This is a genomic window from Sulfitobacter sp. W027 (assembly GCF_025143985.1).
Classification (GTDB): Bacteria; Pseudomonadota; Alphaproteobacteria; order Rhodobacterales; family Rhodobacteraceae; genus Sulfitobacter.
This window is the reverse complement of sequence record NZ_CP083564.1, coordinates 2248704-2304455: the sequence shown is the minus strand read 5'-3', so window position 1 is coordinate 2304455 and position 55752 is coordinate 2248704. Positions and strand designations below refer to the sequence as shown.

Here is a 55752-nt window from a genome sequence, read left to right as displayed (position 1 = left end):
CTTCGTATTCGTCTTTATAGGCCATGAGCTTGAAAAGCGACTTTGCCGCCGCCCGCATCAGGTCCTCGGAGCGCTCCGGTAACTTGCCCGCGAGCGCATCGAGCTCGGCCCTGTAGCGCTGGGCATAGGCTTCGTTCTGGTAGCCGGTGAGGAACTCCATCCGCCGCGCGATGAGGCTCTCGACACTGTCGTCCAGCGCGGGGGCCGGGGCAAAATGCGCTTCGATTGCCTGTGGGTTCCCGGCCATGACCCGGCCGAAGCCAAAGGCCGCGCGGTTCTTGTCGGGCACGACCCCGTTCAACTCGATCGCTTGCTCAAGCGCGGTAAGCGAGACCGGCACCAGTCCCTTTTGCCACGCATAGCCCAGCATCATGACGTTGGCGAAAACAGCGTCGCCCATCAGCTTCTCCGCCATGGCGTTGGCATCAAAGGCGCTAAGGTTTTCGGCCCCCACGGCCTGCGCGATCACCGCCTCGCGGTCGTCAATGCGCAGGTCGGCGTCGCGGTTCAGCACCAGATCGCCAGTGGGCATCTCGGCGCGGTTCAACACGATGCGGGTGCCGCGGCGGTAATGGGCCGAGGCCTTTGGCGCTGAGCTGACCACCATGTCACAGCCGATCACCGCGTCGGCGGCGGCTTGGTCGATGCGCACTTGGTGCACGTCCTCAGGCCGTTTGGCGAGGCGGACATAGCCGAGCACGGTGCCAAATTTCTGGGCGAAGCCGGTGAAATCGAGCACGCTGGAGCCCAGCCCTTCGAGGTGCGCCGCCATGGTGATGAGCGCACCTACGGTCACCACGCCGGTGCCGCCAACGCCGGTGACCAGCAAGTTAAATGGCTGGTCGAGGCTTGGGAGATTGGGCATCGGCAGGGCGGCCGAGAGGCTCGCCACATCTAATCCCGCGCCGGAACGCTTGCTGCGGCTGCCGCCTTCAACGGTGACGAAGGAGGGGCAGAAACCGTTGAGGCAGGAGTAGTCCTTGTTGCAGGTCGACTGGTTGATCTGCCTCTTGGTGCCAAATTCGGTTTTCTTCGGCTCGACGCTGAGGCAGTTCGACTCGAGGCTGCAATCGCCGCAGCCTTCGCAGACCAGATCGTTGATCATCACGAATTTCTTCGGATCGTCCATTTGCCCGCGTTTGCGCTTGCGGCGTTTCTCAGTGGCGCAGGTCTGTTCGTAGATCAGCACCGTGACACCCGGTATCTCGCGCAATTCGCGTTGCACGCGGTCGAGATCGCAGCGGTGGTCGAAGGTCGTCTCGGCGGGGAAGTCCGCCTTGGGCAGGAGTTCGGGCCGATCGGAGACCAATGCGATGCGCTCCACGCCTTCCGCACGGCAAGCCTGCGCAATGGCCGCGACGGAAACGGGGCCGTCCACCGGCTGTCCGCCCGTCATGGCAACGGCGTCGTTGTAGAGGATCTTGTAGGTGATATTGGTCTGCGCGGCGACCGCTTGGCGAATGGCGAGCGAGCCGGAGTGGTACCATGTGCCTTCGCCCAAGTTTTGGAACACATGCTTATTGCCGTTGAACATGGAGGTCGCGATCCACGGCACGCCTTCGCCGCCCATCTGTGCGAAACCCGCCGTGTCGCGGTCCATCCATGACGCCATGACGTGGCAGCCGATACCGGAATTGGCGGTAGAGCCTTCGGGGACTTTGGTCGAGGAGTTATGCGGGCAGCCTGAGCAGAAATAGGGGGTGCGTGTGGCACCGGGGACGTTGAGCAGCACGGGCGGCTGGTCGGTCAGCGCCCGGGCCTTTTCGACAAGGTTCTCTTCGGGAAAGAAAGCATTGAGCCGCGCGGCGATGATTGGCACCAGCTTCAGTGGCGACAACTCGCCCGTCCACGGCACCAGTTCTTCGAGGTTCTCGTCGTGCTTGCCGACCATCCGCGCCGGTTTGGAGCCGGGCCAGTCGTAAAAGGCCTCCTTGAACTGGCTCTCAATGATGCCGCGTTTCTCTTCGATTACAAGGACTTCGCGCTTTCCCTTCACGAAGTCGAGCGCGTCGTCCAGCGCCAGCGGCCAGACCATGCCGATCTTGTAGATGTCGATGCCAAGGCGGCGGCACTTCGCCTCATCCAACCCCAAGAGACGCAGCGCCTCCATCGTGTCGAGGTGGCCTTTGCCAGTGGTGACGATGCCAAAGGACGCGTCTTTGGTGTCATAGATATGTCGATCGATCGGGTTGGCCCGAAGGAAGGCTTGGACAGCTTCCAGCTTGTGGTGGATGCGGGTTTCGATCTCGGGGGAGGGCAGATCGCCCAAACGGACATGCAGCCCGCCTGCCGGGACGGTGTAATCAGGCTGGTTGAACACGCGATCCGGAGTCAAATCGACCGAGGCACCGCTCTCAACGGTTTCGGAAATCGCCTTGAAGCCGACCCATGTGCCGGAAAAGCGCGATAGCGCGATGCCGTATTCGCCAAAGGACTGATACTCGGCCACCGACGCCGGGTTCAGCGTCGGCATGAACCACGACATGAAGGCCACGTCTGACTGATGCGGCATCGAAGACGAGACGCAGCCGTGGTCGTCGCCCGCCACCACCAGCACGCCGCCCTTGGGGGCCGAACCGTAGGCGTTGCCATGTTTCAGCGCGTCGCCCGAGCGGTCCACCCCCGGCCCCTTGCCGTACCACATCGAAAATACGCCCTCGACCTCCGCATGAGGGTCGAGATGCGCTTGCTGCGCACCCAATACGGCGGTGGCACCGAGGTCTTCGTTCACGGCGGGCAGGAACTTCACACCTGCCTTGGCGACACGATCCTTAATGCGCCAGTATTCAAGATCGAGCCCCCCCAAGGGCGAGCCACGATAGCCCGAGACAAAACCTGCCGTCTTTAGCCCCGCGTTGCGATCACGGCGGGCCTGATCAAGCATGATCCGCACCAAGGCCTGCGTCCCGGTTAGGAAAACGCGGCCCTCGGTCTGATCGTAGCGATCATCAAGTTTATAAGTGGTAAATTCGCGCGGTTGTTCTGCCATTGGGGTGCTCCTCAATGGGTAGTATAGCGCAGTGAGTGCGGATATTAGCACCAAATTTGCTGGTGTTACTACCATCCAGCGGATAATCTGTTCGACGGAGGCAGAAGTTCCGAAAGATTTATTCGATGAGTCAAATGGACGCGACAGACCGTCAACTTGTGATGTTGCTTCAGCAAGATTCGCGTTTGCCGAACGCACAGCTTGCCGAAAGGCTGAATATTTCCGCCTCCGCTTGCTGGCGGCGGGTCAAGGCTTTGGAGCAATCTGGGATCATCAGACGCTATGCTGCCGTGGTTGATCCCAAAGCGATGGGGCTGCGGTTTGAGGCGATGGTGCATGTGCATTTGACCCGGCATGATGCCTCGGCCTTGGCCAGTTTCATCAGCGCGATTCAAAGTCGTAAGGAGGTGACGGAATGTTTCGCCACCACCGGTCAGGCCGATTATCACCTGCGCGTCCTTTGCCGGGATATTGAGGCCTATAACGCCTTTTTGGAGAGCTTCCTTTTCCTTCACCCGGCGGTGAATTCGGCCACCACCAATGTGATCCTCCGGCAGATCAAATCCGACGCGCCGATCACGGGCTGAGATGGGCGGCGATGTCGGGTCAATAACTCTATAGTTGAAACGTGATCCGACGCGGGGCATGGTTTTATTCTGTTTTGAATAAAAACAAGTCTGGGAGGACACTATGAAATTTCGTCTTATTAAGGCGCTGGTAACTGGTGCTGTTTTAACTGCAGGGGCGGGGGGAGCCGCCACTGCGGCGGAATGTATCGCACCGGCCAACCCCGGCGGCGGCTGGGATTTTACTTGCCGCCAAATCGGTAAGATTATGCATGACATCGGCGCGGTCGATAAGCCGGTGCAGGTCACCAATATGGCGGGCGCGGGCGGGGGACTTGCGTTCAACCATGTGGTGTCTGAGCAGAATGAGAATGAGGACCTAATCATCGCGGCCTCCTCGGCCACCACCACCCGTTTGGCGCAGAACGCCTATGCCGGGATGACCGCCGATCAAGTGCGCTTCGTAGGCGCGATTGGGGCCGATCCGGGCGTGATCGTCGTGGCCAAGGACAGCGAGATCCAGAACCTCGACGATATGGTCAATATGATCAAAGAAGACCCATCCTCGGTGGCCTTCGCAGGTGGCTCGGCAGTAGGGGGCTTTGACCATATGAAGCCGCTGATGATCCTGCAAAAGGCCGGGTTCACCGACATTCGCAAGATCAAGTACATCGGCGTGGACGGCGGTGCGGATGCCATCACCCAGACCGTGGGCGGCTTTACCCAAGCCATGACGGGCGACATGTCTGAGGTCGTGGGCTTCCTGAAATCTGGCGATGTGCGTGTGATTGCGGTGCTGACCGAAGAGCGCGTTCCGGGCTTTGACGATATCCCGACCGCCAAAGAGCAGGGCTACGATGTGGTTGCGGTGAACTGGCGCGGGCTTTACGTGCCCAAGGGCATTTCGGATGAGGCGTTTAACGGCTGGGCCGATAAGCTGCAGCAGGTGGCCGACAGCGAAGAGTGGAAAACCGCGATGGAAGCCAATGGCCTTGCGCCCTTCACCAAGGTCGGCGGCGATTTCCAGTCTTATGTCGATGGGCTGATCGCCGACATTAACACAATGTCCAAAGAACTGGGGGTCATCCAGTAATGGCCTCTGACCGGATTTTCGGTCTGGTCATGTTGTTTCTCGCGCTGGCCTATATGGCCAGCGCATCACAGATTCAGACCAGTTTTCTTGCCGATCCTGTAGGGCCGCGCGCCTTTCCATTGTTGGTAGGAGGTGTGGCGGCGCTGTCTTGCCTCGTGATGATCCTGCGCCCCGATCCCGACCCGGATTGGCCTGCGGGCCGCAGCCTTTTGTCAATCTGCCTCGCCGTTCTGGTGCTGGTCGGCTACGCGTTCGCGTTGAAGCCTTGGGGGTTTGTGATCCCAACGGCCATCGCGGCTGGTATCCTCAGCTATCAAATCTCACCCCGACCACTGGCTGCGGTGCTTGCGGGTGTTGGCCTGTCGCTGGGGCTGTTTGTTGTGTTCAAATTTGCACTGGGGCTGAGCCTCATCGGCTTCCCCAAAGGGTGGTTTTAAACCATGGATATTCTGAGCAACCTCGCGATGGGCTTTGGCATCGCGCTGTCGCCCTTTACCCTGATGCTCGCCGTGGCGGGCTGTTTTCTTGGGACGATCATCGGTGCGCTGCCAGGGTTGGGGCCGTCGAATGGCGTGGCGATCCTGATCCCGCTGACTTTCACGATGGGGCTTGATGCCACCTCGGCCTTGGTGCTGATGACGGCGGTCTATTACGGCGCGATGTATGGTGGGCGGATTTCTTCGATCCTGTTGAATATTCCGGGCGATGAGCCTGCGCTGATGACCACGCTCGACGGCTATCCGATGGCCAAGGCGGGCCGGGCAGGCGATGCGCTGGTGTTGTCGGGTGTTGCGTCCTTTGTTGGCGCTTTCCTTGCTACCGTGGGGCTGATGCTGCTGGCCCCGATGCTGGCGCGCGTGGCTTATTTCTTTGGCCCGGCGGAATATTTCGCGCTCTATCTACTGGCGTTTTGCACGCTGGGCGGCATGGCCTCGAACAATCAGGCCAAGGCCGCGCTGGCCTCCTGCATCGGACTTGCGATTGCAATGATCGGAGTGGACAACAACTCCGGGATGCCCCGGCTTACTTACGGCAATATGCACCTGATGGATGGGGTGGATTTCCTTGTGGCCATCGTTGGGCTGTTTGCCATCGCCGAAGTGTTCTTCTTTATCGAAAGCCACGGCAAGGGCTCGTCTATCGGGGTGAAACTCGACAAGGTTGGAATCCCTTGGAAAGACATTATCGACACGAAATGGACCATGCTGCGCGCCTCAGGCGTGGGCTTTATCGCCGGTATCTTGCCGGGGGCGGGCGCGTCACTGGGCTCGTTCCTTGCCTATATGTCCGAGAAATCTTTGGCGGGGGAGAAGGGCGGTTTTGGCACCGGTGTGCCCAAAGGCGTCGCGGCACCAGAGGCGGGCAATAACGCGGCCGCTGGCGGGGCACTGGTGCCGATGTTGACGTTGGGCGTGCCCGGTTCTGGCACCACGGCGGTGCTGCTGGCGCTGCTGATGACGCTCAACATCACGCCGGGGCCGACGCTCTTTACCGACCGGCCCGAGGTTGTCTGGGGGCTGATCGCCTCGCTGCTCATTGCCAACGTCGTGTTGTTGCTGATGAACGTGCCAATGGTGAAGATTTTCGTCAAAATCCTGATGGTGCCCGCATGGGTGCTGTTGCCGGGGGTGACGATGATCTCTTTCGTCGGCATCTATTCCCTGTCGGGCAGCTATTTCGATCTGCTGTTGATGGTGGGCTTTGGCGTGTTGGGCTATGTGCTGCGCAAGCTGGACGTGCCAACGGTGCCAGTGATCCTTGGCATCCTTCTGGGCGGCAATATGGAGAACGCCCTGCGCCGCGCCATGGTGCTGTCGGACGGCGACGCGCTGTTTCTGTGGTCATCGCCCATTGCCATTGGTCTGTGGATCTTCGCCATTGCTGGCTTTGTCGCACCAATGTTCATGCGCGGGTTGTTGAAGAAGCCGCAGAGGATTACCGATTAAACCATGGTTAAAGTATTGATCCCCTCCGGCGCGCTTGGGCTGAATTATGACGCGCAGGCCTTGCAGCGTGGCATCGACGCCCGGCCTGATATCATCGCCATCGATGGCGGCTCGACCGACAGTGGGCCGTCTTATCTGGGACGCGGCGTGTCAAAATACGCCCGCGCTTCGATCAAGCTGGAATGGGCCGGGCTGATGGCGGCGGCGGCTGAGGCCGGATGCCCGCTGGTGATCGGCACTGCGGGCACCTGTGGCGCCGATACGGCGGTGGATTGGATGCTCGACATCACGCGCGAGATTGCCGCCGAGCAGGGGGTGCAGCCGCGCATCGCCGTGCTTCGTTCCGGCCAAGACCCCGCCCAAACCGCGCAGGCCTTCACCGAGGGCCGTATCACCGCGCTGTCCGGCGCGCCGGAGATCGACGCCGACGGCATCCGTGCCTGCACCAATATCGTGGCGCTGGCCGGGGCCGAACAGGTGGCGACGGCGCTGGAGACCGGGGCGGAAGTTATCATCTGCGGGCGGACCACCGACACGGCGATCATCGCAGCTCTGCCGCTGCAAATGGGCATCGACGCAGGTGCGGCATGGCACGCGGCCAAGATCGGCGAATGCGGCGCGCTTTGCGCCAGCAACCCACAATCGGGCGTGCTGATGGTTGAGTTTGACGATGCAGGCGGCTTCGTTATTCATCCCTTGGCTGACGGGGCGCATGCCACGCCGCATACCGTCTCAGCACATATGCTCTATGAAAATTCCGACCCTTTCATCCTCTATGAGCCCGGTGGCCATCTGGATGTCACCCGCGCGCTCTACCGCGCTTTGGACGACAGCCGCGTTCATGTCAGCGGCGCGCGTTGGGTGCCGTCGGATGAATATACCGTTAAGCTCGAAGGGGCGCGGGTTGCGGGCTATCAGACCGTGCTCATGGTGCTCTTGCGTGACGCGCATTACGTTGCCAACGCGCAGACTTGGGCCGATGACATCACCGCGAAATGCTTGGAGAAGGCGGGCCAACGGCTCGACGCGCCGCCTGACAGCTATTCGATTGAGCTGCGCTTGATTGGGCAAAACGCCAGCTTCGGCGATCTTGAGGCCCGCGAAGCCGCACCGGTTGAGGTGGGCGTGATGGCCATCGTTACGGCAGAAACGGCCGCGCTGGCCGATGAGTTGGGCAAAATGCTGAATCCCTATCTGCTGCACCATCCGCTGACCCGTGACGAAGAACAGCCGACCTTTGCCTTTCCCTTCTCTCCTGCGGAGATGCCGCGCGGGGCGGTCTATGAGTTTGCTCTGCATCACGTTCTGACGCTCGACGATCCCATGCAGGCCTTTACGCTGGAGGTGGTTGAGACATGACCCAACTCGGCACGCTCGTTCAGAAGGTCCGCTCCAAGAACGCCGGACCGTTCTGGCTGACCATCGATATTTTCTGCGGCTCAGAGGCGGCCTATGACGCGGTTTGCGACCGTTTGGACACCGATAAGGTCGCGGCGCGGTTGGGGGCAAATAGCCAAGAGATCAAGCGTTTCGACATTGCCGCGCTGAATGTGATCAAGATCAGCCTGCCGCGTCCCAGCATCCAAGGGGCGATAGACGACCGCGACATGCACGGTGCATCTTGGGCAGCACTGCTTTCAGAAATGGACATTTGATGCAGCCGTGCTCCATATAGCACCAAGTGATTAACCTCAAAGGAGAGACCCATGATGAGAACCCGTGCCGCCGTCGCTGTCGAAGCTGGCAAACCGCTTGAAATCATGGAGGTCAACCTCGAAGGGCCGAAGCGCGGCGAGGTCTTGGTCGAGATCAAGGCGACTGGCCTGTGCCACACCGACGAATTCACCCGCTCGGGCGATGATCCCGAAGGCATCTTCCCCGCGATCCTTGGTCACGAAGGCGCGGGCGTGGTGTTGGAAGTCGGCGAAGGCGTGACCACGCTGGAGCCGGGCGACCATGTGATCCCGCTCTACACACCCGAGTGCCGCGAGTGCGAATACTGTCTGAGCGGCAAAACCAACCTCTGCCAAAAAATTCGCGTGACCCAAGGCCAGGGCCTGCTGCCCGATGGCACAACGCGGTTTTCCATGCTCGATGGCACGCCGATCCACCATTACATGGGCTGTTCGACCTTCGCCAACCACACCGTGGTGCCGGAAATCGCGCTGGCCAAGGTGCGTAAAGACGCGCCTTTCGACAAAATTTGCTATATCGGCTGCGGCGTCACCACGGGCATCGGTGCGGTGATCAACACGGCCAAGGTCGAATTGGGCGCGCGTTGCGTGGTCTTTGGGCTGGGTGGTATCGGGCTCAACGTGATCCAAGGTTTGCGGATGGCGGGGGCGGATCAGATCGTGGGCGTGGACCTCAACGACGACAAGGAAGAGGTCGGGCGCTATTTCGGGATGACCGATTTTGTGAACCCGAAAAACGTCGAAGGCGATTTGGTGGCGCATCTGGTCGAAGTAACCAAAGGCGGCGCGGATTATTCTTTTGACGCGACCGGCAACACCAAGGTCATGCGCGACGCGCTGGAATGTGCGCATAAGGGTTGGGGCGAGAGCATCATCATCGGTGTGGCACCTGCGGGGGCCGAGATTTCCACGCGGCCATTCCAACTGGTGACGGGGCGTGTTTGGCGCGGGACCGCCTTTGGCGGGGCCAAAGGGCGGACGGACGTGCCTAAGATCGTTGACTGGTACATGAACGGCAAGATCGAGATCGACCCGATGATCACCCACAAGTTGACGTTGGATCAGATCAACGAAGGCTTCGAGCTGATGCACAAAGGTGAATCTATCCGCGCGGTCGTCGAGTTTTAAACATGAGGCTGGAGGGCTGCACGCTCTCCAGCCTAGACCTCTTCCGCGAGGGAGAGGAACAGGTCGACATCCATATAGGTCTCGACATGATCGGCCAACGCGTCCAGCGCCTCTTCCACGCCGCTTTCGAAATCCAGCGATGAGGTCACGCCGAAACCGCCAAGATAGGCGCGGCGGAAGGCGTCTGAGCTGAAAATTCCATGCATATAGCACCCCTGCACCCGGCCCGAAGGGGAGGCCGCACCCTCGGGTGTTCCGTCGAAGCTGAGCCACGCACGGGCGCAATCGGGGCCAGTGGTTTCGCCGATGTGGATTTCATAGCCTGTGAGGTCTGTGCCGCTGGCGGGATGCTGGCCCGATTTTTCGGACAGATGTTTCAGCGGGGCCATGGTCGTCTCAACATCCAGATGCCCCAGCCCCGCGACCTGCGCCGCCGGGCCTTCGATGCCCTGCGGATCGGTGATCGTCTTGCCCAGCATCTGATAGCCACCGCAAAGCCCCAGCACATGGCCGCCCCGTCGGATATGGGCGGCAAGGTCGATGTCCCACCCCTCGGCCCGAAAGGCTTCGAGGTCCGAAATCGTGGATTTTGACCCGACCATCAGTATCAAATCCGCATCGGCGGGCAGGGGGCAGCCGGGCATGATCATCCGCAGGTCAACGCCCGGCTCAGCGGCCAATGGGTCAAGGTCATCGAAGTTGGCAATACGCGGCAGGCGCGGCACAGCGATAACACAACCCGACCCGCCCGAGCGGGCACGGGCGGGCAGGTCCATCACGTCCTCGGCGGGCAGGCGGTGGGCGGCGTCGAACCACGGGATCACCCCAAGACTGGGCCAGCCGGTGCGCTTGGCAATGTCATCGCGGCCTGCGTCAAAGAGGCTGCGGTCCCCGCGGAATTTATTGACGGCAAAGCCACGGATCAGGGCGTTGTCCCCGTCGTCCAGCACCGCCTGTGTCCCGACGATCTGTGCGATGACGCCACCCCGGTCAATGTCGCCCATCAGCACCACCGACACCCCCGCGGCACGGGCAAAGCCCATGTTCGCGATATCGCGCGCGCGTAGATTGGTCTCTGCCGGAGAGCCCGCGCCTTCGACCACGATCAGGTCGCAGCTTTCGGCCAAGCGGTGAAAGGATTGCAGCACCGCGGGCATCAGGCTGGCTTTGTTGCGGCCAAACTCTCGCGCCTCTTGCTGGCCCGCGATCTTGCCCTGCACCACGACCTGCGCGCCGGTGGCGCTCTGGGGTTTGAGCAGCACGGGGTTCATGTCTGTATGCGGCGACACACCAGCGGCACGCGCTTGCAATGCCTGCGCGCGGCCAATCTCGCCCCCGTCTTCGGTGACGGCGGCGTTGTTGGACATGTTCTGTGGTTTGAACGGGCGCACGCGCAGCCCGCGCCGGGTGCAGGCGCGGATTAATCCGGCAACGATCATCGACTTGCCGACATTGCTGCCGGTGCCCTGTATCATGATGGCTTTGGTCATGTCATTCTGCCCCTGTTTCGCGCAAACTGGCGCAAAATCATCCAAGGGGAAAGAGCTGCGATGAACACGCCTGCACATTTGCTTTTGGGTGCTGCCGTGATGGGGCGAGAAGGGACCAAGCCGTTGATCTGGGCGGCGCTCGCCGGGGCGCTGCTGCCGGACCTGTCGCTCTATCTGATGGCGGGCTTTGCGCTTTATGTCCAAGGGCTGCCGGGGAGTGTGGTCTTTGGCCAGCTTTACTACTCGGATCTCTGGCAGACGGTCTTTTCGATAGATAACTCCTTCATCGTTTGGGGTGCGCTTCTGGCATTGGCGGTTTGGCGGCAAGCGGGCTGGGCCGTGGCGCTGACCGGGGCGGCGCTGCTGCATCTTCTGTTCGACTTGCCACTGCATCACGATGACGGACGGGCGCATTTCTGGCCGCTGACGGGTTGGATATTCGAAAGCCCCGTCAGCTATTGGGATGTGCGGCATGGCGCGGGCTGGGTCGCCCCGATTGAAGCGCTAGTCGGCGCGCTGGCTGCTCTCTCGCTCTGGTGGCGCAGGCCGGGGTGGGTGCTGTCGGGCGTGACCCTCGCGCTGCTGCTGGCCGAAGGGCTGGCGCTACGCAATTGGATTTTCTTTTTCGGCGCAGGCTAACGGCCCCCAAACAGCGGACACAAAAAAACGCAGCCCGAAGGCTGCGTCAATTGCTCCGCTTGGCGGATATTCTTAGGCGGCTTCGGCCTGAAGCGCGGCATTGCGGCGCTCGGATTCTTCGCGCGACAGGGCGACGGAAGTCCGCACGCCTTTGCCCACAAATTCCATCAAACCTTCGACGACTCGCTCGTTGGGGTCGATCCCGGCGCAGCTCAGCACTTCGCGGCCATCGCGCGAACGGGCCCAGCGGGCGATCTGTTCTGGGCCGTTGCCATATTTCTTGTCGTCGGCAATTGCGTCATCCAAAGCAGCAAGCACCACAGCAGCAAAGAGCTTGCGTGCGCGGTTGCCTTGCTCGTTGTTGAAAGCGGTGCCATCAACGAAATCTTTCATCTCGTCGTCCTTTCGATTATTCTTGCTCTTGTCATTCGGGCGTGGAGGTCCTTATGACGGATATCCTTTGATTCGGATACCTCTATTTAGCATACCTCCCATGCAACTTGCGCATATCTAGTTGCCGTAGCGACTGCAGATATCGCCCGCTTGCAGGGGACCATCCCTCCCGATATAGACCCGGACATCTTATCATCAACCTTATGTCGTGGTTTTGTCACATGCCCAAGATTAACGGAAACGAGATCCGCCCCGGAAACGTCCTTGAACATAACGGTGGCCTCTGGGCGGCTGTTAAGGTCGATCACGTGAAGCCCGGTAAGGGCGGCGCCTTTGCCCAAGTCGAGATGCGCAACCTGCGCAACGGCTCCAAATTGAACGAACGTTTCCGCTCTGCGGACAAGGTCGAGCGCGTGCGTTTGGAGCAGAAAGATCAGCAATTCTTGTTTGAAGACAGTGGGATGCTGGTTGTCATGGACACCGAAACCTATGAGCAGGTGCAGTTGGATGCCGAACTGCTGGGTGACACACGTCCTTTCTTGCAAGACGGCATGATGATCGTGGTCGAGTACCATGAGGAAGAGGCGCTGAACGCCCGTCTGCCTCAGAAAGTGGTGTGCAAAATCGCCGAGACCGAGCCAGTTGTGAAGGGTCAGACAGCGGCAAATTCATTCAAACCTGCTGTGCTGGAAAATGGCGTGAAAATCACCGTGCCGCCCTTCGTGGGGCAGGACGAGGACATCGTCGTGAACACCGAGACCATGGAATATGTCGAACGCGCCTGACGCCACGTCATCTTTTGAAATGAGGATCAGCCCCGGTTTTGCCGGGGCTTTTTCGTCTCTAGGGGATGCTCAGACAGCAGGACCGGGCCAAGTAACCTCAGCGCCATCGGCCTGCATCGGGCCGGTGGCACGGTCAAAGCGCAGATGCGCCAGCGCTTGCCCCCCCGACTGGGTGTAAAGCGTGCCGGCGGGTTTGCCCACCGCCGTGATCGCTGTACCCGGCGCGGCGGTGCCACTGACCGCGACCCGCGTTAGCCCTTTGCGCAACTCGGTCTTGTGCTTCATCCGTGCCGTGACCTCTTGCCCGACATAGCAGCCCTTGCGAAAGTCGAGCCCATTGATCCGGTCAAGCCCGGCTTCGAGGATGAACGTATCCGGGGTCAGTTCCACGCCCGTTTCAGGGATCAGATGCGCCACCCGCAGAGCGTCCCAATCGGTCGTGTCCTCGGTCTGCGGCGTGTCGCGGTAGGCGCGCCAGCCCATTTCTGGATGACGCGGGTCAGCCACGGCATTTTCTGGGGCGGGGCCAGTTCCACGGTGCACATGCAGTTCCGTGGGTTCAATCGTTACTTTTGCGCGCAGCTTATACATCGACAGCCGTTGGGTGAGCATATCGCCAAGGCTCTCATCGACATCGAGCAAAACGTTCTCACCCTCAGCGATCAGAAAGAAATCGGCCATATATTTGCCCTGCGGCGTCAGCAGGGCGGCATATACCGGGCCTTGGTCCAGTTTGCCAACGTCATTGGTCACGATGCCCTGCAGGAAGTCGCGGGTGTCGGGGCCGGAGAGGCGCAGAATGCGGCGGGTGGTCATGCGGTTGTCCTTTGATTGCTGGCCATGACATATAACCTGTCAAACCCATCCAAAAGGGGCAACCATGCGCGCGCCGATCTCTATCGTCATTCCCAGCCTGAATGCAGCCGCCGCGCTGCCCGCCTGCCTCGCTGCTCTTGTCGAAGGATTGCAGGCCGGGTTGATCCGCGAGGTGATCGTCAGCGATGGCGGATCAACGGATAACACCCGCGCATTGGCCGAAGGCTGGGGGGCAGAGGTGATTTTGGGCGCGCCGTCACGGGGCGGGCAGTTGCGGCGTGGGTGTGGGGCTGCGCGGGGCGATTGGCTCTTGGTGCTTCATGCAGACACAGTGCTGGCGCCGGGCTGGACCGATGCGGCGCAGAACCACATGACGAACAGGGGCGGGGCTGCGGGATGGTTCCGCCTACGGTTCGATCAGCGGGGGCTGGTACCGCGGTTGGTGGCGGGCTGGGCAAACCTGCGCAGCGGTCTTGGCCTGCCCTATGGCGATCAGGGTCTGTTGCTGCCCCGCGCGCTTTATGAAGAGGTGGGCGGCTATCCGGATCAGCCACTGATGGAGGATGTTGCCTTGGCCCGCGCTCTGCGCGGTCGGCTGCACCGGCTGGAAGGGCTGGCCATCACCAGCGCCGAAAAGTACCGCCGCCAAGGGTGGCTTCGCCGGGGTGGCCGCAATCTATGGACACTTGGACGTTACGCGATGGGGGCAAGCCCTGACGACCTCGCGCAGAGCTATCGGCGCTCGTGAGAGGGGCGCGGGATTTCTCCTGCGCCCCTGCCAGATTAACTGAAGAACATAGAGCCGATGCGCTGTATCAGGTTGGGCTGTCGCAGCCTCTCGCGGTGCTGCTTTGCCGCGCGTGCGCCCAGACCGCGAGCATCGGAAACCGTTTTGCCGTCGCGGAATTGCAGGCGGTAGAGATCCGCATAGATGCCGCCGCGCTCCATCAGCTCATCATGGGTGCCCTCATCGGTGACGCGGCCTCGATCCATCACCACGATCTTGTCAGCGCTGCGGATGGTCGACAGACGGTGCGCAATGACAATTGTGGTACGGCCCTTGGCAAGCAGATCGAGCGCGTCTTGCACAACCTGCTCTGATTGCGCATCCAATGCGCTGGTGGCCTCGTCCAAAAGGAGGATGGGGGTATCGCGCAGGAGGGCGCGGGCGATGACCACGCGCTGACGCTGCCCACCCGACAGGGCCGAGCCGCGGGGCCCGACCCGGGTCTCAAGCCCCAGTTCAAGCTGCGGCAGGAAGTCGGCCACATGGGCAGCTTTCAGCACCCGGTCGAGTTCTTCATCGGTCACATCATTACGGCCCAGCACGATATTCTCGCGGAGGGTTTCGTCGAACAGGAGCGCCTCTTGGGTCACGACCGAGAACATGCCGCGCAGGTCAGGGATTGCCATGGCGGTGGTGTCCACCCCACCGATCTGCACAGTGCCGTTTTGCGGATCAACCAGCCGAGTCAGCAGGTTAAAAATGGTCGACTTCCCGGCCCCCGATGCGCCGACAAGCGCAGTGGTTTCACCGGCTTTCGCCGTCAAGTTCAGCCCGTTAAGCACCTTGGATTCGCCATATGAAAGCGAGACATCCCGCAGCGCTACATCCGGCGGGCCATCGGGCGCGGCCACAGGTTTGGCGGGGCTGCGCAGGTGCAGCGGCGCGTCGAGCAGTTCCTTGATCCGCTCTAAAGCTGCAGCGGCCATCTGCCAAAGCCCGCTGATCGCCCCCAGACGGCGCAGGGGGGAGAACATGAACCCAAGCGCCGTGAAGAAGGTCATGAACTCGCCAATGGTCTTGTTGCCCGCGATGATCTCGGACCCGCCGTAGACGATCACGGCCATGAAACCGATGCCCGACATGATATCGATCATTGCGGGGATCGCCGAGTTGCCAAAGGCGGCGCGAACCTCAGTGCGGATGAAGGTGCGGGTCAACTCGCGGTATTGCCGGGCCTGATAGGCTTCCAGCGCGTTGAGCTTGATTTGGACGATGCCGTGAAAGACCTCGTCCAAACGGGTCGAGAGGCTGGCGCCGATGTCGCGCGCCTCGCGCGAGCGGGCGCGGACGAAACGCTGGGCGAGGGCGGCTGGCAGCACCATCAGCGGCACGCCAATCATCGCCAAAAGCGCCCAGATCGGATCAATCGCAATGGCGACCCCCATCAGGATTACCAGGCCCACCAGATCGCGCCCCGCGCCGGTGATCACCGCCCGCCATACATCGCTGACCGCGTTGACGTCTGACTGAACGCGCTGCACAAGAAACCCGGGCGGATGGTTTTGGTGAAAGGCACCGTCTTGGCGCATCATCCGGTCCAGCAGATCAATACGCAGATCCGCCGCCGTGCGCTGCGCCACGCGGGTCAGCAGCACCTTTTGCACCACTGTGGCCAGTGCGCGCAGGGCAAAGATCGCGACCAGCACCAGACCGACCCAGACCAGCGCACCCCGGTCGCCGCCCACGAAGACGCGGTCGAACATCGGTTCCATCAGTTTCGCCAGCACGCCCAAGGTCGAGCCCTCAATGATCATGAAGATCACTGCGATGGCCATCAGGCCGGTGTGCTTCTTTAGATAGTCTCGCCAGAGCCAACGCATCAACTGTGCGGAGGTGTAACTGTCATCATTCATTCCGGTGCCTGATCCTTTTGGGCAGTCCTTTCCGGTGTACGAAAGCGTGGCAAGCAGGGCAAGCGGTCGCGGCGGTTCCACTTTAGCCGGGGCATCCGCGATATGCGCGCAGTTGGGGGCCATTCTTGGCGCGGTTGACCTTGGGTTCGATCGCGTGTTGACCCCGGCCCGGCGGGCAGTAAGCTGCGCCCGACCGCAGCCTGGTCACGCATTTTCAAAACGGCAGCTAATACCATGACAACGCATATTAAACTCGCTCAAGGTCGTTCATACCTTGCCATTCCCGGCCCTTCGGTCATGCCCGAAGCGGTGCTAAGCGCGATGCACCGCGCGGCCCCCAATATCTATGAGGGCGAGTTGGTTGAGATGATGCCTGCACTGGCCGCTGACCTGAAGCGCGTGGCGCGTACAGATCGTCATGTGGCGATGTATATCAGCAACGGCCACGGCGCTTGGGAGGCAGCGCTGAGCAATGTCATTGCACCCGGCGACCGGGTGCTGGTCTTGGCCACGGGGCGATTTGGCCATGGCTGGGCCGAGATGGCAACGGGGCTGGGGGCCGAGGTGGAGATCCTCGACTTTGGCCGCAACGCGCCTGTTGATCTGGCGCAGGTGGCCGAGCGATTAAAGGCTGACAGCGGCCATCAGATCAGGGCGGTGATGGCGGTCCATGTGGACACCTCAAGCTCGGTGCGCAACGATGTGCCCGGGCTGCGCCGTCTGTTGGATGAGGCAGGCCACCCTGCGCTCTTGATGGCCGATTGTATTGCCTCGCTTGGATGTGAGCGGTTCGAGATGGACGCTTGGGGCGTCGATGTCATGGTCACCGCCTCGCAAAAGGGGCTCATGGTGCCGCCGGGCATGGCTTTCGTGTTCTTCAACGACAGAGCGGAGGAGGCCCGCGCGCGTCTGCCACGAGTGAGTCGCTATTGGGATTGGTCGCCGCGCGCCCATGCGGAGGAGTTCTACCAATACCACGGCGGCACCGCCCCGACGCATCACCTTTATGGCCTGCGCGCCGCCCTTGATATGATCCACGAAGAGGGGATCGAGCAGGTCTGGCAGCGCCACGAGACCTTGGCCCGCGCGGTTTGGGCGGCCTGTGAAGCATGGTCGGCCCAAGGCAGCCTGCGGTTCAACATCGAAGACCGCGCCTTGCGCAGCCATGCCGTCACCGCGTTGCGGCTGCAAGCGCCCCATGCGACTGAACTGCGCGATTGGGTGCAAAGCAATCTGGGTCTGACGCTGGGTGTCGGGCTGGGCATGGCCCTGCCGGGGGAGCCTGCGTGGCATGGTTTTTTCCGCCTCGGCCATATGGGCCATGTGAACGGCCATATGGTCATGGGGCTGCTCGGCGGGATTGAAGCTGGGCTTTCGGCGCTGAAGATCGAACACGGGCCCGGCGCACTGCAAGCGGCGGCGGAAGTGATCGGCGGGGCTTAAGCCCCGCGCGCTTCGGTCAAGGCGTCGGGCAATGCGGCGGCAAAGTGATCCAGCTCTTGCGCCGTGCTGCAACTGATGCGGATGCAGCGGTTTTGCGGCGCGGCGAAGGGCATGCGCACAAAGATGCCCCGCGCCACCAGCGCATCGAGGACCGCCTTGGCGAAGGCGCCATCGCCGCCACAGTCGATCGCGACGAAATTGGCTGCGGAGGGCAGGGTGCTTAGCCCGTTCTTTTCAGCGATTTGAGCGATCCTGTCCCGACCTTCGGCGATCTTGGTCTGAACCTCATTAAGGTAGGCTTGATCCTGCACCGCCGCCAAGGCACCCGCCTGTGCCGCGCGGTTCAGACCAAAGTGATTGCGAACCTTGTGAAAGGCCGTGATCAACTCGGGCGCGGCGATGGCATAGCCGATCCGCGCCCCGGCAAGCCCGTAGGCTTTGGAGAAGGTCCGCATCCGGATCACCCGTGGGTCATCGGCGGAAAGCACGGGCGCGGTGCCTTCGGGGGCGCATTCGATATAGGCCTCATCCAGCAACAGCAGGCTGCCCTGGGGCAGGTCGTCGAGCGCGCGCGCCAGTGCCGCACCCTTATGCCAGGTGCCCATCGGGTTGTCGGGATTGGCAAGGTAGACGAGCTTAGCATCCACCTCCGCTGCCTTGGCGAAAAGCGCCGCCGGGTCTTCGTGATCGTCGCGGTAGGGCACCTTGTGCAGCACGCCGCCAAAGCCCGTGACATGGTAGTTGAAGGTCGGATAGGCTCCCTCGGAGGTCACCACCGCATCGCCTTCGCCCACCAGCAGACGAACGAGATAGCCCAGCAGCCCGTCGATCCCTTCGCCGACGATGATGTTTTCGGGCGCGATGCCGTGCAGTTCGGCCAGCGCCGCGCGCAGATCTACGCTTTCGGAATCGCCGTATTTCCACATCTCGGTTTCTGCCATGGCCGCGATGGCGCGGGGCGAAGGTCCAAAGACGTTTTCATTGGCGCCAAGCCGCGCTTTGAAGGGGCGGCCTAGGCTGCGCTCCTGCGCTTCGGGGCCCACGAAGGGGACGTTGGCGGGCAGGCGTTCGGCGAGGGGGGTGAGGCGTGCATATGTCATGCGCCAAGGTGTAGGGTTGCGCCGTTGAGAGGGCAAGTGCCGCCGCACCTGCCGCCACGTTTTGCTGGTGCCGCGCGATGATCTGCGCTGAACTGCGCCAAACATTCAGGAGAACAGCCATGCCCCGCGTCACCACCCGGATCGAAGACCATATCGCCCATGTGACCCTCACCCGCGCGGACAAGATGAATGCGGTGGATGATGATATGATTGAGGCGATCATCGCGGCAGGACAGGAGGTTGCGGCCTCGGATGCCCGCGCGGTGGTGTTGTCGGGTGAGGGCAAAGGGTTTTGCGCCGGCATTGATATCGGCGGGCTCTCGGGGATGCTGGGGCAGGATGTCGAAGCGTTGATCATGCCGCGCACCCATGGCGAGGGGACGACGAACAAGTGGCAGGAGGTGTCGATGGTTTGGCACCGTCTGGAAATCCCGGTGATCGCGGCGCTACATGGCGTGGTCTATGGCGCCGGGATGCAACTGGCGCTTGGGGCGGATATCCGCATTGCGGCGCCCGAGACTAAGCTTGCAGTGATGGAGATGAAATGGGGCATCGTGCCGGACATGGGGGGAATGGTGCTGCTGCCGCGTTTAGTGCGTTCGGACGTGCTGCGGCGGTTGATCTATACGGCGGCTCCGATTGACGCGGCGCAGGCCGAGCGCTGGGGGTTGGTGACAGAACTAGCCGACGATCCACACGCGGCGGCTTTGGCGCTGGCACAGGCGATCGCAGGTAAGGGGCCGAATGCGGTGCGGGCGGCGAAGCGATTGATTGGCTATGCGGAATCAGGGGCGTCGGACGCGGATGTGTTGGAGGCCGAGTCGCGGGAACAGGCGGCGCTCTTGGGCAAGCCTGAGCAGATGGAGGTGATCGCGGCAGAGTTCGGCAAGCGGCCTGCGGTGTTTAAATAGGGCTAGGGGCGTTCTGCGAAACAGCCCGGAATCACGGCCAAAGGCCGCCGGGCAGCGCCAGACCGCCCGGACGGGCTGGCGCTTTTGCAAGCGAAGTGCCGTCCTGTGATCTTTGCCTAAGCGCGGCAGAGATAAACTGCCCAACTGCCCCGTGAGCAGCGCCATCCCGCGGTCTGGCGCTGCCCGGCTCCGTCGTGTTTGTCGTCAGCCCAGTTCGGCCAAGCGATCCAACGCCGCCTGCAACTGGTCGGCCTCTTCCTGACGTGCATCCAGATTGGCCTGCGCCTCGGCGACAACCTCTTCCGGTGCAGACGCCGCGAACTTGGGGTTGTTCAAACGCCCCTTCAGCCCGCCGATCTCCTTGCCCAGCTTGTCGAGCGACTTTTGCAGACGCGCCTTCTCGGCATCGATGTCGATCAACCCGGCCAGCGGCAAGCCGAAGCTGGCCCCCGGTGCCGCAATAGAGACCGTTCCCTTTGGAAAGCTCTCGGCGCGCTCAAGGCTCTCGACCCGTGCCAGCCGCTTGATCATCACCTCGTTGCGGTCCCATGCGCCTTGGGCAGCGGCGTCCATCTCGGTCACCAGCATCGGCACCTTCATGCCCGCAGGGACATGCATCTGCTGACGGGCGGACCGGATGCTTTCAATTAGGCCGATCACCCAGTTCAATTCACGGTCAGCCTCTGCATCCAACAGATCGGCGGTGGTGTAGGTTGGCCAATCGGTCAGAGCGAGCAACTGGTCGCGCTTGGTGGTGGTCTGCCAAAGCTCTTCGGTGATGAAGGGCATGATCGGGTGCAGCAGCACCAAGGACTGCTCCAGCACCCAAGCCATCGTGGCGCGGGTTTCCTCGGCCTCGGGGGCGTCGTCCTGCAACAGCGGCTTGGAAAGCTCCACATACCAGTCGCAGACTTTGCCCCAGACAAAGGCATAAAGCGCGTTGGCCGCGTCGTTGAAGCGGAAGTTGCCGAGGGCGGCGTCCACTTCTTCGCGGATGCGGGCGGTCTCGCCAACGATCCACTTGTTCAGCGTCGCCTGCGGCTGCGGCATCGCGGCGGGCATGCTGGCAAAGACGTTGTTCATCTCGGCAAAGCGGTGCGCGTTCCACAGCTTGGTGCCGAAGTTGCGGTAACCCGCGATGCGTTGCGTGCTGAGTTTCAGGTCACGGCCCATTGCCGCCATAGAAGTCAACGTGAAGCGCACAGCGTCAGCGCCGTATTCGTCGATCAACTCCAGCGGGTCGAGCACATTGCCCAAGGACTTCGACATCTTCTTGCCCTTCTCGTCGCGCACCAGCGCGTGGACATAGACAGTGTCGAAGGGTTTCTGGTCGACCACGGCATATTGCATCATCATCATCCGGGCGACCCAGAAGAAGATGATGTCGAAACCGGTGACCAGCACGGAGGTAGGAAAGTATTTTTCCAATTCCGCCGTCTGCTCGGGCCAACCCAGCGTGCCGATGGGCCAAAGGCCGGAGGAGAACCAGGTGTCGAGCACGTCGGGGTCGCGGCGCAGCGTCTTGCCCGGCGCCATGGCCTGCGCCTCGGCCTCCGTCGGCGCGCAATACTCATTGCCCTCGTCGTCGAACCACACCGGGATCTGGTGCCCCCACCAGAGCTGGCGCGAGATGCACCAGGGCTCGATGTTCTCCAGCCAGTGGAAATACACCTTGCGGTCCTGTTCGGGCAGGATCGTCACCTCGCCCGAGCGCACGGCGTCGATGGCGGGCTGCACGATCTTGTCGGTGGCGACGAACCACTGGTCGGTCAGCATCGGCTCGATCACCACCTTGGAGCGGTCGCCGAAGGGCTGCATGATCTTCTTGGCCTCGACCAGCGGCACGAGGTTCTCCTCCTCGGTGCGCATCTCGCCGCCTTCGCCGGGCTCGACGGGGGCCTTCTTGGCGGAACGGCCAAGGCGGGGGTCCGTGGCCTCGGTCATCACGGCAAGGCCCTCGGCAGTCACGTCCTCGACCACGCGCTTGCGGGCCTCGAAACGGTCGAGGCCGCGGTAGGCGTCGGGCACCAGGTTGATCTCGGTCGCGTCCTCGGGCGCTGCTTCGGAACCCTCGGCGATGGCCTGCGCGCGGGCGGCTGCCTGATCGTAGGGCAGGCCATCGGCACGCATCCGACCTTGGGTGTCCATCAGCGCGTAGAGCGGGATGTTGTTGCGCTTGGCGACGCCGTAGTCGTTGAAGTCATGCGCGCCGGTGATTTTCACCGCACCGGAGCCGAAGTTCTTGTCTGGGTATTCGTCGGTGATGATCGGGATAAGACGGCGCTGCTCTTTCGGGCCGACCGGGATTTCGCAGAGTTTTCCGACGATTGACGCATAACGTTCATCCGATGGATGAACTGCAACAGCACCGTCGCCGAGCATGGTTTCGGGCCGTGTGGTGGCGATGGAGATATAGTCGCGGGTCTCTTCGAACAGCACTTTGCCGTCCTCGTCGCGCTCTACGTAAGTGTAGGTCTCGCCGCCCGCCAGCGGGTACTTGAAGTGCCACATGTGACCGTCGACCTCGGTGCTCTCGACCTCGAGGTCAGAGATCGCGGTCTCGAAATGCGGGTCCCAGTTGACCAGCCGCTTGCCGCGGTAGATCAGCCCCTTGTTGTACATATCCACGAAGACCTTGATGACGGCATCGTGGAAATTGCCTTCCTCGCCCTCGGGCGCACCGGGGGCGCCGGACATAGTGAAAGCGTTGCGGGACCAGTCGCAGGAGGCGCCCAGACGGCGCAGCTGGTCGATGATCGTGCCGCCGGATTTCTGCTTTTGATACCAGACCTTGGCGGTGAACGCCTCGCGGCCCAATTCACGGCGGCCGGGCTGGCCGGTGGCGGCCAACTCACGCTCGACCACCATCTGTGTGGCGATGCCCGCGTGATCCTGACCGGGCTGCCAGAGCGTGTCAAACCCCTGCATCCGGTGCCAGCGCACGAGGATGTCCTGAAGCGTGTTGTTGAAGGCATGGCCCATGTGCAGCGAGCCGGTGACATTCGGCGGCGGGATCATCACCGAGAAATGCTCGTCGCGCCGCGCGTTCGCGCCGGCCTTGAACGCGCCCTTGGTCTCCCAATCGGCGTAGATGCGGCTTTCCGCCTCGGCGGCGTTGAAGGTCTTTTCGAGTGCCATGGTCAATGATCCCTTTTGTTGCGCCCCGTTTAGCGGTCTGGCGCGGCGAGGGAAAGACCCCTGGCAGGGCTTGGGCCATAGCGAGGGAGGGGTTAGCCGCGTCTGTCGATCTTGGTGCTCAGGTGGATCAGGCTTTCGCTGCCCTTCACGCCCCGCGTCTCGCCGATACGGTCGAGGGTTTCGTCCAGTTCCTGCGTGGTTTGCGCGGCGATCTGCACCAGCAAGTCAAAGCGGCCCGAGGTGGTGTGGACGACCTGCACGCCGGGCAGGCTGCGCAGCCGGGCCAGCACGGCGGGGCCGGCGCGCAGTTCGATGTTGACCAGAGCCGTGGCGTGCAGCGGCGCGCGGGCAGCCTCGCCCAAGCGCAGGGTGTAGCCGACGATGGCACCGCTGCGCTCTAGCCGCTCAAGCCGGGCCTGAACGGTGGTGCGGGCAAGCCCAAGACTGCGGGCCAGATCAGCGACCGGCAGGCGGGCGTTGGATCGAAGTGCCGCGATCAAAGCGCGGTCTGTATCGTCAAGTTGTGGTTTCATGTCGTCACTATGCCGAAAGTTTCCGTCACTTTAGGCGGTTTGACACGATGAATCGACCAAAATTCGCGGTTCACTGGGGGAAAGCAAACAAGAGGCCACCATGCAGCATACCGCCCCCCTTTCAGCCACGCCCGCCGCCTATCTGGCGAAACACAGCCCTGACGCGCCGGTGCTGTTCCTTGCGCCTTCGGTACTGCAAGCCACGGCGCGGCGCTTTCAGGCGGACTTTGATGGGCTGGTGACCTATGCGGTCAAGGCCAATGACCGGACAGAGGTGTTGTCGAACCTCGTCGCCGCCGGGATCACCACTTTTGATGTCGCTTCTCCGGCGGAGATGGCAGCGGTTCGCGCGGTCTGCCCGCAGGCGGTGCTGCATTACAACAACCCGGTGCGTTCGGCAGCGGAGGTAAAGGCCGGGATCGCGGCGGACGTCTATAGCTGGTCGATTGATGACATGTCGGAACTGGCCAAGCTGCACGACGTGCCGCGCGACAATGAGGTGGCGGTGCGGTTCGCGCTGCCGGTCAAGGGTGCGGCCTATGATTTCGGGTCCAAATTCGGCGCGGCGCCTGAGCAGGCGGCGGCGCTGCTGCGCGCGGTGGTAGAGATGGGGTTCACCCCTTCGATGTGTTTCCATCCCGGCACGCAGTGCAATGACCCGCAAGCTTGGGTGCAATACGTCCACGCGGCGGCGGATATCCTGCGGATGGCGGATGTCTCGATCGAACGGTTGAACATTGGCGGAGGCTTTGCCGTCGATCGTGGGTTTGACTCGCCCGATCACCGGGCTGTTTTCGCTGCCGTGAAAGCGGCGTTGGTTGAGAATTTTGGCGCGGAAGCACCGAGGCTGCTCTGCGAGCCGGGCCGCGCGATGGTTGCCGATGCGGCTGTCTTGGCGACCCGTATCAAGGGGATGCGCAATGAGGGGCGGACTGTCTTCTTGAACGACGGAATCTATGGGGGGCTGCCCGATCTGCGCGACATGGGCCTGTCGGGGCTGGTCGATGTGGTCGGCCCTGATGGCGCGCTGCGCCAAGGGGCACCCAAACCGCGTGTGGTCTTTGGCCCGACTTGCGATTCGCTGGACCGTTTGCCCGACGGCCTGCCATTGCCTGAGGATGCGCAGACCGGGGATTACCTCTTGTTCGGCGGTATGGGGGCCTATTCCATCGCCATGTCGACCGTCTTTAATGGCTATGGTCTGGCGGGGGTCGCACTTGTGTCGGACCTCGGGGCTCAGCCCAAGCGCAAGGCGGCCTGAGCCTCTGGACACTGACGCTTCGCCCGCTACTGTTGCGCTGTAATAGGCAGGGCAGCAGGGGCAGCGTCAGATGGAGAAGTTCGGGAAAAGTCAGCCGGTCAAACGGGTGGAAGACCACCGCTTTCTGACCGGCGAGGGCCGCTATGTGGATGACATCGCGCCCCGGGACGCATTGCAGGGTGTCTTTTTCCAAGCCCCCGTGGCCCATGGGGTGATAACCGAGTTGGACGTGAGCGATGCCCGCGAAGCGGCGGGCGTCCATTTGGTGCTGACCTGCGCCGATCTGGAAGCGGCGGGGATGGATATCGCCTTGCCGCATACGGTTGTTGATAACCGCGACGGCAGCAAAGGGGCGGCACCGCTGCGCCCGATCTTGGCCAAAGACCGTGTGCGCTATGTGGGCGAGCCGGTGGCCTTGATCGTGGCGGATACCCTGCAACAGGCCCGCGACGCGGCTGAGTTGATCCTCTTTGATGCCGATGACCTGCCTGCCAAGATGGACATCGCCCCGGGTGGCGAAACATTGCACCCTGAAGCGCCAGACAACCGTGCGTTTGACTGGGGCATGGGGGATGAGGCTAAGGTGGAGGCGGCATTTGCCAAGGCCGCACGTCGCGTCAAGCTGGAGGTCGGCGATAACCGCATCATCGTCAATTCGATGGAGCCGCGCGGCTGCTATGCCGAATGGGCCGAGGGACGTTTGCATGTGGCGCTGGGCGGGCAGGGCGTCTGGGCGCATAAGAACTTTTTTGTCAAAGCCTTTGGACTAAGCGAAGACAGCGTGCGCGTAACCAACCCCGATATCGGCGGCGGTTTCGGCATGAAAGCCATGACCTACCCTGAGTATTTCTGCGTCGCCCAAGCCGCGCGGGCGCTGGGCCGTCCGGTGCGCTGGATGTCGGAGAGAACGGAGGCGATGCTGACCGACAATGGCGGGCGCGATCTGGTGTCATGGGCCGAGTTTGCCTTTGACGAAAACCACAAGATCACCGCCTATCGCGTGGATACGCGCTGCAACCTCGGGGCCTATAACAGCCAGTTTGGCCAGCCAATCCAGTCGCAACTGTTCTCTAAGGTTTTGATGGGCGTCTATGACGTGCAAGACACCTATCTGCATGTAGAGGGTTATTACACAAACACCGTGCAGGTTGACGCCTATCGCGGTGCAGGGCGGCCCGAGGCGATCTATGTGTTGGAGCGGTTGATGGACCGCGCCGCGCGAGAGTTGGGCGTCGATCCTTGGGAGCTGCGCCGCATCAACTTCATCAAACCGGATCAATTTCCCTATACCACCGCCACGGGAGAGCTCTACGACGTGGGCGATTTCGCGCGCCTGCTGACCCGTGTAGGCGAGGAGGGTGACCGCGCGGGGTTCGCTGCCCGCCAGGCGGCGGACGCCAAACGCGGCCTGCTGCGGGGGCAGGGCTTGTGTTACTATATCGAAAGCATTCTGGGCGATCCTTCCGAAGCAGCCAAAGTGGTCTTTGAGGAGGATGGCAGCGTGACGATCTATGTCGGTACCCAAAGCAATGGGCAGGGGCATGAGACGGTCTATGCGCAGTTCTTGTCGGACCAAACCGGCATCCCGGCGGAGCAAATCCGCGTTGTGCAGGGCGATAGCGACCTGATCCAAAAAGGCGGTGGCACGGGCGGCTCACGTTCGGTCACCACGCAGAACACGGCGACCTTGGCCACTGTGGCGAAGATTACCGAGGTGTTCGCGGCGTTTCTGGCTGAAGAATTGGGCGTGGACGCGGGCGATATCACCTTCGACGATGAACGTTTTCGCGCCGAAGGGTCAAACGTCACGCCCACCATGCTGGAGGTGGCCGAGATGGCCCGTGCCAAGGGCCGAGACGATCTGCTGTCTCACCACGAACGCGCCAGCCTGCCGGGGCGCAGCTATCCCAACGGGGCGCATGTGGCTGAGGTAGTGATTGATCCTGAAACCGGGGTGGTGATGCTCGATCGCTATACGGTGGTCGATGATTTTGGCAATCTGATCAACCCGATGCTGGCCGAAGGTCAGGTGCATGGCGGGGTCGCCCAAGGCATCGGCCAAGCGGTGCAGGAACGGGTTGTCTATGATGAGGACGGCCAGTTGCTGACCGCGACTTTCATGGATTATGCCATGCCCCGTGCCGCTGATCTGCCGATGATCTCTTTCACGTCTGAGCCTGTCCCCTCAACCGCCAATGCCATGGGCATGAAAGGCTGCGGAGAGGCCGGGACCGTGGGGGCACTCGCGGCGGTGTCGAACGCGGTGCAGGATGCACTTTGGGAACGCGGTGTGCGGCAGGCGGATATGCCTTTCACACCGCATCGGGTCTGGGAGATGCTGCAAGGTGCCGCAATCGCAGCCGAGTAAAACCCTGTTTCAACGGTTGTTCGGGCGGCTCTGGCGGCGGCCTGCGACTGACTTCGGCCCGCGCCGGGGGGCGGTGACCCATGTCATCATCCTTGATGGCACCATGTCCTCGCTCGACCGGGGGAGCGAGACCAATGCGGGCCTTGCCTATGGCCTTTGCCGCGAGATGGGCAGCGCCCTGTCGATCTATTATGAGCCGGGCCTGCAGTGGCGCGACTGGCGCAGCGCGCGCGATGTGGTGATGGGCCGTGGCATCAACCGACAGATCCGCCGCGCCTATGGCTATCTCGCCTCGCGCTACCGACCCGGAGATCGGATTTTCCTGATGGGCTATTCGCGTGGCGGCTATGCCGTGCGCTCGCTCGCCGGGGTGATCGACCGGGTGGGCCTCCTGCGTGCCGAGGTCGCGACAGAGCGTAACATCCGCGATGTCTACCGCCATTACGAAGCACAAACCTTGAGCAAAGCCGGGGCGCTATTTGCCAAGGCCAATTGCCACCCGCAGGTCGAGATTGAGGCGATTGGCGTCTGGGACACGGTGAAATCGCTTGGCCTGAATGCACCGCTCTTTTGGCGGCTGTCCCAACCGCTGCATATGTTCCACAACCATGATCTGAGCGGTATCGTGAAGAACGGGTTTCAGGCGCTGGCGCTGAACGAATCCCGTGTCTCCTATGCGCCGGTGATGTGGACCACGCCCGAAGGCTACACCGGGCGGTTGGAGCAGGTCTGGTTCCCCGGCACCCATGGCGACATCGGCGGGCAGTTGGGCGGCCATGAGGCGGCTCGGCCCTTGGCCAATATCCCACTGGTCTGGCTGCTGTCGCGGATGGAGGACAGCGGTCTGCCGCTGCCCGAAGGATGGGCTGAGCGGTTTGAACAAGACCCCACAGCGCCCTCCATTGGTCAATGGCGCGGCTATGGGAAAATGCTGGTGACCCGCCGCCGCCGAGTGGTGGGGGCCGACCCGTCAGAACGGCTGCACGAAAGCGTGGATCAGCGCCGCGCACAGGGCGAGCCGCAGCCGGGGCTTCTGGCGCGGATGCAGGGGGTGATCTCTAGCCTCTAGTCGCCCTTGCGGTCCGATGGGTGGTTGATGCCGTCGCTATAGGGCAGCGGTTCCATCTCCCATGGCGACACCCCGTCAATCGCGCCGAGGTTCACGCCGCATTCATCCGGGTTCGAGCGGCGGCGGTGGTGGGTGTAGATGCCGCAGGTCTTACAGAAATAGTGCTGCGCGGTATGCGTGCCCCAAGTGTAGAGCGTAAGGTTCTCGGCTCCTTTCAACACGGTCACCGTCTCGGCCAGTGCCGTCACTGTGGCCGCTGCGCGACGGCGACAGAAGGAACAGGTGCAGCGCGAGGCCGAGGCCAGACCGCGCGGAAACAGCGCTTCGATCACCACGGCCCCGCAGTGACAGGAGGCGCGGCGGGTTTCTGAGGTTTCGGTCATTTGCGTCCTACCTTGGGAATGCGACTTTCGCGCAGGTCGTATTTTGCCGCGGCATGGGGCGGGTGGCCGTCGGTCTGTCGCCAAAAGGCAAAACCGCCCCGGCGCAGCCAAAGCGGCAGGGCCAGAACCAGCCCCGCGATGAATCCGCCCGCATGGGCCCAATAGGCCACGCCTCCAGTGCCGGGTGTGGCGCCGATGCCGCCAATGAACTGCATGCCGAACCACAGGCCCAGCATGATCCACGCGGGGATCGCGAAGATGCGGAAAAACACGATAAAAATCACCAGAATATCCACTTTGGCACGGGGGAACAGCAGCAGATAGCCCCCCATGACGCCGGCAATCGCGCCCGAGGCCCCGACCATGGGCACCCACGAGAGCGGCTCCGTCACGACTTGGCCCAGACCCGCCGCGATGCCGCAGGCGAGGTAGAAAAGCAGATAGCGCCCACGGCCCATCTCATCTTCGACATTGTCGCCAAAGATCCACAGAAACAGCATGTTACCGGCCAGGTGCATCCAGCCACCATGCAAGAATTGCGAGGTAATGAGGCCGAAATACCCCTCCCCATGGGTCAGCCGCGCGGGCAGCAGGGCGTAGGTGTAATAGAACTCCCCTAAGGCACGCTCGTCCGCCATCAGCGACAGATAGGACAGGAACACCCCGATGTTCACCGCCATCAGCGCGTAGGTGACATAGGGCGTGCGGCCCGAGGGGTTATGATCGCGGATCGGGAACATGCGGGCCAGCCTTTGCCAAGTCTTGCACCGCGTCAAGCGGCGGAGGGATTAGCGCAGTTAGCTGCGCCCGCCGGTGCATCTGTCAAGCGGTGCCGAGCAAATCCCGCGCGATCCGTTCGAAAATACCCGCGCCGATGGGGATCAGGTCATCGGGAAAATCGTAGTCGGGATTGTGCAGCGCGGCGTAATCTTCCCCCGGCCCGAGGCAGAGCATCGCCGCCTTGGCGTCGCGTCCGAACAGGCCGAAATCTTCGGAGGCGCGCATCGGCAAGTTTCTCTGCCCGTGCGACACGCCAAGTGCGTCCATCGCTGCGGCGGCAATGGCATAGGCTTCGGGGTCATTGATGGAGGCGGCGAAATGGTCGGATTCCGCGAATTCCGCTGTCAGCCCGTGGGTCTCGGCGGCGCGGGCGACTTCGGCGCGCAGGGCCTCTTCGATCTCGGCTAGGGCGTCGTCGCGGGTGCTGCGCAGAGTGGCGTAGAGCACCGCTTCGCCCGGGGCCACGCCAAAGGTTGGCTCGCCCATGCGCAAATGGGTGAGGGTAACGAGGCGAAAATTGTCATCAAGCGCCCCACCCGGGCCGAGCGCCTGCAGCGCGGGGATCAACTCGGCCAGCGCAGGCGCGGGCGATCTGCCGTCTTCGGGGCTGGCGGCATGGGCGGTCTTGCCGCTGAGGGTCAGGGCGATGCCCTTCGAGGCGCAGTTGATCAAGGCGGGGGCCGTGTCGACATGGCCGAAAGGGCGGCCCGGTTCGACATGGATGGCAAAGGCATAATCGGCGGCAATCTCGGCATAGGCCGGGTCGTTCACCACGGCGCGTGCACCGCTGCCGTCTTCCTCGGCGGGTTGAAACATCAGCACCACGCGGCCCTTGGCGACCGGTTGGCGCGCAATCAATCGCCCAAGCGCCAGCAGCATGGTCATATGGCCATCGTGCCCGCAGACATGGCTTTTGCCCGGCACTTTTGAGACCCACGGAATGTCATGTTCTTCGGGGATCGGCAGGGCGTCCAACTCAGCGCGGAAGAGGACCGTAGGGCCGGGGGTGCCGCTCTCGAAAACAGCAGCGACGCCATGCCCGCCCAAACCCGTCAGGATGCGGGTGGGGCTGAGTTTCTTCAATTCCGCCGCGATGGTCCGGGCGGTCTCAATCTCTTCGCCCGAGACCTCGGGATATTGGTGGAGCGCCCTGCGAAACTGCGTCAGGTCTTCGATGTCGCTGTTCGTCAGCATGGTGCTCCTCCGATTTCTGTCTTAGGCCATCATGCCCAAGAGCTGTGCATTGCCGCCGGAGGCAGTGGTGTCAACACAGACGTGACGCTCGGCCCTAACACGCGCGGTGTCGGGCAGGCCGCGCAGCAGTGGGATGATTGCGCCGCCCCGGGCCGCAAGTGCTTGGTCGATCTGTCGTGCGGTGGTGTCATCACCCCACCAGAGCACGCCGCCATAGGCTGGGCCGGTGGTCAGCGCATCGGGGTTGATCCGGCCCGAGGCCGTGACCGCGACACCGCCGAGCGCCCGCACGGCCCTGGCCTGCACCTCTGCCGTTTCGGCGCCCGGTCCCATGCACAACAGCGCCGGGCGCGGCAGGGTCGAAAGGCGGTTGCTCTCGCCGGTCGGGCCGGGCATCGATTGGGTTTCCAGCACGGTTTTCTGATGCGCGGGCAGGGCGGGGAGCTTGGTCTCTGCATTGTCCCATGTGCCAGCAGCGTCCTGATGGTCAGGTGCCGAGAAACGCGGCAGGTAGTTCGGCCCGCCTGCCTTTGGCCCGGTGCCCGAAAGCCCTTCACCGCCAAAGGGTTGGCTGCCGACGATGGCACCGATCTGGTTGCGGTTGACGTAGATGTTGCCCGCCTCGATCCGTTCCGAGACATGCTGCACCCGGTCGTCGATCCGGGTGTGCAAACCAAAGGTCAGCCCATAGCCCGTGGCATTGATCGCGTCGATCACGGCGTCGAGTTCATGGCTTTTGAAAGTCGCCACATGCAGCACGGGGCCGAAAATCTCGCGTTTCATCTCGCTGATGCTGCCCACCCGCAGGATCGCCGGGCCGACGAAAGTGCCACCCTCGGGCGCTTTGAGGTCCGCTATGACGCGGCCTTCGGCGCGGGCGGCTTCGATATGCTCGACGATCCCTTTGCGCGCGGTGTCGTCGATAACGGGGCCGACATCGGTCGACAGATGCCACGGATCGCCCATGTTCAGCGCCTGCATGGCGCCCGTGAGCATGCGGATCAGGTCTTCGGCGATGTCTTCCTGCACATAGAGGCAGCGCACGGCAGAGCAGCGTTGCCCTGCCGATTGAAAGGCGCTTTCGACGATGGCCTGCACCGCTTGTTCGGGCAGGGCGGTGCTGTCGACGATCATGGCGTTAAGGCCACCGGTCTCGGCGATCAGCGGGGTGCCGGGGGCGCAATGTTCGGCCATGTTGGCGCGGATGCGCAGGGCGGTGGCGGTGGAGCCGGTGAAGGCCACCCCGTTGATGCGGGCATCGCCGGTCAGCGCCGCGCCCACCTTGCCGCCACCCGGCAGGAGTTGCAGGGCAGAGCGCGGCACCCCCGCTTCATGCAGCACTTCGACGGCGAGTTTGGCGATTAACGGGGTCTGCTCGGCCGGTTTGGCCAGCACCGCATTGCCAGCCGCCAACGCCGCTGTGACCTGCCCGCAAAAGATCGCCAGTGGGAAGTTCCACGGCGAGATGCAGGTGAAGATGCCCGCGGGCGGCTCGTTGGTGGCCTGTGCTGCGTAGTAGCGCAGGAAATCGACGGCTTCGCGCAACTCGGCCACGCAGTCGGGCAGCCCCTTGCCTGCTTCGCGGGCAAGGATGGCGAAGATCTCGCCGTAGCGGTCCTCCAACATGTCAGCGGCCCGCAAAAGCGTTGCGCGGCGGGTGTCCAGCGGCGCGTCCCAAGGGGTGGCATTGTCGAGCGCCGTGGCGACATCGGCCTCGGAGGCGGGCTGCACCGTGCCTGGCGAGGTGCAGCCGGTCGGGTTGCTGACGGTCTCTTCGGCCTCGGGCTTGGCGTCGCCTGCAAGGATCGGCGTGGCGGTCCATGTGGCATCCGCAAAGGGCGCACGAGCCTCTTCAATGGCGGCAAGGGTCGGGCTATGGGCCAGATCAAAGCCCTTGGCGTTGGCGCGTTGAGGCAAGAACACCTCCGGCCCGCGCGGGATCGTCGGGGCGCTGTCTTGCAACTGGTCAAAGGGATCGGCGGCCACGACTTCTGGCGGCACGTTCTCATCGACGATCTGATTCACGAAGCTGGAGTTCGCGCCGTTCTCAAGCAAACGCCGCACCAGATAGGCCAGCAGATCGCGGTGCGCGCCAACGGGGGCGTAGATGCGGCAGCGGGTGCCGTGTTTTTCCATCACGATGTCATGCAGGGTCTCGCCCATGCCGTGCAGACGCTGGAATTCATAGGCCTCGGGGTCGTCGGCCATATGCAAGACGGCGGCAACGGTATGGGCGTTGTGCGTGGCGAACTGCGGATAGATGCGGTCGGTCATGTTCAGCAGTTTGCGGGCGTTGGCGATGTAGCTTACATCGGTCCCGGCCTTGCGGGTGAAAACCGGGAAACCATCGATGCCCTCGACCTGCGCGCGTTTGATCTCGGTGTCCCAATAGGCCCCTTTCACCAGACGCACCATGATGCGGCGGTCGTGACGTTTGGCCATGTCATAAAGCGTGTCGAGCACCACGCCCGCGCGCGGGCCATAGGCCTGCACCACCACGCCAAACCCGTCCCAGCCTGCCAGCGCAGGCTCGCCCATCACCGTGTCGATGACTTCGAGCGATAGCGCGAGGCGGTCGGCCTCTTCGGCGTCGATATTGAGCCCCATGCCCGCCGATTTCGCCAGCAGTGCCAGTGCGCGCAGGCGCGGCACCAGATCGCGCATCACGGCTTCTTCCTGCGCTAGTTCATAGCGCGGATGCAGGGCCGAAAGCTTCACCGAAATGCCGGGGTTCTTGCGGATGTCGTCATGGGTGCAGGCATCGGCAATGGCCGAGATCGCACGGGAATAGCTGAGGTGATAGCGCTTGGCGTCCGCCTCGGTCCGGGCCGCTTCGCCCAGCATGTCGTAGCTGTAGGTAAAGCCCTTTTTCTCCATCCCCTTGGCGCGTTTCATCGCCGCCTGAATGTCTTCGCCCAGAACGAACTGGCGGCCCATCTCGCGCATGGCGCGGCTGACGGCGGTACGGATCACCGGCTCACCCAGACGCTTGATCGCCGCGCGCAGGTGGCGCACCGGGCCGGGCTGGTCGTCATCTAGGACACGACCCGTCAGCATCAGCGCCCATGTGGAGGCGTTCACGAGGCTGGAGGTCGAATGGCCCATGTGGCGGCCCCAATCGGAGGGGGCGATTTTGTCTTCGATCAGCGCATCAATCGTATCGGCGTCTGGCACCCGCAGCAGCGCCTCGGCCAAACACATCAGCGCCACGCCTTCGTCCGTGCTGAGACCGTATTCGGCGAGGAAGACTTCCATCATGCCGGGAGCCGAGGTGCCGCGAATGTCACGGACCAGGCCCGCTGCATTGGCGGTGATTCGGGCGCGGTCTTCGGCAGAAAGATCGGCCTGCGCCTTAAGCTCGGTCAGCAGCGCGTCAGGGTCGGCGTAGGTGCGCGCGTCGATGGTTTGGCGAAGGGCGGGGGCGTGATCGAGGGCCATGGCAAGCTCCAGTTGATGTTTGACCCAGAATACCGGATGATGATCAGGAGTTTCGACCGAAGATGATCAATAATGCGGTCGATATGTCTGAAGTGTAGGGTAATCACATGGCAAATGAACTTTTCGATCTGGACCGGTTCGACAGCGCGATTCTATCGGTTCTGGCCGAGGATGGCCGCATCAGCATCACCGACCTTGCGCGGCGCATTGGCCTGTCGAAATCCCCCACCCAAGCACGGCTGCGCCGTTTGGAGGAAAGCGGCGTGATCCTCGGCTACCGCGCGCTTTTGGACCCGATCCGTCTGGGGCTTGACCATGTGGCCTTCGTCGAAGTCCGGCTGAACGACACGCGCGAGGCAGCGCTGCGAGCGTTCAACCTTGCTGTGGCCAAAGTACCTGAGATTGAGCAGGCGCATATGATTGCGAGCCATTTCGACTATCTGATCAAGGTCCGCACGCGCAGCATGTCGGAATACCGCCGCTTTCTGGGAGAAGTCATCTCGACCCTGCCGCATGTAGCTAGCACCTCGACCTACGTCGCGATGGAGGCGGTGAAAGAAACGATGCTGGCGGATAGCGCATGAGTCGGGGCTGGGTCATTCGCCCATTTACACCGCCCGCATGATGCTTATTGTGCGCCCCGATGCGGGCGTGATGGAATGGTAGACATACCAGACTTAAAATCTGTTGGGGCGTAGCCCCGTGTGGGTTCGAGTCCCACCGCCCGCACCATCATTTTTCTGTTTTATGCTTTATATCAGTGCGTTGGCATCGATACGGGGTGGCCTATCCCCCTATTGGTCCCCCGTTCGAGTTCCGGTGCGTGCAAAGCAAAGCTAGCTTGTCAACAAATGTGGGAAGAGCATGTCGCTCTCCCCACTTTGGCAACTCACTAGAGCGGATGATGATCGACTATCACTTTTCACATGCGCTGTTTTCACCAAGTGAGAATTTTCGTCCGCTTAGGACTGAAGTCTCTTCAGCTAGATCCACGGTATAAAGCCGCCCTTCATAGAAAACTTCATCGTTTCCTTCGAGGGAGCCAGACATGCAAACAAGAAGTTGCACTTCGCCGTTGCGCTGTAGAGCGACGAACCACGGCTTTCGAATGATATTCCTCGAAAAAGTGACAACTTCATTTGGGGGCAGGAGGCTGGGGCCTACAAGAGTGAAGCTTTCTCCTGCACTCGGATGGTTGAACTCGGCGTGGATTGAGAAATCGTTAACTACAAGGTTCTTGGGGTTGGCTATTTCTACCGTGAATCCGGCGAAGCGAGGTGGCGTGAACTGAGTTTCAAGACCCTCAACAACAGGCCAGAGCGGGATGCTTTCGGCAATAATGTCGACATTTTGGTCTATGCGATCGAGGTAGGTCGCGATGGTTTCTGGATGTGCGACAGCATAGAGGCCTATGGCGCCACCTACGACCGTAAGTGCGTTTGCCGAATGCTCGATTAGTTTGCCGAGCGGGGAAATCCGAGAAAGAATCTGGAACATCTAAGTTTAGCCCTCCGCCAAATAGCCGCGTACTGAGTTCGGCATTTTTTCCGGGGCGTCCCCAATAAACCTCCATTCCTCGTGTTTCCAATGCTTGTACGCGATATAGGGCATTGCTGTAGATTTTGATATCGCAACTACAAGCTTGTTGGTGTTGCATTGGGATTGTTGGCACAATCTTCCCACTACCCAGCCTTCGTCTTCAGTAAATTCGCTTCCCACTCCGTAGAACCTGAGCTGGTCAAGCAGTTCCCAGCCGAGAAGGTCGGTCAAGAATGCTTCATTTTCGGGAGCTGCGAAGTAGATCCACGGATGTTCTCCGATCCAAGCTTCCGGGTCATACGGGTTGGCGACCTTAGAAATTCCGTCAAGACCAGCGTTCCGCTCGGTTACTTGTTCCCCATCATAGATAAAAGAGACACGGCCTTCGCTGCCTGCTCCGTAAAGCTCGAAAATTGCCTTTCCGTCTTCAACACGAAGGTTATTTGCAACGTCCTTACAAGTTCCGAAACTCTCAGTCAGCTTTGGCGGCGTCTCGTTTGCATTTAGCCAGCGGAAGAAACCGTGACACATACTTCCTCCACCCCATTCCCAGATTAGGAAATGATTTGGGAAATGTTCCGAGAACCCTTCTTCGGACGGCTCTCTGACACTGATTAGGTGTTGAGAACCAAGGTCAAACTTCGTTTCTCCTACATAGAGAGTTTTTTCGTAGCTTTCCCCAACTACCCGAACATTTCCAGCTGGGGAGGGGTATCCTTCTTCGGGCTGTGAGGCAGCTACCGAAGCCGCCATGATGAAGGCAGAAGTTAATGCAGTTAAAATTTTATTGGTCATTCACTCATTGCGCTTTTGTTTGATTCCGCGGAGAAAATGCAAAAGCTTTCGAGTCTTCACAAGTCAATCTTCGCGCAATGGTTGAAGTGTGTCATATTCACACGTCCTCTGCTCTCAACTGGCAGGTCTTCCGCTACTGGCGCGACGTTGTGCACTACTTAACTCAAGTCGAACAAGGCTCGCTCGTCCCCGGTAAGAAGATGTGCATATTTTGCGATGAAAAGTCGGTCTGCTTGGTGCTCGCACCATTCTATTTCAAACCGTTTACGCTGGTAGGTGCGATGCCACATGCCTTTTGGCTTGGGTGCTATGCAATTCACCGTGCCCGGTTCGCCGCCCAGCGCGACACGAAGTTTGTTGGCGCGGCGCAGCATGCGGTCATAGCGAGGCTCTGACTGACTGGCATAGGAGATGCCGCAGCAGTGGCGGCAGAGGAAGTAGCGGCCCCCTAAGAAAAGCTTTCCTACGCGCCGCCCGCAGTGCCGTCCGTTCAGAACGCCGGGACAAAGAAAGTAAGGCCGCTGGTTGCCGTAGTGACAATCCGCGTGGCTGAGGTGGACGGCCTCTTTTATCGATTCCCACTCCTCACCATACCGCTGAAAGCGGTAGCTTAGAGTAAGTCGGCCTTGCTCTGCCGAGTAGCCAATCCGCCCAACTTCCTCCCCGTCGCGCGACCAAACCCAGTTGCCGCGCATGCCGGGTCGCAAACATCCTTCCCGGTGAAGGCGGTTCACGTCCAGAGACTTACAATGCTCTGCCTTCAGTTTGTGGCCGCTACGCCCAGATCCGAAACCGCCCATACGATATTCCCCGTTTTTTCAACGAAATCATAAGCCAAGTTGGGGGTTTCCCGCCCAATGGCCCCCAAGTTCCCTGAATTGTGGATGTGCGTATTTCGCAGCCCGTATCGGGTCCGAGAACATGCGGGCTGAACTTCTTGGTGCCTCCCGCCTTTCATCCCAGCCTATGGCTAAATGTATATGTGTCACCTTTGCTGTGTCGCCGCTCACGGTAGAACGAATGGAAGGCGTCACATATTCTGGGCATGACTGCCCCAATCGCAAAACGACGCCCAATATTTGTGACAAGGCATACACAGTATTCATGCGGGGATTCTCCATTTCTTGAAGGCTAGCGACGCTCTACTGCCGTCGATTGTAGACGCCTCTGCCAATGCCCATGTCGATGCGCGACCAACGCCGGAAGAGCCAAGGTGCGGGGCGCGGGTCATGTGGATGAAGCCGCGTTCCTCTAGCATCTTGAACCAAGGCCCGACCGTGTTGCGGTGAACGTGCAAGGCAACTGCCGCGTCGCGGTGACTGAGGAATATCTCGCCGTTGTTTGCGCCGTTGTAGCGCCGTTTCAATTCAACGTAGAGCGCGCGTGGACCGGGGGGCAGGGTAGCCCATGCTGGTGTCGCCAGCACCCATTCGGGAAGCTGGACGAAACGCCCAGCCCCCCTCTTTTTGTGTTTGTATGGTTTGCCTGCCATCAGCGTTTGTCCACCGTAAGACAGGCCAGCCAGAGCCGCACAGCAGTCATCTGGCAAGCGCAGCCACCTAGAGACACCCAGACGCCTTCTGCGGCTCCCTGCGCGGTCCTGCGGGCCATGACGTGCCATTTGCCTTTGTCTTTAGTTATGCGCGTATGTGGGTCAGTCATGTTTGCCCCCATAGTGCAGCGCCCAGATCAAGCGGGCTTGTGTATCGGTCAGGCCAAACTGGCGGCACAGGCGGCGAATGATAGCAGGGGTCATTTTGCGCCCCCTTCATCAGCCAAGGCGCGCGCGGACGGAGGGAAGCGCAGCTTGCTGCGGTCTACCCCTGCTTTCAGGGAATAATGCGCAACGTTCTGCGGGCCGCGATACTCGGCATAGATCGGCCAGTCGTAGTGGTGGCGTAGTCGGTGGATGATAGCGCCGAGCCGCCATCCTTTAACCTCGCGTATCTCGGTCTTGTGGCTGATGGTGCGCTTGTCCAGCAGTGCTTTGCACGTCCAAAACACATGAGAGTCGCTAGAGTAAAAACGGTCTTGAGACATAGGGAAGTCCTCACGGTTGATGCCGCAAGGCGCTGGGGGTAGGGTGCAAGCATTCCTTCCACGGAAAACGCTACATCCGCCGCCCATGCGCTCTGCATGGCGGGGATGTGGTTATTTGGCATTTGCTTGAAGGATGGCGTCGATATCAGCTTCGTTCCAGTAAAGACGGGAGCCAATTTTTAGTGGTTTAGGCAAGCGGCCTAGATCGACGTCACGATAGATGGTGGTGCGGCCACGTCCGCCGAGCTTGGCTTGAAGGTCGCGAAATGAAAGATACTGCATGTTTGTGCTCCATGTTGTCGCATGAAACACTTCTACCGATCTGACTTCGGGACAGCGGCCTAGGTGTCCCTCTTTTTGCTCTGAAACCTATTCCACTGACGTTTGACGGCCTGAGCGCTCCCGAGCCCTCGTAGTTCACATTCAATGGCGGCTTTGTCAGGCCCGATTGTCGGAACAAGCCTCTCCATCATCCTAAAGCGTGCTTCTCTAAGACTGGAATGAGCAATGTTGGTTTGGTGGGCCGCGAGTTTAGTTCCTGCGATTACTTTTGAGCCAGTGCGAGCATTTCTCTCCATGCGCATTTTAAGACGATATTCGCACCAAAGGTAACCAAATAAGAGCTCATCGTTTCGCGCAAAATAGGCCGACAGCATATTCGCCGCGTACCAAACGCGCGTAAACGGTTCGGTGACATATATGCTAGCTCTCTCCGCAATGTAATGTTCCCATCCATCCCCGAAGACATCCTGTGATTTGGTCAAGATGCCCTCTCCATCCTCACGGCACACGGTTTCCAATATCTGCTTTGAAAGTGGGCCATACGGTTCCGCTAGCCAATCGTTGGCATCTAGAACATCCATACACTCCGGATAGAAATTCCAATCGCCAGTGAGGTTGAGGTGGGCAGCCGAAAAACCAGAGGTTGAACGGTTTGAAGGCAAGCCGAGTTCTTTGTTTTCTCTATCCGAGAACGGATCGAGTATGTGAGCAGAGATGCCGCGAGAGGCAGTTAGATAAGATTGCAGAAGTGGCCATTCTACAGGGAAATGCTTTTTTTGCTTCTCTGAATCATGCGGAGCCAGCCACCGTTCTCCGGAAGGATGGTCAATTACGGTAAATTCTATGCCATCTATCGTGACTAGCTTATCGAGAGGGGGTTTCATTTTGGGGTGTCTCTCCCTCCGCCTTGAAACCTATTCCACTGACGTTTGACGGCCTGAGCGCTCCCGAGCCCTCGTAGTTCACATTCAATGGCGGCTTTGTCAGGCCCGATTGTCGGAACAAACCTCTCCATCACTCTGAAGCGGGCTTCTCTAAGGCCAATATGGGCCGAATTTGTTTGATCTGCCGCTTTAGCTGCCGCCTTCAGAACCTTTTCTCCTCTAAGGGTATTCAGTTCCATTTTCATTTTAAACCGATATTCGGCCCACAGGTAGCCTACGCGGATATCATCATGGTGCGCATAATAAAGTGACCGAATGTTCGCGGCATACCAAAGCCTTGAAAGTGGTTCGGCAAAATGAACGGCAGCGCGTTCCAGAAGAAGAACCTCCCAATTTTCTCCAAACTGAATTTTTGCTTTAGTTATGGAGCAAACGCCGTCTATCTTAGCAATATCCGCGACTAAATCTCGCTTAATCTCGCCGTTCCTCTCCAGCCAGCCATGGGCATTGAGGACTTCAAGGCATTCAAAATCTACCTCTAAATCGTCAAACAGCGCTAATTGTATCGCGGCAAAACCCTTCGATTGATCCGACGGGCGAATGGGCGCGGGTGGTCCATAGGGCCGCTCTCGATTGACAAAGTGTTGAATCGCGCCGGAGGTCGCATAGAACCCCATATTCTCGCTAGAGCTTGAAGATGGGAACTTTAATTTATCGTCTGGCTTCTCGACCGGAAATATATAGTTCCCAACCACAGATATACCCATTTCCGGCAAATCCTCAGCAGGTACACTCCAATACTCGTCAAGCCCGACTTTGAACTTCTTCGCATTAGGTGTCATGGGGCTTTCGCTCCGACAAAACGAAGTATCTCTGGACTTTCAGCGGCTACAACATCTGCCCATCGCTCCAAAAGTGCTCGGCGTCGTTCTAAGTAGTCTGTCCGCTTGTAAGCTTGTACTGTTTTTGAGCCTACGACATGGCTAATGCATATTTCTGCGACGTCATAGGGAGCGTCAGTGGCCTCTGCCAGCCAGACACGTAAAGATGTACGGAATCCATGAGGGCGTTCGGCCATGCCCCGACGCTTCATAAACGCAGTCATAGTCATATCAGAAATCACGCCACGTTTGACACTAGGAAACAAAAATCCGTCGCGAGCAAACTTGCGCGCCTCTGCAATCACGCGCTGGGCCTCTTTCGACAAAGGGATGCGGAAGTCTTTTGTCGCATCTTTGCGGCCCTTCATGCCCTCTGCCGGAATGGTCCAAACATCGCCTTCGATTTGGTCAATATGGATATTCCGCACTGGCCCAGACCGCGCTCCGGTCAAGATTAGCAAGCGCAGCGCCAGTTCTGTAATACTGCCGCCAAGCGACTGGTAGAAAGCTGGCACCTCTTGCCAAGGCAGAGAGGGAACATTCGTGACAGTGTGTCGTTGGCGACCTAGTAGCGCCTTAGCCTTTTCGGTCGCTTGCAGATCCACCTCCAGCCCCAGCGCCGCCGCGTGTCGCAGGACGATGTTCAGGCGGCTCATTGCTTTTTCGGCAGTCGCGGCTTTGGTGTGCCAGATAGGCGCAAGGGTGTCGCGAATGTCTCGCTGGTCGATATCTGCTACTGGCACTTGCCCCAGCTTTGGCAGGATGTGCAATTCGAGAGGGGAGAACCAGCGCCCCGCCTTACCGTCACCTTTAAGCTCAGCCTTGCGGCTTTCGAACGCGTCCAAAGCGATATCAGCCAGCTTGTGAATGTTGCGGGCCGCTTCACGGCGCTGTCGTTCCCGTTCCTTGATAGGGTCCAGACCTTCCCGCACAAGTCTCCGCCATTGCTCCGCAGACTCGCGGGCCTCTTTCAGTGAAACGTCCGGATAAGCCCCAAGGCCCATCTCGCGCCGTCTACCGTGCGGGGTGACACGAAGCACCCACTGCGCGCCGCCATCGGGTCGCTTGACCAGCCAGAGACCTCCGCCATCCGCATGTTTGCCAGCGGGCGCGGCTTTGACCGCCGATGCACTCAGTCGATTTGTTGCGCGGCCCATTATCAGTCCACCTCTCTATCCCCCTCAAGATATGGTATGCCACGGGGTATTGTGAAGTGCCTTGATACAAGAAATCCAGCAGATGCAACTATTTTACTGGGGGTTCGGCATTCCGTGGTGCATCAAGATATAGTAGTTGGATGCCCACCGCCCGCACCACTTTTGCCGAAACTTAGCTCGCTTGGGCGAGCATCGCAGGCTCCGCCATTTGCGTGGCGCCGGATATGAAAACGGTAAAGGTCGTGCCCTGACCAAGCGTGCTTTTGACCGTGATGTCGCCGCCATGGGCGAGGGCCAGTTTCTTGCAAATCGCCAGCCCCAAACCCGTGCCGCCTTCGGCGCGGTCATCGGCGTCTTCGATCTGCGTGAAGGCTTCGAAAATGCGGTCCAGATCTTGCGCGGCGATGCCCACGCCATTGTCTTCGACATCAAAGCAGAACCCGCCTGTATGGGGCCGGACTCGCAGGTAAATATCGCGCGCCTTGGAGAATTTCAGCGCGTTGCCGACAATATGGCCGAGCAGTTGCAGGCTACGGCGGCGGTCGGCTGTGACGGTGAGCGGCGGCGTGTCGATATGCAGTGTTGCGGACTTGTCATGGGCAGAGCCGTGGTGCAGCTCAACCACTTCCTCCAACAGCTCGCGGGCGTCGAAGGCGGTCTTGTCCAGCGCGAGGTCGTTGAGCTCCATATTTGTGTAGTCGAGGATATCGTTGATGATGGTCAGCAATTGCCCGCCCGCGAATTTGATGCGCTGGCCGTAAAGTTCTGCCTGATCACCCATTTTGTCGAAATGCTCAGACGCCGGTTTCTCCTCCGGTGCGAGCTTGGCAAGGTTGTGGCGTTTGAGTTCCGACAGGAAGCTGGCGTAGCCGATAACGATGGTCAGCGGGGTGCGCAGCTCATGGCTGAGCACGCTCATGAATTCCGATTTCGCACGGCTTGCGCTTTCAGCGGCATCGCGGGCTTGGCGCAATTCTTCGACGCTTTCATTGCGGGTACGATTTTCGACGACATAGCTAAAGAGCGCGGCCAACGCGATAATGGCGGCTGTGCCCGCGATGATAAGTGCAATAAGGCGGTACTCGACCGGATTGACATAGAGCGGCTGCGCGGTGAGCGGTGTCACCTGAAAGGCGGCCATGCCGGTGAAGTGCAAAAGGATGATGCCCAAGGCCAAGAGCGCTGTCATCCACAAGATACTGCCCAGCCCCCCGCGCCGCGCAGCGCCGAGCGCGAGCGTCGCGAGCACCACTGCAATGATCACTGAGGCGGTCAGATAGCCCATGTCCCAATTGATCGCGCCCTGCACCCGGTAGGCGATCATGCCGGTGTAATGCATGGCCGAGATCGCCAGTCCAAAGATCGTCCCGCCCAAGAGCGTTGCGCGGCGCGACTTGATTACGCCTGCGATAATGACGCCCAATGTCGATCCGACAATGGCGATGATCAGCGACAGGAACGTCAGCGAAAAGTGGAACGTTGCGGGCGCATCAAGCTGATAGGCGAGAATCGCAATGAAATGGGTGCACCAAATCGTAACCCCGGCGGTCATCGCGGTGAGGTAACACCAGATCATCGCCTGTGAGCGCGGCTGCTCAAGCACATGGTGATAGAGCCGCGAGACGACCCAACTTCCAAAAACGCACAGCAGGGCCGCCAGCAGCACCAGCCCAAGGTCGTGGTCATGATGAATACTATGGGCGACCCGGAACATTTTTATCCTAACTAAATTTAACACTTAATTAATTGCTGTGCGAATAGGGCCAAAATATGGCCCTCTCAAGTTTACACTGTGCCGTCTCTTTAACTGGGTCGTAAGACCTAGCGGCTAGGCCTCCTATAGCAGTGAGCCTGAGGGCTCGGTTATTCTTAGGGGGCGAGATGGCAGGGTCGAGGGGTGGAACAAGTCCGATTAACCCATTGCAAAGATTGGTATTCGGTCTGTGTCAAAGGGGAGCCCATCTGTTGTGGTGGTTCTCCGCGCGACTGAGGTGGCGCGGGGGTCTGCGGTGTCTCGAGCGAATGGCCACCCATGGTGCAGCTGCGCGACGCGGTGTCAGTTTGACCTCGGGGAAGCTGCCGCGTCACATGGGGTTTCATGGGGTTTCATGGGGTGGAAGAATATGGGCCCGGGGGGAGCCTTAAGTGTCCGACCCAAGGCGATGCGGCTGTGAAGGCTGATTATTCGAGACACGAAGGTCATTTGAATGAGGACAGTGCAGCACCTCTCGTCAGAGTGGAAAGCGCTGAGATTGAGGTGGTTTTTGATCCAGCCGGACGTGTGCGCCACGCCAATGAGGCGGCATGCGGTGTCACCTTTGGGTTGGGGGACTGCCTTACCGACCAACGCATCATCGATCTATTTGGCCCGCGCCTGAGCGACGGGGCCGCAATCGAAAGTTTGTTTGCGCAGGTCTTGCGAGGTCAGCAGCAATCGGGATGTTTCGAGATGCACCCGGGGGAAGAGACGGCCCGCACTGTCGAAGGCCGGTTCACCGCCCTGCAAGCGCCAGATGGCACGGTTCAAGGCCTGCAATTTCTGGGGGTAGAGGTCGCAGCGAAGGGCCTGATACTGAAGAAGCCGTAGAACAGGGAGCACCAGAAACACGACGCGGCATTTGAAGCGGGCATCGCGCAAATAAAACAGCGGCTCATCGCGGTGCGCCGCTGTTTTATTGTTTCAGATCAATGCCGCTTGCCCGCGAAACGTTCCGACCAATTCTCCCGGTCCTCATCGCTGATCTTGGCAAAAAGCACCTCAGGCACATCAAAGGCATGGCCGGGGGCGAGTTTGCCCAAGGCGGCTAGCACGTCGTCGGGCCAAGGCATGTCTTCGACCTTCATCGCTTCGAGCATCGACGCCGAGGCCGTGGGGATGAACGGGGCAGAAAGCACCGCGTAGAGCGGGATCAGGTTGAGCGCCAGCCGGACCTGTGCCGCCGCTTTGTCGGGGTCGGTCTTGAACGTGGTCCAAGGTGCTTGGGCTTGCAGGTATTCGTTCCCCGCCGCCCATATGCCGCGCAGTTCGGCGGCGGATTTGCGGACCTCCATGGCTTCCATCAGCGTCTCATAACGCGCGACGCGGGCAGTGATGTCTTCGATCAGCGCCTGTTCGGCCTCCCCATATTCGCCCGCCTCCGGCACCGCTTCGCCAAACTTGGAGCGGCAGAACTTGGTGATCCGGCTGATGAAATTGCCCAGCACATCGGCCAGATCCTTGTTCACCGAGGCTTGGAAGTTTTCCCAAGTGAACTCCGCGTCCGATGTCTCTGGCGCATGGCTCAAGAGCCACCAGCGCCAGTAGTCCGCCGGTAGGATTTCCAGCGCCTGATCCATGAACACACCGCGCCCGCGCGAGGTGGAGAACTGCCCGCCATCATAGGTCAGGTAGTTGAAAGATTTGATGTAATCCACCAGCTTCCACGGCTCGCCCGAGCCCTTGATCGTGGCCGGGAAGCTGAGGGTATGGAAAGGCACGTTGTCCTTGCCCATGAACTGGGTGTAGCGCACGTCATCCGCGCCCTTGTCGGTACGCCACCAGCTTTCCCAATCAGACCCTTTGCCCGCATCGACCCACTCCTGCGCGCAGGCGATGTATTCGATGGGCGCGTCGAACCAGACATAGAAGACCTTGCCTTCCATTCCCGGCCAGTCCCGATCGCCGCGCTTCACCGGCACGCCCCAGCTCAGGTCGCGGGTGATGCCACGGTCCTGCAGACCGTCGCCGTCATGCAGCCATTTCTTGGCAATGGAGGTGGTGAGCACGGGCCAATCGGTCTTGGAATTGATCCAGTCGTCCAGCTCATCCTTCAGCTTGCTCTGGCGCAGGAACAGATGCTTGGTCTCGCGCATCTCCAGATCAGTCGCGCCTGAAATGGTGGAGCGCGGATTAATTAGGTCTTCGGGGTCCAACTGCTTGGTGCAGTTGTCACATTGATCGCCGCGCGCGTCCTCAAACCCGCAGTTGGGGCAGGTGCCTTCGACATAGCGGTCGGGCAGAAAGCGGCCATCGGTGGGGGAGTAAATCTGGCGCTGTGAGACTTCTTCGATCAGGCCTTGGTCCGCCAGCGCGCCCGCAAAATGCTGCGTCAGTTTGCGGTTTTGCGGGCTGGAGGAGCGGCCGAAGTGGTCGAAGCTCAGACCAAAGCCCTCGGCGATGCGGGCCTGTGTCTCATACATTTCGGCGCAATATTCTTCGACCGGCTTGCCCGCCTTGGCGGCAGCCAGCTCGGCTGGGGTGCCGTGTTCGTCCGTGGCGCAGAGGAACAGAACCTCCTGCCCACGCCCCCGCAGGTAGCGGGCATAGAGGTCGGCAGGCAACTGGCTGCCCACGAGGTTACCCAGATGTTTGATCCCGTTGATATAGGGGATGGCGGAGGTGATGAGGTGGCGTGTCATATCTATATTCCCGGTGCTTGGCGCAGCCTTATCGCAAGGGCTGCGCTGTTGCCAGCAAAAGACGGGAATAGTCTAGTCGCGGTCTCGGGTGCGGCCCAAGAGCCGTCCGATGAGGAAGGTGGTGCGCGGGGCGTAGACGTAGGGTGTGCGGTCGGTCCGTGTGGGGCGAGCGCGCATCCGGGCGAGGCCGAAGATCACCAAAACCCCATGCGCCGCTGCGATCATCACGAACAACGCCGATGCACCGAAGCCTTCGATCAGCACAGAGGCAAGGTAGGGCGCGCCGATGGCCCCCACGGCGAAAAAGAACATCAAGGCGGCAGACAGTTCGACACGCTCGTCCGAACTGGCGAAGTCATGGGCGTGGGCGGCAGATACCGAATAAATCGGAAAGGTCGTGGCCCCGAAGAGCCCTGCCGAAAGCATGATCCCCATGGTGCCATAGCCCGCGCCCATCACCGTGACAGCACAGCCCACCATCGCCGCAACCGAGAGCCAGATTAGAACCCAGCGGCGGTCGTATTTATCGGCCAGCATCCCCATCGGATATTGCGCGAGCGCTCCGCCCAGCACGAAGGCGGCGAGGAACCATGCGATCTGTGTGGCGCTGAGCCCCACCTCTTGCCCGTAGATCGGCCCGACCATCCGGAACGAAGCGCTTGAGACCGCCGCTACCACGACACCCGCCGCCGCCAAGGGCGAGCGGTCAAAAGCAAGGCGCGGGCGCAGCCTTGGTTGGTTGGGCGTCTCAGGCGGGCGAACCTTGGTCAGCGTCAGGGGGAAAAGTGCAGCACAACAGCCGATGGCGAGCAGGTTGTAGGAGACATAGGAGGCTGGGGCGAGCACGCCGACGATCAGTTGCGCGGCGAGCGAACCGCTCATGTCGACCACCCTGTACACCCCCATGGTGCGCCCGCGTGTCTCATTGGTGACCTTGGCCTGCATCCATGCCTCGATCACCGTATAGCACCCGGCGACGCACATGCCCGACGCCACGCGCATCAGGCCCCATGCGTAAGGATCCACCACCATCATATGCGCCATCAATCCGATGGAGCCCGCAGCGGTGAAAGCGGCAAAGGCGCGGCTGTGGCCGACGCTGCCCATCAAACGCGGTGCCCACCAGCAGCCGATGAAAAAGCCCAGAAAATGCGCCGAACCGAGCATACCGATTTCCTGCCGCGAGAAATCAAGCTGTAGGCCTGAAAGCACGTCGAGCGGCCCTACACCTCCGGTAGAGAGTTGCAGGAGGATGACCGAAAAGAAGAGGGCGGCGAAGGATATGAGCAGGCGCATGGGCGCACATTGCGTCCATTGCCCGGCGAGGGGAAGGGAGAATGCAGCCATTTTACGCTTTTGCCGGGGCCTATGGATCGGCGCTTGGCAATTGCCCTTGCGAAGGCCGGGCAGGCGGCTAGGTTGCGGGCAAATCACAAGCGAGGACCAGACGATGAAGATGAACAAGCTCGGCTCAAGCGATATCGACGTCTCGCATTTCTGTTTGGGATCCATGACTTGGGGCACCCAGAACACCGCCGAGGAAGGCCATGCGCAGATCGACCGCGCGCTCGACGCCGGGATCAACTTCATCGACACGGCCGAGATGTATCCGGTGAACCCGATCAGCGCCGAGACGATTGGCCGGACGGAAGAGATCATTGGCCAGTGGGTCGCCCGCGACAAGCGCCGCGACGAGGTGGTTTTGGCCAGCAAACATTCCGGGGAAGGGATGCAACATGCCCGCAACGGTGCGCCGATTTCATCCGACACGATCCCCGGTGCCATCGAAGGGTCGCTGAAGCGGTTGCAGACGGATTATATCGACCTGTACCAATTTCACTGGCCCAACCGCGGCAGCTATATGTTCCGCAAGAATTGGACCTTTGACCCGTCCGGTCAGAACCGGGCCGAGACAATCGCCCATATGGAAGACGCCCTTGGCGCGCTGCAGCGCGAGGTTGAGCGTGGCACGATCCGCGCCTTTGGTCTGAGCAACGAAAGCGCATGGGGGCTGACCCAATGGGCCGCCGTGGCCGAGCGCACGGGCGGGCCGCGCCCGATCTCGGTGCAGAACGAATATTCGCTGATGTGCCGTTTGGCCGATACCGATGTCTCTGAGACCTGCGTGAATGAGCAGATCGACATGCTGGCCTTTTCGCCGCTCGCCGCCGGGTTGCTGACCGGGAAATATCAGGGCGGAAAAATCCCCGCCGGATCGCGTCTGTCGCTGAACGAAGACCTGGGCGGTCGCGTCACGCCGCGCGCTTTTAAGGCGGTCGCGGCCTATCTTGAAGTGGCCCAGAAACACGGCCTCGACCCCGTTCAAATGGCGCTGGCATGGTGTGCCACGCGGCCCTTCATGGGCTCGGTGATCTTTGGCGCGACGAGCCTTGAGCAGCTTGATGTTGCGCTTGGCGGGGCCGACCTGACCCTGAGCGATGAGGTGATGGCCGACCTTGATGCGGCGCATAAATCCCATCCGATGCCTTATTGATGGGCTGTTCAATCCCTTGGGCGCGTCGTGCCGCTGTGCTTTTACTGCTCGGCGCTCTGGCGGCCTGCAACCGCAGCGAACCGCCCCCCGTGCAGACCGGTTTTCGCAATGCCGAAGCGCTGATCGGGGCCACCAGCCGCTTTGACGCGGCGCGGTTCGGCGGCGATTGGCAGATCCGTGCGGCCTTTCCGGGGGACGCCAATCTGCTCGCAGTGACTTTCGCGCCGCAGGGGCCGACATTGATCGAAACCCGAGAGGCGTGCGATGCCGCCGGGGTTTGCACCGACCGGCGCGACCTCTGGGCGCTGAGCGAAGAGGGGCCGGGGCGCTATACCATGCGCGCCGCCGTGGGTGGGGCCGAGCGCGCCTTCTGGGTGCTTTGGGTCGATGAAGGCTTCCGCACCGCCGTTGTCGGCAGCCCCGAGGGGGGCTATGGCTGGATCCTTGACCGTCAAGCGACGGGGGGCGAAGACCGGATCACTGCGGCACAAGAGATACTGGATTTCAACGGATATGACCTCAGCGCCTTACAAATGAGACGCTGACCGCGCTGGCACTGCCGCCCGGCTTCGGCCTATAGGCTTTTATGGACAGTATTTTCGCCCCCGATCTGTGGATCCTCGTCACCCTTGCTGCCGCCGTTTTTCAGACCGGGCGCTTCATGCTGCAAAAGCATCTGGCGACCGATACCCTGTCGGCGGGCGGGGCGACCTTCTCGCGCTTCCTGTATTCCGCGCCATTCGTGGCCGTGCTGCTGCCGCTTTATCTGGGGCTTAGCGGGCAGGGGGTGCCCACGCTTGGTCCGGGGTTCTGGCTTTATGGATTGATGGGCGGCACGGCGCAGATTATGGCGACGGTCTGCGTGGTGCTTTTGTTCAAGCAACGCAACTTTGCCGTGGGCATCACCTTTAAGAAAACCGAGGTGATCCAGACTGTGCTGATGGGCTGGATCGTGTTGGGCGAAGGTGTCTCTGGCGCGGGGTTCGCGGCCATTGCACTTGGGGTTGTTGGCCTGTTGCTTCTATCCGGCGGGGCTGAGGCCAAGGGGCTGCGCCTTGCCGATCTGCGCAACCGTGCGGCCGGGTTGGGGATCGCTTCGGGGTTTCTCTTCGCAATTTCGGCGGTGTGCTATCGGGGCGCGTCATTGGCCGTGGTTTCAGACGATCCGCTGCTGCGTGCGGGCGTGACGCTGGCGGCGGTGGTGCTGATGCAGACGCTGATCATGGCCGTTTGGCTGCGCCTGCGCGAACCGGGGCAGATGCGCAGGGTCTGGGCCGCGCGCCGCGTGGCCGTGTGGATCGGGCTGACGTCATTGGGCGGATCGCTGTGCTGGTTCATCGCCTTCACCCTGCAAAACGCGGCCTATGTGAAGGCTTTAGGGCAGGTGGAGTTGATGCTGAGCATCGCCGCCTCAACCCTGTTTTTCCGCGAAAGGATTTCGGGGCGCGAATGGACGGGGATGGCTGTGCTCGCGGTCTCTATCTTGATGCTGGTGCTGGTGACTTAACCCGGCATCGGGCGGCCATGCAGGCGCAGAAACAGGCTTTCTTCGTCGTTGTTCTTGAAAAACGGCACCGAGGCGGGCGGGTTTGTGTCACGCGCGCGGGCGGCGACTTCGGCCAACACGACCTCGGTGATGAAGGGCATGTCAAACGACCGCGCCCGGCTGAGCGGCACCCATTGCAGATGCGAAAGCTCATCACAGGCGGCGTCGAAATCATCTGGGTCGCTGGCGATGTCATCGGCATCCACAAGGAAAAACCGCGCATCGAAACGGCGCGGCCGGCCCGGAGGTGTCAGCGCCCGAAACACGAATTGCAGGGCGGAGGCGTCAGGCAGATGGCCGGTGGCAGCGAAGGTTTTCCAATCGGCGGGCACGTCGCCCTCCCACGTCCCCCTGCGGCCCAGCACCAGCCCGGTTTCCTCCCACAATTCACGGATGGCCGCGACGGCGATGGCATGGGCCAAGGACGGTTCGGTGTCATCGCAAAGCCTGCCATTGCAGAGTGCGTTCACCGGGGCGGCTAGTGGCACGCGCGCATCGGCTGCGTCCACCGCCCCGCCGGGAAAGACGAATTTATTGGGCATGAACGCTGCTTTGGCCCCCCGCTGCCCCATCAGGATATGCGGGGTCACATGACGATCACGCAGCACGATCACCGTGGCTGCGTTGCGGATTTTGGTCTTGTCGATTGTCATGCGGCGATGCTCCGGCGGTTTGGGCCGAAGGGCGGGCGGCTTTAGGTGGTGCCGCCGAAGCCGCCCATCCTTTTGGCCCATTGAAAGCCGATCATGGCCCCCTTCAGTCTGGGCAGAAGGTAGAGCGACAGCGCCGTGCAGCCAACCGCAAAAATGGTGAACAGCGTCAAAGGCTCGGGCCGCCAAACGACGAAGGCGATGTGCAGCCCCGGTGCCAGCAGGTGACCGACGAGCAGAATGGTCAGATAGGCCGGGCCGTCATCGGCGCGGTGGTGGTGGAACTCTTGGCGGCAGACGGCGCAATCGTCATTCACCTTAAGATAGCCGTGCAACAACTGCCCGCCCCCGCAAGAGGGGCATTTGCCACGCCAGCCGCGCAGCATGGCGGGCAGGCGGGGCCGCTCTTCGCCGTCTTGAGTCTCTACGGCATCGGGAGAGAGTTGCTGTGTCTGTGACATGGAAGCGATCCTTTGGTTGGGAGATAGATGCAACCTGAGGCATGAAATGAAAAGCCCCGAGGCTGCCGTTGCGGCGCCATGTCGCGCAGGCTGGGGCTGTGGTGCCTTTTTAAGAAAAAGTTCGAAAACCTGCGACGGAAGTTCTGGCGCCAGCCGTTTGACCCTGTGATCGCGGCGCAAAAGCGTGAGACGGTCTTTAAAAAACGAGGAGTATCAAGATGACCATTCGCACAAACATGAAGATCGCAGCCCTCAGCGGATTGCTGGCCATCGGTGCCGTCGCCGCCACCGCGCAGCAAAGCGGGCAAGACCGGTTCCAGCAGCTTGACGCTGATGGCAACGGTGAGATCACACAGGCAGAGTTTCAGGCCCATGCCGAGGCGCGTTTTGCCAAGGTTGACGCCGATGGCGACGGTTTCGTGACTGGCGAAGAACTGAAAGCCGCAGGCGATGCGCGCCGGGCCGAGCGTTCGGCCAAGATGCTGGAGCGGTTCGACACTGACGGCAACGGCAGCCTCGACGCCTCTGAGTTGGAAGCCATGGGTGACAAGCGCGGCGACAAACGCGACGGCAAAAAGCATGGCAAGCGCGGTGACAAAGGCGGCGAGCGCATGATTGAGCGTATGGACGCCAATGACGACGGCAAGCTGTCGATGGAAGAAATGACGCAGCGCCACGACCCCGCCAAGATGTTCGAGCGTCTGGACAAGGACGAGAACGGCAGCATCAGCGCCGAAGAGTTCGAAGCGGCCAAGAAAATGCATGGCAAGCGGCACGGCAAGGGCCACAAGATGGACCATGACAAGCCGCAGCGCGACTAAGTGATGCGCCGGGCGCGCTTGATCATGGCGCGCCCGGGCCTTAGCGATGGACGGGATGCAGGATTTGTCCGACGAGCAGCAGGATGCGGATGCCGAGTTGTTGCAGCGCTACGCCAGTGGCGATGCGGCAGCGGCGCGGCTGTTGACCGCCCGGCTGGTGCCGCGCATTCACGGCCACGCGCTGCGGGTGCTGGGCGACCGTGCCGAGGCAGAGGATGTGGCCCAAGAGGCGATGTTGCGTCTGTGGCGCCAAGCGCCAAAGTGGCGCACAGGAGAGGCCAAGGTTACGACATGGGTCTACCGAGTTGTGGCCAACCTCTGCACCGACCGCCTGCGGCGTCGCGGTGCGGGGGCGACGGGTCTTGATGACGTGGCCGAACCCGCCGATCCGACACCCGGCGCGGCACAGAGGATGCAGCAGACGGCCCGTGTGGACGCGCTGCAACAGGCGCTTGCCAGCCTGCCCGACCGGCAGCGTCAGGCGGTGGTGCTGCGGCATATTGACGGTATGGCAAACCCCGAGATTGCCGAAGTCTTGGGCATTGGGGTGGAAGCGGTGGAGAGCCTGACCGCACGGGGTAAACGGGCGTTGGCCGCGCATCTGTCTGCGCAACGGGACGCATTGGGGTTTGAAAATGAATGACTTTGACGACGCATTGAGTGATGGGGCATTGGAAAATTTCTTTGCCGCGGCACGGGCCAATCCGCCGCAGGTCTCTGGCGATCTGCAGGCACGGGTCCTGGCCGATGCCGAAGCGCATATGCCCAAGGCGTCGCGCCAGCCGTGGTACCAAGCGCTTTGGCAGATCTTGGGCGGTGCGGCAGGGCTGAGCGGTCTTGCCACCGCCGCGGCGGTGGGCATCTGGGTTGGTGTTGCCCCCCCCGAGGGCATGCCGGATTTGGCCGGGCAATTCGTGACTGGCACATGGGAGACCGAGGCTTTGGACAGGGCTGAGCTTGATACGGCGGTCGAACTTGGCGGATATGGCTGGGACATGGAGGAAAGTTGAGATGACACAGGTTCCGACACCACGCCGCAGGCACCTCATGCGATTGGCGCTTGGCTTATCCCTGGCCCTGAACGTGATGATCCTCGGCGCGCTTGGCGGCGCGATGTGGCGACACGGTGGGCCGGGGCCGCGCAGCGATGGCGATCTGCCGGGGGTGCGCAGCTATGCCTCGCCCTATGTCCAAGCATTGCCGCCCGAGGCCCGGCGCGATCTGCATGAGAAGATGCGCGCAAGCAGCAAGGCGCATCATCTTGATCGAAGCGCACGCCGCGCACTCTATGACGAGATGCTCAGCGCGCTGCGGGCCGACCCGTTTGAGCCGGATGTGGCCGCTGCGGTTCTTGCCGCCCAAGGCGTGGCGGCAGCCGGTGTTCAAAGCGTGGCCCATGGCGCTTGGTTGGCCGAGGTCAGCGCCATGGATGCTGCCGCGCGCAAGGCCTATGCCGATAAGTTGCAGGAGCGATTGGAGGCAGGGCACGCCCGCAAAAGGGCCAAGCGCGGGAGCAAACCTGAGCGGTGATTGGGTAGGGTGCTTTGGGTGCCCGGTCTTGCCCTTTGCCCAACAGCGAGCTAGGCCGAGGGCGAGTGAAATCGGCAGGCGCGGCAGGATCACGGCCCCTTTGCCCCCCAGAAAGCCCAGCCTGATGACCAATACTTCCCAGATGATGCATACAGGCACTGGCAACGTCCTGGCCACGGCCAAGGCTTCCCCGGCACGGCGCGGGATCGGGCTTTTGTCGCTGGCGGGGCTGGGTGGAATGTTGCTCTATTCTGCCTTCAACCGCTCGCCGGATCCGGGGTGGCAGATCGCGCTGGCGCTTGTGGGGCTTGGGTTCATTGCCATTGCCGAGGTGATGCGCCGCTCAACAGCCAGCGCCGTGCAGCTCACCGATGAGGCGCTGCGCGATGCCGATGGCCGGGTGATCGTCCGCATGGACGAGATCGAGCGTATTGATCAGGGGGCGTTCGCGGTCAAACCCTCAAACGGTTTTCTGCTCAAGACCAACCGCCGCGTGCCACGCGGCTGGCGCTTGGGCCTGTGGTGGAGCCTTGGTCGCCGTATCGGTGTGGGCGGCATGACCCCGGCCAATGAGACCAAGCTGATTGCCGAGATCATTCGCGCCAAACTGGCCGAACGCAACTCCACTTAACTGTCAGACCAGACCGTGCGCGGCGCATAGCGTGGACGGGTGAAGACGAAGTTATAGATGTCGCGGCGCTCTAACCCGGTTTTGAACAGCGGATCGAAATCGCGCCATGTCTCCACCAAGGTGACACGTTCGTTGTTGGGCATGACGGGCAGTTTGCTGTGCCAGCTGTGCACATCCTCACTGGTCAAAGGCTGAACGGTACCCCGAACCTGCGACCAATCGGTGTGGAAGCGATCGTTTTCCTGATCATACCAAATGGAACTCACGCGGATCGCCGTCTGACCGGTGCCGCGGGTTAGATACTCAAACAGTTCATGCATCCCTTGCAGGTAATTGGGATCAATCGCCTGTGTCTCGCGTGAGATGGCGTCGCCGACGGTATAGGCTGCCGTCTGGTTGAGGTTGTACATGCGGAAGGTGTCAAAGGTCGAATACATGGCCAGATAGGCCCAGAACATCAGCGGCAGCATGATCACCGTCTCAACGGCGATCGAGCCCTCTTCGCTCCGCTTGAATCGGGTCAGCATGGAGGACAGCACGCACATCAGTTCGGCTCCTGTACGAAGGCCGCGCTTGAGACCATGGAAACACGGCCTGCGCCGTCTTTCTTAAGGGCATAGCCAAGGCCGGTGGTCGGAAAGAAGGGTTCGAATTGGGCGCAGGCGCGCAGCAGCATCAACTGGTGCTCCACCCCAAGGTTCCAGCCGCGCACCGGTTTGGGGTCTTCGGAAGTATCGACGCAATCAGGGGTCTGATCAAAGGTTGCGAAATTGCGTGGATCAACGCGGATCATTTCAAGGCGCAGGGTCGTTTTGCAGTCCTCCAAAAACACAGCCGACTCGCAGATTTTGTCTTTGATCGTCTGATGCGTCATCTCTGTATTGGTGTTCAGCCGGATGTAGCGCACCGTCATATCCAAGCCTCGGTCGAGGAACATGTGGCGCATGGCGTAAAAGCTCATCTCCAGCGACATAAGCAGACAGCCAAAGAGCAGCGGCGACAGGATGGCGAACTCCATCAGCATCACCGAGCCATTCTCATCACCGCGAAACCGACGCCATGCTTTGATGGTTCTCTGTATCATTGGGTCAGTCTCAACTGATTGATCTGCCGTGCGATGGCTTCAAAAGCGTTTACGATCTCAACCCCTTCGACGCGGAAGAAATGGCTGTCCGACGAGGCGCAGTTTTTCATCACAGACGCGCCGTGGTCGGTCACTTCAAAGCCGATGGACCAGATCACGATGCCTTTAGCCTTGGCCGCATCGCAGATCTTATCCAGCAAATTATCGGCCTGAGTGGCGGTGTATTTGGTCGTGTACCACCGGTAATGTTCGCTGGAGCGGACATTGCGGTTAAGCCACCAGTAAAAGGGGTAATCGCTCCAGTGGCGGTAGTGATCTTTGTTGGCATAGGCCTGCGGGTTGATCCGACGGGTGGTCACGTTCACGCCGTCGGTCATCAGGATCACCGTCTTAAGCGTGTCGATGTCGTCATACTCAGCCGGGCGTCCTTGGAACACAGCATCGCCGCCAATGGCCTGATTGATTGGGCGGAAGGACGGGTCCAGCAGGGCCACGCCCCATTTCATCCCCAGATGGATTGCGGTGTTCGCACGGGGCTGGAAATTGGAGATACGGTTTTTCAGCGCGGTCGCGTTCTGCGAGTAGGTCGCCACTTCTTCGTAACTTTGTTTCGGACAGCCGGGGTTATAGATATTGTCGTAGCGCCCGGTGTTTTCGCGGTGATAGCCGTTCCAGTTAAAACCCGCCTCAAAGTGCTGCATATGCTCATAGCTGCGGGTCTGGCTGATGCCGGTAAGGTCAAATTCGCTGTCGTCAAAGTCG

55 protein-coding genes and 1 tRNA gene (2 of these 56 running past the window's edge) are annotated in these 55752 nt (G+C 61.1%); 26 read left to right on the top strand and 30 right to left on the bottom strand.

The window, feature by feature from the left end:
• Positions 1-2989, bottom strand: partial view of an indolepyruvate ferredoxin oxidoreductase family protein gene (locus tag K3759_RS11285; RefSeq protein ID WP_259981888.1) — the 5' portion only. Its footprint begins 413 nt before the window's first position; only the first 2989 of its 3402 coding nucleotides appear in the window; the start codon lies at positions 2987-2989; its stop codon lies off the left edge, out of view.
• 125 nt (positions 2990-3114) lie between these two features.
• On the opposite strand from K3759_RS11285, the gene K3759_RS11280 reads away from it, so the two are divergent.
• The 7 genes from K3759_RS11280 to K3759_RS11250 all read left to right on the top strand — a co-directional run bounded on the left by K3759_RS11280 (position 3115) and on the right by K3759_RS11250 (position 9416).
• Positions 3115-3576, top strand: a complete 462-nt coding sequence (locus tag K3759_RS11280) for an Lrp/AsnC family transcriptional regulator (protein WP_259981887.1) — start codon at positions 3115-3117, stop codon at positions 3574-3576.
• A gap of 103 nt (positions 3577-3679) precedes the next feature.
• Positions 3680-4648 carry a tripartite tricarboxylate transporter substrate binding protein gene (locus K3759_RS11275; RefSeq protein WP_259981886.1) on the top strand — a complete coding sequence of 323 codons (969 nt, stop codon included), beginning with the start codon at positions 3680-3682 and terminating at the stop codon, positions 4646-4648.
• Positions 4648-5085 (top strand): tripartite tricarboxylate transporter TctB family protein, encoded by a 438-nt coding sequence (locus K3759_RS11270; protein WP_259981884.1) that lies wholly within the window; start codon positions 4648-4650, stop codon positions 5083-5085. Before K3759_RS11275 ends, K3759_RS11270 begins: the two co-directional genes overlap by 1 nt.
• Positions 5086-5088: 3 nt before the next feature.
• The gene (locus tag K3759_RS11265; protein ID WP_259981882.1) at positions 5089-6594 is read left to right on the top strand and encodes a tripartite tricarboxylate transporter permease; all 1506 of its coding nucleotides are present in this window, start codon (positions 5089-5091) and stop codon (positions 6592-6594) included.
• A 3-nt stretch (positions 6595-6597) separates the two neighbouring features.
• A complete protein-coding gene (locus K3759_RS11260; RefSeq protein ID WP_259981880.1) occupies positions 6598-7953 on the top strand; it encodes a DUF1446 domain-containing protein in 1356 nt (451 codons plus the stop codon).
• Complete coding sequence (locus tag K3759_RS11255) at positions 7950-8249, top strand: DUF4387 domain-containing protein (protein WP_259981878.1); 300 nt, start codon at positions 7950-7952, stop codon at positions 8247-8249. Before K3759_RS11260 ends, K3759_RS11255 begins: the two co-directional genes overlap by 4 nt.
• A 54-nt stretch (positions 8250-8303) precedes the next feature.
• Positions 8304-9416 (top strand): S-(hydroxymethyl)glutathione dehydrogenase/class III alcohol dehydrogenase, encoded by a 1113-nt coding sequence (locus K3759_RS11250; protein WP_067629374.1) that lies wholly within the window; start codon positions 8304-8306, stop codon positions 9414-9416.
• A gap of 32 nt (positions 9417-9448) precedes the next feature.
• On the opposite strand, the gene K3759_RS11245 is transcribed toward K3759_RS11250, so the two are convergent.
• The gene (locus K3759_RS11245) at positions 9449-10906 is read right to left on the bottom strand and encodes a cobyric acid synthase (RefSeq protein ID WP_259981876.1); all 1458 of its coding nucleotides are present in this window, start codon (positions 10904-10906) and stop codon (positions 9449-9451) included.
• A 60-nt stretch (positions 10907-10966) separates the two neighbouring features.
• On the opposite strand from K3759_RS11245, the gene K3759_RS11240 reads away from it, so the two are divergent.
• Positions 10967-11545 (top strand): cobalamin biosynthesis protein CobQ, encoded by a 579-nt coding sequence (locus K3759_RS11240; protein ID WP_259981874.1) that lies wholly within the window; start codon positions 10967-10969, stop codon positions 11543-11545.
• 72 nt (positions 11546-11617) lie between these two features.
• On the opposite strand, the gene K3759_RS11235 is transcribed toward K3759_RS11240, so the two are convergent.
• Positions 11618-11938 carry a DUF6280 family protein gene (locus K3759_RS11235; RefSeq protein ID WP_007120494.1) on the bottom strand — a complete coding sequence of 107 codons (321 nt, stop codon included), beginning with the start codon at positions 11936-11938 and terminating at the stop codon, positions 11618-11620.
• A gap of 221 nt (positions 11939-12159) precedes the next feature.
• Here K3759_RS11235 and efp point away from each other — a divergent pair, with 221 nt between their 5' ends.
• Complete coding sequence (efp, locus tag K3759_RS11230) at positions 12160-12723, top strand: elongation factor P (RefSeq protein ID WP_259981873.1); 564 nt, start codon at positions 12160-12162, stop codon at positions 12721-12723.
• 69 nt (positions 12724-12792) lie between these two features.
• Here efp and K3759_RS11225 read toward each other — a convergent pair whose 3' ends face one another.
• Entirely contained in the window at positions 12793-13539 is a 747-nt protein-coding gene (locus K3759_RS11225) for a folate-binding protein YgfZ (protein WP_259981871.1), read from the bottom strand.
• 64 nt (positions 13540-13603) lie between these two features.
• Here K3759_RS11225 and K3759_RS11220 point away from each other — a divergent pair, with 64 nt between their 5' ends.
• Complete coding sequence (locus K3759_RS11220) at positions 13604-14287, top strand: TIGR04283 family arsenosugar biosynthesis glycosyltransferase (protein WP_259981869.1); 684 nt, start codon at positions 13604-13606, stop codon at positions 14285-14287.
• Between the two features lie 35 nt (positions 14288-14322).
• Here the strand turns inward: K3759_RS11220 and K3759_RS11215 are convergent, their stop codons facing one another.
• Complete coding sequence (locus K3759_RS11215; RefSeq protein WP_259981866.1) at positions 14323-16179, bottom strand: ABC transporter ATP-binding protein; 1857 nt, start codon at positions 16177-16179, stop codon at positions 14323-14325.
• A 234-nt stretch (positions 16180-16413) separates the two neighbouring features.
• Between K3759_RS11215 and K3759_RS11210 the strand changes: the two genes are divergently transcribed.
• Positions 16414-17622: an alanine--glyoxylate aminotransferase family protein gene (locus K3759_RS11210; RefSeq protein ID WP_259981864.1), complete on the top strand. Its 1209-nt coding sequence runs from the start codon at positions 16414-16416 to the stop codon at positions 17620-17622.
• Here K3759_RS11210 and K3759_RS11205 read toward each other — a convergent pair.
• Entirely contained in the window at positions 17619-18722 is a 1104-nt protein-coding gene (locus K3759_RS11205; protein WP_259981863.1) for a pyridoxal phosphate-dependent aminotransferase, read from the bottom strand. The two genes, K3759_RS11210 and K3759_RS11205, sit on opposite strands and share 4 nt — an antisense overlap.
• Before the next feature lie 119 nt (positions 18723-18841).
• Between K3759_RS11205 and K3759_RS11200 the strand changes: the two genes are divergently transcribed.
• The gene (locus K3759_RS11200; protein WP_259981861.1) at positions 18842-19633 is read left to right on the top strand and encodes a crotonase/enoyl-CoA hydratase family protein; all 792 of its coding nucleotides are present in this window, start codon (positions 18842-18844) and stop codon (positions 19631-19633) included.
• A gap of 204 nt (positions 19634-19837) precedes the next feature.
• Here the strand turns inward: K3759_RS11200 and K3759_RS11195 are convergent, their stop codons facing one another.
• Both K3759_RS11195 and K3759_RS11190 read right to left on the bottom strand, forming a co-directional pair.
• Entirely contained in the window at positions 19838-22771 is a 2934-nt protein-coding gene (locus K3759_RS11195; protein ID WP_259981860.1) for a valine--tRNA ligase, read from the bottom strand.
• A gap of 92 nt (positions 22772-22863) precedes the next feature.
• Positions 22864-23304, bottom strand: a complete 441-nt coding sequence (locus tag K3759_RS11190) for an Lrp/AsnC family transcriptional regulator (protein ID WP_259981858.1) — start codon at positions 23302-23304, stop codon at positions 22864-22866.
• A gap of 100 nt (positions 23305-23404) precedes the next feature.
• Here K3759_RS11190 and K3759_RS11185 point away from each other — a divergent pair, with 100 nt between their 5' ends.
• From K3759_RS11185 to K3759_RS11175, 3 genes are all read left to right on the top strand, one after another.
• Entirely contained in the window at positions 23405-24565 is a 1161-nt protein-coding gene (locus tag K3759_RS11185) for a type III PLP-dependent enzyme (RefSeq protein WP_259981856.1), read from the top strand.
• A 70-nt stretch (positions 24566-24635) separates the two neighbouring features.
• Positions 24636-26933, top strand: coding sequence for a xanthine dehydrogenase family protein molybdopterin-binding subunit (locus tag K3759_RS11180; protein WP_259981854.1), 2298 nt, complete (start codon positions 24636-24638; stop codon positions 26931-26933).
• Complete coding sequence (locus K3759_RS11175; protein ID WP_409202485.1) at positions 26911-28002, top strand: DUF2235 domain-containing protein; 1092 nt, start codon at positions 26911-26913, stop codon at positions 28000-28002. Before K3759_RS11180 ends, K3759_RS11175 begins: the two co-directional genes overlap by 23 nt.
• Here the strand turns inward: K3759_RS11175 and K3759_RS11170 are convergent.
• From K3759_RS11170 to putA, 4 genes are all read right to left on the bottom strand, one after another.
• A complete protein-coding gene (locus K3759_RS11170) occupies positions 27999-28385 on the bottom strand; it encodes a GFA family protein (protein ID WP_259981852.1) in 387 nt (128 codons plus the stop codon). The genes K3759_RS11175 and K3759_RS11170 overlap by 4 nt on opposite strands.
• The gene (locus K3759_RS11165) at positions 28382-29125 is read right to left on the bottom strand and encodes a rhomboid family intramembrane serine protease (RefSeq protein WP_259981850.1); all 744 of its coding nucleotides are present in this window, start codon (positions 29123-29125) and stop codon (positions 28382-28384) included. Before K3759_RS11165 ends, K3759_RS11170 begins: the two co-directional genes overlap by 4 nt.
• An 82-nt stretch (positions 29126-29207) precedes the next feature.
• Positions 29208-30359, bottom strand: coding sequence for an amidohydrolase (locus K3759_RS11160; protein ID WP_259981848.1), 1152 nt, complete (start codon positions 30357-30359; stop codon positions 29208-29210).
• A gap of 21 nt (positions 30360-30380) precedes the next feature.
• Complete coding sequence (putA, locus tag K3759_RS11155) at positions 30381-33797, bottom strand: bifunctional proline dehydrogenase/L-glutamate gamma-semialdehyde dehydrogenase PutA (protein WP_259981846.1); 3417 nt, start codon at positions 33795-33797, stop codon at positions 30381-30383.
• Between the two features lie 107 nt (positions 33798-33904).
• Here putA and K3759_RS11150 point away from each other — a divergent pair, with 107 nt between their 5' ends.
• On the top strand, positions 33905-34381 hold the full coding sequence (locus tag K3759_RS11150; RefSeq protein ID WP_259981843.1) for an Lrp/AsnC family transcriptional regulator: 477 nt from the start codon (positions 33905-33907) through the stop codon (positions 34379-34381).
• A gap of 61 nt (positions 34382-34442) precedes the next feature.
• Positions 34443-34529: transfer RNA gene (locus tag K3759_RS11145), tRNA-Leu, on the top strand.
• Positions 34530-34712: 183 nt separating this feature from the next.
• Here K3759_RS11145 and K3759_RS11140 read toward each other — a convergent pair.
• From K3759_RS11140 to K3759_RS11090, 11 genes are all read right to left on the bottom strand, one after another.
• Positions 34713-35294, bottom strand: coding sequence for a hypothetical protein (locus K3759_RS11140; RefSeq protein WP_259981840.1), 582 nt, complete (start codon positions 35292-35294; stop codon positions 34713-34715).
• Between the two features lie 6 nt (positions 35295-35300).
• Positions 35301-36131, bottom strand: a complete 831-nt coding sequence (locus K3759_RS11135; RefSeq protein WP_259981838.1) for a hypothetical protein — start codon at positions 36129-36131, stop codon at positions 35301-35303.
• 158 nt (positions 36132-36289) lie between these two features.
• Positions 36290-36826, bottom strand: a complete 537-nt coding sequence (locus K3759_RS11130; RefSeq protein WP_259981836.1) for a hypothetical protein — start codon at positions 36824-36826, stop codon at positions 36290-36292.
• Between the two features lie 407 nt (positions 36827-37233).
• Positions 37234-37623, bottom strand: coding sequence for a helix-turn-helix domain-containing protein (locus K3759_RS11125; RefSeq protein WP_259981834.1), 390 nt, complete (start codon positions 37621-37623; stop codon positions 37234-37236).
• Complete coding sequence (locus K3759_RS11120) at positions 37623-37793, bottom strand: hypothetical protein (protein ID WP_259981832.1); 171 nt, start codon at positions 37791-37793, stop codon at positions 37623-37625. The genes K3759_RS11125 and K3759_RS11120 overlap by 1 nt, the downstream gene beginning before the upstream one ends.
• A 90-nt stretch (positions 37794-37883) precedes the next feature.
• Positions 37884-38171: a hypothetical protein gene (locus K3759_RS11115; protein WP_259981830.1), complete on the bottom strand. Its 288-nt coding sequence runs from the start codon at positions 38169-38171 to the stop codon at positions 37884-37886.
• Positions 38172-38282: 111 nt separating this feature from the next.
• Entirely contained in the window at positions 38283-38453 is a 171-nt protein-coding gene (locus K3759_RS11110; RefSeq protein ID WP_259981828.1) for an AlpA family transcriptional regulator, read from the bottom strand.
• 59 nt (positions 38454-38512) lie between these two features.
• On the bottom strand, positions 38513-39337 hold the full coding sequence (locus tag K3759_RS11105; protein WP_259981826.1) for a hypothetical protein: 825 nt from the start codon (positions 39335-39337) through the stop codon (positions 38513-38515).
• Positions 39334-40179: a hypothetical protein gene (locus K3759_RS11100; protein WP_259981825.1), complete on the bottom strand. Its 846-nt coding sequence runs from the start codon at positions 40177-40179 to the stop codon at positions 39334-39336. The genes K3759_RS11105 and K3759_RS11100 overlap by 4 nt, the downstream gene beginning before the upstream one ends.
• Positions 40176-41375 (bottom strand): site-specific integrase, encoded by a 1200-nt coding sequence (locus K3759_RS11095; RefSeq protein ID WP_259981823.1) that lies wholly within the window; start codon positions 41373-41375, stop codon positions 40176-40178. The genes K3759_RS11100 and K3759_RS11095 overlap by 4 nt, the downstream gene beginning before the upstream one ends.
• A 172-nt stretch (positions 41376-41547) precedes the next feature.
• On the bottom strand, positions 41548-43089 hold the full coding sequence (locus K3759_RS11090) for an MHYT domain-containing protein (RefSeq protein ID WP_259981821.1): 1542 nt from the start codon (positions 43087-43089) through the stop codon (positions 41548-41550).
• 456 nt (positions 43090-43545) lie between these two features.
• On the opposite strand from K3759_RS11090, the gene K3759_RS11085 reads away from it, so the two are divergent.
• A complete protein-coding gene (locus tag K3759_RS11085) occupies positions 43546-43962 on the top strand; it encodes a PAS domain-containing protein (RefSeq protein WP_259981818.1) in 417 nt (138 codons plus the stop codon).
• A gap of 98 nt (positions 43963-44060) precedes the next feature.
• Here the strand turns inward: K3759_RS11085 and metG are convergent, their stop codons facing one another.
• Together metG and K3759_RS11075 are read right to left on the bottom strand one after the other, a co-directional pair.
• Positions 44061-45773, bottom strand: coding sequence for a methionine--tRNA ligase (metG, locus tag K3759_RS11080; RefSeq protein WP_259981817.1), 1713 nt, complete (start codon positions 45771-45773; stop codon positions 44061-44063).
• Positions 45774-45845: 72 nt separating this feature from the next.
• On the bottom strand, positions 45846-47069 hold the full coding sequence (locus K3759_RS11075; protein WP_259981815.1) for an MFS transporter: 1224 nt from the start codon (positions 47067-47069) through the stop codon (positions 45846-45848).
• Positions 47070-47223: 154 nt separating this feature from the next.
• Here K3759_RS11075 and K3759_RS11070 point away from each other — a divergent pair, with 154 nt between their 5' ends.
• The 3 genes from K3759_RS11070 to K3759_RS11060 are packed head-to-tail and all read left to right on the top strand — an operon-like array spanning position 47224 to position 49774.
• On the top strand, positions 47224-48267 hold the full coding sequence (locus tag K3759_RS11070; protein WP_259981813.1) for an aldo/keto reductase: 1044 nt from the start codon (positions 47224-47226) through the stop codon (positions 48265-48267).
• Positions 48267-48812: a lipocalin family protein gene (locus K3759_RS11065; RefSeq protein ID WP_259981812.1), complete on the top strand. Its 546-nt coding sequence runs from the start codon at positions 48267-48269 to the stop codon at positions 48810-48812. The genes K3759_RS11070 and K3759_RS11065 overlap by 1 nt, the downstream gene beginning before the upstream one ends.
• 41 nt (positions 48813-48853) lie before the next feature.
• A complete protein-coding gene (locus K3759_RS11060; RefSeq protein ID WP_259981811.1) occupies positions 48854-49774 on the top strand; it encodes a DMT family transporter in 921 nt (306 codons plus the stop codon).
• Here the strand turns inward: K3759_RS11060 and K3759_RS11055 are convergent.
• Together K3759_RS11055 and K3759_RS11050 are read right to left on the bottom strand one after the other, a co-directional pair.
• Positions 49771-50466 (bottom strand): NUDIX hydrolase, encoded by a 696-nt coding sequence (locus K3759_RS11055; RefSeq protein ID WP_259981809.1) that lies wholly within the window; start codon positions 50464-50466, stop codon positions 49771-49773. The two genes, K3759_RS11060 and K3759_RS11055, sit on opposite strands and share 4 nt — an antisense overlap.
• Positions 50467-50507: 41 nt before the next feature.
• Positions 50508-50924, bottom strand: a complete 417-nt coding sequence (locus K3759_RS11050) for a DUF983 domain-containing protein (RefSeq protein ID WP_259981807.1) — start codon at positions 50922-50924, stop codon at positions 50508-50510.
• A 218-nt stretch (positions 50925-51142) separates the two neighbouring features.
• On the opposite strand from K3759_RS11050, the gene K3759_RS11045 reads away from it, so the two are divergent.
• The 5 genes from K3759_RS11045 (at position 51143) to K3759_RS11025 (ending at position 53906) form a co-directional block, all read left to right on the top strand.
• The gene (locus K3759_RS11045; protein ID WP_259981805.1) at positions 51143-51745 is read left to right on the top strand and encodes a calcium sensor EFh; all 603 of its coding nucleotides are present in this window, start codon (positions 51143-51145) and stop codon (positions 51743-51745) included.
• Between the two features lie 46 nt (positions 51746-51791).
• Complete coding sequence (locus K3759_RS11040; protein WP_259981803.1) at positions 51792-52388, top strand: RNA polymerase sigma factor; 597 nt, start codon at positions 51792-51794, stop codon at positions 52386-52388.
• Positions 52381-52755 (top strand): hypothetical protein, encoded by a 375-nt coding sequence (locus tag K3759_RS11035; protein ID WP_259981801.1) that lies wholly within the window; start codon positions 52381-52383, stop codon positions 52753-52755. The genes K3759_RS11040 and K3759_RS11035 overlap by 8 nt, the downstream gene beginning before the upstream one ends.
• Position 52756: 1 nt before the next feature.
• Positions 52757-53275 carry a periplasmic heavy metal sensor gene (locus K3759_RS11030; protein WP_259981800.1) on the top strand — a complete coding sequence of 173 codons (519 nt, stop codon included), beginning with the start codon at positions 52757-52759 and terminating at the stop codon, positions 53273-53275.
• Between the two features lie 124 nt (positions 53276-53399).
• Entirely contained in the window at positions 53400-53906 is a 507-nt protein-coding gene (locus K3759_RS11025; protein WP_259981798.1) for a hypothetical protein, read from the top strand.
• Here K3759_RS11025 and K3759_RS11020 read toward each other — a convergent pair.
• The 3 genes in view from K3759_RS11020 to K3759_RS11010 are tightly spaced (each overlapping or abutting the next) and all read right to left on the bottom strand, a layout consistent with a single transcriptional unit that may run on beyond the window.
• Complete coding sequence (locus tag K3759_RS11020) at positions 53903-54451, bottom strand: TadE/TadG family type IV pilus assembly protein (RefSeq protein WP_259981797.1); 549 nt, start codon at positions 54449-54451, stop codon at positions 53903-53905. The two genes, K3759_RS11025 and K3759_RS11020, sit on opposite strands and share 4 nt — an antisense overlap.
• Positions 54451-54990 carry a TadE/TadG family type IV pilus assembly protein gene (locus K3759_RS11015; RefSeq protein WP_259981795.1) on the bottom strand — a complete coding sequence of 180 codons (540 nt, stop codon included), beginning with the start codon at positions 54988-54990 and terminating at the stop codon, positions 54451-54453. The genes K3759_RS11020 and K3759_RS11015 overlap by 1 nt, the downstream gene beginning before the upstream one ends.
• On the bottom strand, positions 54987-55752 hold the 3' portion of the coding sequence (locus K3759_RS11010; protein WP_259981793.1) for a Tad domain-containing protein. The gene runs 671 nt beyond the window's last position; 766 of the gene's 1437 nt are visible here — the last part of the coding sequence; the start codon falls outside the window, past its right edge; its stop codon occupies positions 54987-54989. The genes K3759_RS11015 and K3759_RS11010 overlap by 4 nt, the downstream gene beginning before the upstream one ends.

Excerpts from the sequence above, each read along its gene's own strand:
- K3759_RS11280 (WP_259981887.1), top strand. The coding sequence starts at position 3,115 with ATGAGTCAAATGGACGCGACAGACCGTCAACTTGTGATGTTGCTTCAG.
- K3759_RS11275 (WP_259981886.1), top strand. The coding sequence starts at position 3,680 with ATGAAATTTCGTCTTATTAAGGCGCTGGTAACTGGTGCTGTTTTAACT.
- K3759_RS11270 (WP_259981884.1), top strand. The coding sequence starts at position 4,648 with ATGGCCTCTGACCGGATTTTCGGTCTGGTCATGTTGTTTCTCGCGCTG.
- K3759_RS11265 (WP_259981882.1), top strand. The coding sequence starts at position 5,089 with ATGGATATTCTGAGCAACCTCGCGATGGGCTTTGGCATCGCGCTGTCG.
- K3759_RS11260 (WP_259981880.1), top strand. The coding sequence starts at position 6,598 with ATGGTTAAAGTATTGATCCCCTCCGGCGCGCTTGGGCTGAATTATGAC.
- K3759_RS11255 (WP_259981878.1), top strand. The coding sequence starts at position 7,950 with ATGACCCAACTCGGCACGCTCGTTCAGAAGGTCCGCTCCAAGAACGCC.
- K3759_RS11250 (WP_067629374.1), top strand. The coding sequence starts at position 8,304 with ATGAGAACCCGTGCCGCCGTCGCTGTCGAAGCTGGCAAACCGCTTGAA.
- K3759_RS11245 (WP_259981876.1), bottom strand. The coding sequence starts at position 10,906 with ATGACCAAAGCCATCATGATACAGGGCACCGGCAGCAATGTCGGCAAG.
- K3759_RS11240 (WP_259981874.1), top strand. The coding sequence starts at position 10,967 with ATGAACACGCCTGCACATTTGCTTTTGGGTGCTGCCGTGATGGGGCGA.
- K3759_RS11235 (WP_007120494.1), bottom strand. The coding sequence starts at position 11,938 with ATGAAAGATTTCGTTGATGGCACCGCTTTCAACAACGAGCAAGGCAAC.
- efp (WP_259981873.1), top strand. The coding sequence starts at position 12,160 with ATGCCCAAGATTAACGGAAACGAGATCCGCCCCGGAAACGTCCTTGAA.
- K3759_RS11225 (WP_259981871.1), bottom strand. The coding sequence starts at position 13,539 with ATGACCACCCGCCGCATTCTGCGCCTCTCCGGCCCCGACACCCGCGAC.
- K3759_RS11220 (WP_259981869.1), top strand. The coding sequence starts at position 13,604 with ATGCGCGCGCCGATCTCTATCGTCATTCCCAGCCTGAATGCAGCCGCC.
- K3759_RS11215 (WP_259981866.1), bottom strand. The coding sequence starts at position 16,179 with ATGAATGATGACAGTTACACCTCCGCACAGTTGATGCGTTGGCTCTGG.
- K3759_RS11210 (WP_259981864.1), top strand. The coding sequence starts at position 16,414 with ATGACAACGCATATTAAACTCGCTCAAGGTCGTTCATACCTTGCCATT.
- K3759_RS11205 (WP_259981863.1), bottom strand. The coding sequence starts at position 18,722 with ATGACATATGCACGCCTCACCCCCCTCGCCGAACGCCTGCCCGCCAAC.
- K3759_RS11200 (WP_259981861.1), top strand. The coding sequence starts at position 18,842 with ATGCCCCGCGTCACCACCCGGATCGAAGACCATATCGCCCATGTGACC.
- K3759_RS11195 (WP_259981860.1), bottom strand. The coding sequence starts at position 22,771 with ATGGCACTCGAAAAGACCTTCAACGCCGCCGAGGCGGAAAGCCGCATC.
- K3759_RS11190 (WP_259981858.1), bottom strand. The coding sequence starts at position 23,304 with ATGAAACCACAACTTGACGATACAGACCGCGCTTTGATCGCGGCACTT.
- K3759_RS11185 (WP_259981856.1), top strand. The coding sequence starts at position 23,405 with ATGCAGCATACCGCCCCCCTTTCAGCCACGCCCGCCGCCTATCTGGCG.
- K3759_RS11180 (WP_259981854.1), top strand. The coding sequence starts at position 24,636 with ATGGAGAAGTTCGGGAAAAGTCAGCCGGTCAAACGGGTGGAAGACCAC.
- K3759_RS11170 (WP_259981852.1), bottom strand. The coding sequence starts at position 28,385 with ATGACCGAAACCTCAGAAACCCGCCGCGCCTCCTGTCACTGCGGGGCC.
- K3759_RS11165 (WP_259981850.1), bottom strand. The coding sequence starts at position 29,125 with ATGTTCCCGATCCGCGATCATAACCCCTCGGGCCGCACGCCCTATGTC.
- K3759_RS11160 (WP_259981848.1), bottom strand. The coding sequence starts at position 30,359 with ATGCTGACGAACAGCGACATCGAAGACCTGACGCAGTTTCGCAGGGCG.
- putA (WP_259981846.1), bottom strand. The coding sequence starts at position 33,797 with ATGGCCCTCGATCACGCCCCCGCCCTTCGCCAAACCATCGACGCGCGC.
- K3759_RS11150 (WP_259981843.1), top strand. The coding sequence starts at position 33,905 with ATGGCAAATGAACTTTTCGATCTGGACCGGTTCGACAGCGCGATTCTA.
- K3759_RS11140 (WP_259981840.1), bottom strand. The coding sequence starts at position 35,294 with ATGTTCCAGATTCTTTCTCGGATTTCCCCGCTCGGCAAACTAATCGAG.
- K3759_RS11135 (WP_259981838.1), bottom strand. The coding sequence starts at position 36,131 with ATGACCAATAAAATTTTAACTGCATTAACTTCTGCCTTCATCATGGCG.
- K3759_RS11130 (WP_259981836.1), bottom strand. The coding sequence starts at position 36,826 with ATGCGCGGCAACTGGGTTTGGTCGCGCGACGGGGAGGAAGTTGGGCGG.
- K3759_RS11125 (WP_259981834.1), bottom strand. The coding sequence starts at position 37,623 with ATGGCAGGCAAACCATACAAACACAAAAAGAGGGGGGCTGGGCGTTTC.
- K3759_RS11120 (WP_259981832.1), bottom strand. The coding sequence starts at position 37,793 with ATGACTGACCCACATACGCGCATAACTAAAGACAAAGGCAAATGGCAC.
- K3759_RS11115 (WP_259981830.1), bottom strand. The coding sequence starts at position 38,171 with ATGTCTCAAGACCGTTTTTACTCTAGCGACTCTCATGTGTTTTGGACG.
- K3759_RS11110 (WP_259981828.1), bottom strand. The coding sequence starts at position 38,453 with ATGCAGTATCTTTCATTTCGCGACCTTCAAGCCAAGCTCGGCGGACGT.
- K3759_RS11105 (WP_259981826.1), bottom strand. The coding sequence starts at position 39,337 with ATGAAACCCCCTCTCGATAAGCTAGTCACGATAGATGGCATAGAATTT.
- K3759_RS11100 (WP_259981825.1), bottom strand. The coding sequence starts at position 40,179 with ATGACACCTAATGCGAAGAAGTTCAAAGTCGGGCTTGACGAGTATTGG.
- K3759_RS11095 (WP_259981823.1), bottom strand. The coding sequence starts at position 41,375 with ATGGGCCGCGCAACAAATCGACTGAGTGCATCGGCGGTCAAAGCCGCG.
- K3759_RS11090 (WP_259981821.1), bottom strand. The coding sequence starts at position 43,089 with ATGTTCCGGGTCGCCCATAGTATTCATCATGACCACGACCTTGGGCTG.
- metG (WP_259981817.1), bottom strand. The coding sequence starts at position 45,773 with ATGACACGCCACCTCATCACCTCCGCCATCCCCTATATCAACGGGATC.
- K3759_RS11075 (WP_259981815.1), bottom strand. The coding sequence starts at position 47,069 with ATGCGCCTGCTCATATCCTTCGCCGCCCTCTTCTTTTCGGTCATCCTC.
- K3759_RS11070 (WP_259981813.1), top strand. The coding sequence starts at position 47,224 with ATGAAGATGAACAAGCTCGGCTCAAGCGATATCGACGTCTCGCATTTC.
- K3759_RS11065 (WP_259981812.1), top strand. The coding sequence starts at position 48,267 with ATGGGCTGTTCAATCCCTTGGGCGCGTCGTGCCGCTGTGCTTTTACTG.
- K3759_RS11060 (WP_259981811.1), top strand. The coding sequence starts at position 48,854 with ATGGACAGTATTTTCGCCCCCGATCTGTGGATCCTCGTCACCCTTGCT.
- K3759_RS11055 (WP_259981809.1), bottom strand. The coding sequence starts at position 50,466 with ATGACAATCGACAAGACCAAAATCCGCAACGCAGCCACGGTGATCGTG.
- K3759_RS11050 (WP_259981807.1), bottom strand. The coding sequence starts at position 50,924 with ATGTCACAGACACAGCAACTCTCTCCCGATGCCGTAGAGACTCAAGAC.
- K3759_RS11045 (WP_259981805.1), top strand. The coding sequence starts at position 51,143 with ATGACCATTCGCACAAACATGAAGATCGCAGCCCTCAGCGGATTGCTG.
- K3759_RS11040 (WP_259981803.1), top strand. The coding sequence starts at position 51,792 with ATGGACGGGATGCAGGATTTGTCCGACGAGCAGCAGGATGCGGATGCC.
- K3759_RS11035 (WP_259981801.1), top strand. The coding sequence starts at position 52,381 with ATGAATGACTTTGACGACGCATTGAGTGATGGGGCATTGGAAAATTTC.
- K3759_RS11030 (WP_259981800.1), top strand. The coding sequence starts at position 52,757 with ATGACACAGGTTCCGACACCACGCCGCAGGCACCTCATGCGATTGGCG.
- K3759_RS11025 (WP_259981798.1), top strand. The coding sequence starts at position 53,400 with ATGACCAATACTTCCCAGATGATGCATACAGGCACTGGCAACGTCCTG.
- K3759_RS11020 (WP_259981797.1), bottom strand. The coding sequence starts at position 54,451 with ATGTGCGTGCTGTCCTCCATGCTGACCCGATTCAAGCGGAGCGAAGAG.
- K3759_RS11015 (WP_259981795.1), bottom strand. The coding sequence starts at position 54,990 with ATGATACAGAGAACCATCAAAGCATGGCGTCGGTTTCGCGGTGATGAG.